The 57,671-nt window shown below is 38.2% G+C and carries 50 protein-coding genes and 2 pseudogenes (1 of these 52 running past the window's edge); 35 read left to right on the top strand and 17 right to left on the bottom strand.

The window, feature by feature from the left end:
• The 15 genes and pseudogenes from M0R16_06220 to hydE all read left to right on the top strand — a co-directional run.
• Window positions 1–2,786, top strand: partial view of a hypothetical protein gene (locus M0R16_06220; GenBank protein MCK9612480.1) — the 3' portion only. Its footprint begins 13 nt before the window's first position; the window shows 2,786 of its 2,799 coding nt (coding positions 14–2,799); its start codon lies off the left edge, out of view; it ends in the stop codon at window positions 2,784–2,786.
• A gap of 19 nt (window positions 2,787–2,805) precedes the next feature.
• Window positions 2,806–3,300 (top strand): T9SS type A sorting domain-containing protein, encoded by a 495-nt coding sequence (locus M0R16_06215; protein ID MCK9612479.1) that lies wholly within the window; start codon window positions 2,806–2,808, stop codon window positions 3,298–3,300.
• Between the two features lie 20 nt (window positions 3,301–3,320).
• Entirely contained in the window at window positions 3,321–5,345 is a 2,025-nt protein-coding gene (locus M0R16_06210; protein MCK9612478.1) for a DUF1566 domain-containing protein, read from the top strand.
• A gap of 20 nt (window positions 5,346–5,365) precedes the next feature.
• On the top strand, window positions 5,366–7,093 hold the full coding sequence (locus M0R16_06205) for a DUF1566 domain-containing protein (GenBank protein ID MCK9612477.1): 1,728 nt from the start codon (window positions 5,366–5,368) through the stop codon (window positions 7,091–7,093).
• A 346-nt stretch (window positions 7,094–7,439) separates the two neighbouring features.
• Window positions 7,440–7,820 carry a response regulator transcription factor gene (locus tag M0R16_06200; protein ID MCK9612476.1) on the top strand — a complete coding sequence of 127 codons (381 nt, stop codon included), beginning with the start codon at window positions 7,440–7,442 and terminating at the stop codon, window positions 7,818–7,820.
• Window positions 7,821–7,835: 15 nt separating this feature from the next.
• Window positions 7,836–8,336 (top strand): response regulator, encoded by a 501-nt coding sequence (locus M0R16_06195; protein MCK9612475.1) that lies wholly within the window; start codon window positions 7,836–7,838, stop codon window positions 8,334–8,336.
• A 45-nt stretch (window positions 8,337–8,381) separates the two neighbouring features.
• A complete protein-coding gene (gene nuoE, locus M0R16_06190; GenBank protein ID MCK9612474.1) occupies window positions 8,382–8,852 on the top strand; it encodes an NADH-quinone oxidoreductase subunit NuoE in 471 nt (156 codons plus the stop codon).
• Window positions 8,849–10,768 carry a 4Fe-4S binding protein gene (locus M0R16_06185; protein MCK9612473.1) on the top strand — a complete coding sequence of 640 codons (1,920 nt, stop codon included), beginning with the start codon at window positions 8,849–8,851 and terminating at the stop codon, window positions 10,766–10,768. Before nuoE ends, M0R16_06185 begins: the two co-directional genes overlap by 4 nt.
• Window positions 10,769–10,781: 13 nt before the next feature.
• The gene (locus M0R16_06180) at window positions 10,782–12,506 is read left to right on the top strand and encodes an NADH-dependent [FeFe] hydrogenase, group A6 (GenBank protein ID MCK9612472.1); all 1,725 of its coding nucleotides are present in this window, start codon (window positions 10,782–10,784) and stop codon (window positions 12,504–12,506) included.
• A 33-nt stretch (window positions 12,507–12,539) separates the two neighbouring features.
• The gene (locus M0R16_06175; GenBank protein MCK9612471.1) at window positions 12,540–14,534 is read left to right on the top strand and encodes an ATP-binding protein; all 1,995 of its coding nucleotides are present in this window, start codon (window positions 12,540–12,542) and stop codon (window positions 14,532–14,534) included.
• A 1-nt stretch (window position 14,535) separates the two neighbouring features.
• On the top strand, window positions 14,536–14,934 hold the full coding sequence (locus M0R16_06170; GenBank protein MCK9612470.1) for a response regulator: 399 nt from the start codon (window positions 14,536–14,538) through the stop codon (window positions 14,932–14,934).
• Window positions 14,935–14,945: 11 nt separating this feature from the next.
• A complete protein-coding gene (locus tag M0R16_06165; GenBank protein MCK9612469.1) occupies window positions 14,946–16,076 on the top strand; it encodes an ATP-binding protein in 1,131 nt (376 codons plus the stop codon).
• A 28-nt stretch (window positions 16,077–16,104) separates the two neighbouring features.
• Window positions 16,105–17,532 (top strand): [FeFe] hydrogenase H-cluster radical SAM maturase HydG, encoded by a 1,428-nt coding sequence (hydG, locus tag M0R16_06160; protein ID MCK9612468.1) that lies wholly within the window; start codon window positions 16,105–16,107, stop codon window positions 17,530–17,532.
• Between the two features lie 115 nt (window positions 17,533–17,647).
• Window positions 17,648–18,817, top strand: a pseudogene (hydF, locus tag M0R16_06155) ([FeFe] hydrogenase H-cluster maturation GTPase HydF).
• A 9-nt stretch (window positions 18,818–18,826) separates the two neighbouring features.
• Window positions 18,827–19,936, top strand: coding sequence for a [FeFe] hydrogenase H-cluster radical SAM maturase HydE (gene hydE / locus M0R16_06150; protein MCK9612467.1), 1,110 nt, complete (start codon window positions 18,827–18,829; stop codon window positions 19,934–19,936).
• A gap of 279 nt (window positions 19,937–20,215) precedes the next feature.
• Here the strand turns inward: hydE and lepB are convergent, their stop codons facing one another.
• Entirely contained in the window at window positions 20,216–21,754 is a 1,539-nt protein-coding gene (gene lepB, locus M0R16_06145) for a signal peptidase I (protein MCK9612466.1), read from the bottom strand.
• A 238-nt stretch (window positions 21,755–21,992) separates the two neighbouring features.
• On the opposite strand from lepB, the gene M0R16_06140 reads away from it, so the two are divergent.
• Window positions 21,993–22,547 carry a hypothetical protein gene (locus M0R16_06140; GenBank protein MCK9612465.1) on the top strand — a complete coding sequence of 185 codons (555 nt, stop codon included), beginning with the start codon at window positions 21,993–21,995 and terminating at the stop codon, window positions 22,545–22,547.
• A 56-nt stretch (window positions 22,548–22,603) separates the two neighbouring features.
• On the opposite strand, the gene M0R16_06135 is transcribed toward M0R16_06140, so the two are convergent.
• Window positions 22,604–24,961, bottom strand: coding sequence for a BamA/TamA family outer membrane protein (locus M0R16_06135; GenBank protein MCK9612464.1), 2,358 nt, complete (start codon window positions 24,959–24,961; stop codon window positions 22,604–22,606).
• Window positions 24,962–24,991: 30 nt separating this feature from the next.
• On the bottom strand, window positions 24,992–26,227 hold the full coding sequence (locus M0R16_06130; protein ID MCK9612463.1) for an ABC transporter permease: 1,236 nt from the start codon (window positions 26,225–26,227) through the stop codon (window positions 24,992–24,994).
• Between the two features lie 400 nt (window positions 26,228–26,627).
• Here M0R16_06130 and M0R16_06125 point away from each other — a divergent pair, with 400 nt between their 5' ends.
• Window positions 26,628–27,785: a THUMP domain-containing protein gene (locus M0R16_06125; GenBank protein MCK9612462.1), complete on the top strand. Its 1,158-nt coding sequence runs from the start codon at window positions 26,628–26,630 to the stop codon at window positions 27,783–27,785.
• An 83-nt stretch (window positions 27,786–27,868) separates the two neighbouring features.
• A complete protein-coding gene (locus tag M0R16_06120) occupies window positions 27,869–28,954 on the top strand; it encodes a hypothetical protein (GenBank protein MCK9612461.1) in 1,086 nt (361 codons plus the stop codon).
• A gap of 95 nt (window positions 28,955–29,049) precedes the next feature.
• On the opposite strand, the gene M0R16_06115 is transcribed toward M0R16_06120, so the two are convergent.
• Window positions 29,050–29,355, bottom strand: a complete 306-nt coding sequence (locus M0R16_06115) for a hypothetical protein (protein ID MCK9612460.1) — start codon at window positions 29,353–29,355, stop codon at window positions 29,050–29,052.
• A gap of 308 nt (window positions 29,356–29,663) precedes the next feature.
• Here M0R16_06115 and M0R16_06110 point away from each other — a divergent pair, with 308 nt between their 5' ends.
• From M0R16_06110 to M0R16_06090, 5 genes are read left to right on the top strand one after another with little or no spacing between them, the layout of a single operon-like run.
• Window positions 29,664–30,989, top strand: coding sequence for a pyridoxal phosphate-dependent aminotransferase (locus M0R16_06110; GenBank protein ID MCK9612459.1), 1,326 nt, complete (start codon window positions 29,664–29,666; stop codon window positions 30,987–30,989).
• 50 nt (window positions 30,990–31,039) lie between these two features.
• Entirely contained in the window at window positions 31,040–31,273 is a 234-nt protein-coding gene (locus M0R16_06105) for a 4Fe-4S dicluster domain-containing protein (protein ID MCK9612458.1), read from the top strand.
• A gap of 20 nt (window positions 31,274–31,293) precedes the next feature.
• Complete coding sequence (locus M0R16_06100) at window positions 31,294–32,376, top strand: 3-methyl-2-oxobutanoate dehydrogenase subunit VorB (protein MCK9612457.1); 1,083 nt, start codon at window positions 31,294–31,296, stop codon at window positions 32,374–32,376.
• Between the two features lie 12 nt (window positions 32,377–32,388).
• Complete coding sequence (locus M0R16_06095; GenBank protein ID MCK9612456.1) at window positions 32,389–33,156, top strand: thiamine pyrophosphate-dependent enzyme; 768 nt, start codon at window positions 32,389–32,391, stop codon at window positions 33,154–33,156.
• Between the two features lie 52 nt (window positions 33,157–33,208).
• Window positions 33,209–33,760: a 2-oxoacid:acceptor oxidoreductase family protein gene (locus M0R16_06090; GenBank protein MCK9612455.1), complete on the top strand. Its 552-nt coding sequence runs from the start codon at window positions 33,209–33,211 to the stop codon at window positions 33,758–33,760.
• Window positions 33,761–33,931: 171 nt separating this feature from the next.
• Here M0R16_06090 and M0R16_06085 read toward each other — a convergent pair whose 3' ends face one another.
• The 8 genes from M0R16_06085 to M0R16_06050 form a co-directional block, all read right to left on the bottom strand.
• Window positions 33,932–34,525 carry a hypothetical protein gene (locus tag M0R16_06085; GenBank protein MCK9612454.1) on the bottom strand — a complete coding sequence of 198 codons (594 nt, stop codon included), beginning with the start codon at window positions 34,523–34,525 and terminating at the stop codon, window positions 33,932–33,934.
• Window positions 34,526–34,865: 340 nt separating this feature from the next.
• Window positions 34,866–35,432 carry a DNA-3-methyladenine glycosylase I gene (locus M0R16_06080; GenBank protein MCK9612453.1) on the bottom strand — a complete coding sequence of 189 codons (567 nt, stop codon included), beginning with the start codon at window positions 35,430–35,432 and terminating at the stop codon, window positions 34,866–34,868.
• A gap of 130 nt (window positions 35,433–35,562) precedes the next feature.
• A complete protein-coding gene (locus M0R16_06075) occupies window positions 35,563–35,943 on the bottom strand; it encodes a four helix bundle protein (protein MCK9612452.1) in 381 nt (126 codons plus the stop codon).
• Between the two features lie 70 nt (window positions 35,944–36,013).
• Complete coding sequence (locus tag M0R16_06070) at window positions 36,014–37,228, bottom strand: bifunctional 3,4-dihydroxy-2-butanone-4-phosphate synthase/GTP cyclohydrolase II (GenBank protein ID MCK9612451.1); 1,215 nt, start codon at window positions 37,226–37,228, stop codon at window positions 36,014–36,016.
• 59 nt (window positions 37,229–37,287) lie between these two features.
• Window positions 37,288–38,121 carry a CPBP family intramembrane metalloprotease gene (locus M0R16_06065; GenBank protein MCK9612450.1) on the bottom strand — a complete coding sequence of 278 codons (834 nt, stop codon included), beginning with the start codon at window positions 38,119–38,121 and terminating at the stop codon, window positions 37,288–37,290.
• A 57-nt stretch (window positions 38,122–38,178) separates the two neighbouring features.
• The gene (locus tag M0R16_06060; GenBank protein MCK9612449.1) at window positions 38,179–38,796 is read right to left on the bottom strand and encodes a hypothetical protein; all 618 of its coding nucleotides are present in this window, start codon (window positions 38,794–38,796) and stop codon (window positions 38,179–38,181) included.
• A 25-nt stretch (window positions 38,797–38,821) separates the two neighbouring features.
• Window positions 38,822–39,451, bottom strand: coding sequence for a hypothetical protein (locus tag M0R16_06055; GenBank protein ID MCK9612448.1), 630 nt, complete (start codon window positions 39,449–39,451; stop codon window positions 38,822–38,824).
• 87 nt (window positions 39,452–39,538) lie between these two features.
• Window positions 39,539–40,765 (bottom strand): tetratricopeptide repeat protein, encoded by a 1,227-nt coding sequence (locus M0R16_06050; GenBank protein MCK9612447.1) that lies wholly within the window; start codon window positions 40,763–40,765, stop codon window positions 39,539–39,541.
• A 50-nt stretch (window positions 40,766–40,815) separates the two neighbouring features.
• Here M0R16_06050 and M0R16_06045 point away from each other — a divergent pair.
• Window positions 40,816–41,226, top strand: a pseudogene (locus tag M0R16_06045) (secondary thiamine-phosphate synthase enzyme YjbQ).
• Between the two features lie 2 nt (window positions 41,227–41,228).
• Here M0R16_06045 and M0R16_06040 read toward each other — a convergent pair.
• Entirely contained in the window at window positions 41,229–41,531 is a 303-nt protein-coding gene (locus tag M0R16_06040) for a metalloregulator ArsR/SmtB family transcription factor (GenBank protein MCK9612446.1), read from the bottom strand.
• A 419-nt stretch (window positions 41,532–41,950) separates the two neighbouring features.
• On the opposite strand from M0R16_06040, the gene M0R16_06035 reads away from it, so the two are divergent.
• The 6 genes from M0R16_06035 to M0R16_06010 are packed head-to-tail and all read left to right on the top strand — an operon-like array spanning window position 41,951 to window position 47,150.
• Complete coding sequence (locus M0R16_06035) at window positions 41,951–42,520, top strand: RNA polymerase sigma factor (protein MCK9612445.1); 570 nt, start codon at window positions 41,951–41,953, stop codon at window positions 42,518–42,520.
• A 60-nt stretch (window positions 42,521–42,580) separates the two neighbouring features.
• Window positions 42,581–43,042 (top strand): hypothetical protein, encoded by a 462-nt coding sequence (locus tag M0R16_06030; GenBank protein ID MCK9612444.1) that lies wholly within the window; start codon window positions 42,581–42,583, stop codon window positions 43,040–43,042.
• Between the two features lie 3 nt (window positions 43,043–43,045).
• A complete protein-coding gene (locus M0R16_06025; GenBank protein MCK9612443.1) occupies window positions 43,046–43,576 on the top strand; it encodes a periplasmic heavy metal sensor in 531 nt (176 codons plus the stop codon).
• Window positions 43,577–43,615: 39 nt separating this feature from the next.
• The gene (locus tag M0R16_06020) at window positions 43,616–44,218 is read left to right on the top strand and encodes a Spy/CpxP family protein refolding chaperone (protein ID MCK9612442.1); all 603 of its coding nucleotides are present in this window, start codon (window positions 43,616–43,618) and stop codon (window positions 44,216–44,218) included.
• A 15-nt stretch (window positions 44,219–44,233) separates the two neighbouring features.
• Window positions 44,234–44,635: a DUF302 domain-containing protein gene (locus M0R16_06015; GenBank protein MCK9612441.1), complete on the top strand. Its 402-nt coding sequence runs from the start codon at window positions 44,234–44,236 to the stop codon at window positions 44,633–44,635.
• Window positions 44,636–44,660: 25 nt separating this feature from the next.
• A complete protein-coding gene (locus M0R16_06010) occupies window positions 44,661–47,150 on the top strand; it encodes a TonB-dependent receptor family protein (GenBank protein MCK9612440.1) in 2,490 nt (829 codons plus the stop codon).
• A 50-nt stretch (window positions 47,151–47,200) separates the two neighbouring features.
• Here M0R16_06010 and M0R16_06005 read toward each other — a convergent pair whose 3' ends face one another.
• From M0R16_06005 to M0R16_05990, 4 genes are all read right to left on the bottom strand, one after another.
• Window positions 47,201–47,437, bottom strand: a complete 237-nt coding sequence (locus M0R16_06005; GenBank protein MCK9612439.1) for a hypothetical protein — start codon at window positions 47,435–47,437, stop codon at window positions 47,201–47,203.
• Between the two features lie 30 nt (window positions 47,438–47,467).
• Window positions 47,468–47,704 carry a hypothetical protein gene (locus tag M0R16_06000; GenBank protein MCK9612438.1) on the bottom strand — a complete coding sequence of 79 codons (237 nt, stop codon included), beginning with the start codon at window positions 47,702–47,704 and terminating at the stop codon, window positions 47,468–47,470.
• 98 nt (window positions 47,705–47,802) lie between these two features.
• Complete coding sequence (locus M0R16_05995) at window positions 47,803–48,531, bottom strand: tetratricopeptide repeat protein (protein MCK9612437.1); 729 nt, start codon at window positions 48,529–48,531, stop codon at window positions 47,803–47,805.
• Window positions 48,532–48,541: 10 nt separating this feature from the next.
• Entirely contained in the window at window positions 48,542–49,114 is a 573-nt protein-coding gene (locus tag M0R16_05990) for a sigma-70 family RNA polymerase sigma factor (GenBank protein ID MCK9612436.1), read from the bottom strand.
• 402 nt (window positions 49,115–49,516) lie between these two features.
• Between M0R16_05990 and M0R16_05985 the strand changes: the two genes are divergently transcribed.
• From M0R16_05985 to M0R16_05965, 5 genes are all read left to right on the top strand, one after another.
• Window positions 49,517–49,927 (top strand): hypothetical protein, encoded by a 411-nt coding sequence (locus tag M0R16_05985; protein MCK9612435.1) that lies wholly within the window; start codon window positions 49,517–49,519, stop codon window positions 49,925–49,927.
• 153 nt (window positions 49,928–50,080) lie between these two features.
• Complete coding sequence (locus M0R16_05980; protein ID MCK9612434.1) at window positions 50,081–52,354, top strand: caspase family protein; 2,274 nt, start codon at window positions 50,081–50,083, stop codon at window positions 52,352–52,354.
• A gap of 25 nt (window positions 52,355–52,379) precedes the next feature.
• Window positions 52,380–53,876, top strand: a complete 1,497-nt coding sequence (locus M0R16_05975) for a S1C family serine protease (GenBank protein ID MCK9612433.1) — start codon at window positions 52,380–52,382, stop codon at window positions 53,874–53,876.
• Window positions 53,877–53,899: 23 nt separating this feature from the next.
• Entirely contained in the window at window positions 53,900–57,100 is a 3,201-nt protein-coding gene (locus M0R16_05970; protein MCK9612432.1) for a tetratricopeptide repeat protein, read from the top strand.
• A 160-nt stretch (window positions 57,101–57,260) separates the two neighbouring features.
• The coding region (locus tag M0R16_05965) for a hypothetical protein (GenBank protein ID MCK9612431.1) at window positions 57,261–57,671 on the top strand (411 nt) is incomplete at its 3' end.

The raw sequence follows: 57,671 nt of genomic DNA, 5'->3' as shown, positions 1-57,671 counted from the left end.
TCCGATATTTTTCTTTGCTCATATTTATATTAAATTTTTATAATGTTAAACATTTAATTGCTCAGGCACCCTCTCATATTAATTTTCAGGCAATAGCTACTGATGATGATGGCCACCACTTACTAAATACTAATTTACAAATTCGTTTATCATTAATTGACAGCGCTCAGGGGGGAGTTTTGGTATATCAGGAGTTACGCGCTGTGCAAACCAACAACTTTGGTTCTTTTTCATTTCAGATTGGACTCAACCCCAGTTTTACACCGGTAGGAATTTTTAAGAATATTAATTGGAGAACCGGAAATAAATATCTGAAGGTAGATTATGACCCAACCAATTCATTGAATTTTAACTTAAGTCTCGGAATGATAAAAATAGTTTCAACTCCCTATGCTTTCTCATCGGATAATTTGAAATATATTGACATAAGTGGGGTACAAGATGGTCAAACCTTAATTTACAATGCTGCTTCAGGTGTATTTTATCCGGGTACTTTGCAAACCGGAAGTTTGAGCTCCGGCTCGGGTATAAACATTACCGGAAATATTATTAGCAATACCGGTGATTTAAGCAATACGAATGAATTGCAAATTCTCAGTAAAAGCAACGACACCATTTTTTTGTCAAATGGAGGTTTTGCTGTTATTCCACCACAGGGTCAAGTTACTTTGCTCAAGCCATTTGTCAATATTATGTCTGCAACTGCTATTCAGTCAACTTCAGCAATACTTAACGGTAAAGTAAATCCCAATGGTATGGCTGCCTACACTGAATTTGAATGGGGGCTCACAACATCATACGGCAATTCTCTTGTTGTTAATCAAAGCCCTGTTACCGGCCAATCATTAATCAACGTAAATGCAACATTAAGTAATCTTGATAATGGTACCACTTATTACTTCCGCATAAAAGCATGGAATGCAGTTGGCGATTCAGTAAGTGAAGGAGGTAGCTTTACCACAGCAACATCTCTTCCTGATGTTACTACTACTTCTGTTTATGCAATTAAAGGAAATACCGCATTATCGGGAGGCATAGTTAATAATAACGGTGGATTACCCCTGACGGCAAGAGGCCTTTGCTGGAGTACTTCACCCAACCCCACCATTTCTAACAATTTTACAACTGATGGGACTGAAACCGGCGCTTATAATTCTCTTATTACTGGACTTGATACATGTACTTTTTATTATGTTCGGGCTTATGCTACCAATGCAATGGGTACTGCTTATGGCAATGAGATAAGTTTTAATTCTGGTTATTTGGTGGGTAGTACGTATGCGGGGGGATATGTGATTTACAATGATGGAAACGGATTTGGTTTGATTAGTGCGCCGGTTACCTGTGGAGTTACTGCGCCCTTTGGCTGCGAAGGCACCCTGATTGGTACTGCCACAAACATATATTCCGGAGAAGCCAATACCGAAAACATTGTAGCTGTATGCACCACTAATAATGCAGCATCGGTTTGCCGGAATTTTGTTTATAATGGTTATGACGATTGGTATTTACCCTCCAAAGACGAACTAAACCTGATTTATTCAAATTTAATTGCTCAAAATATAGGAGGTTACATTATCGGCAATTATGTGAGCTCAAGTGAGTTTGATAACAATAATGTCTGGTATCAGAATTTTGTTGCAGGAGCACAGATTTCTTTTAATAAAGACTGGCAATGGTATAACATTATCGCGGTTCGTTCATTTGCGACAGCATGTGCAGTGATTGCTGCCCCCGAAATAATTACACTATCGGTTTCTCAAATTACGACTACTACTGCAAGATGCAGTTCGAAGATATTAAACAACGGAGGTGGCTTTATAAGTGCCCGTGGATTTTGCTGGAGTACATCTCACAATCCTACAATTACGGGCAGTTTTAGCTTAAATGGCACCGGCAATAATGCTTTTTCGGGAAATATTACTGGCCTTTTACCTAACACTACATATTATGTCAGGGCTTATGCTACCAATACCGCCGGAACCGTTTATGGCAATGAATTAAGTTTTAAAACTATTGCAACGAATGAAACCGTTATTACCAAACCGGCAATAGCAGTATCTGGTGCAAGGGCTACCACAGGTGGGCATATTTTCGATGATCTTGGTTCCCCCATTACATCCAGGGGCATTTGTTATCGTACTTCACATTCCCCAACTCTTTCCAATCTGATTATTTATTCCGGCGCAGACACAGGTAGCTTTACAATCATTATGAGAGACTTAAATCCTCATACTACCTATTATGTGAAGGCATTTGCCATAAGTGCAAATGATACGGTATATGGCAATGAAATTACTTTTACTACCACAGGACAGATGATTATCGGGGACCATTTTCAGGGAGGAATAGTTTATTATGTTGACTCGGCAGGAACACAAGGATTAGTGGCTGCTCTTACCGATCAGGCACTCAATCTGGAGTGGGGGTGTTTCGGTTCGTATTACGGAGCCAACAGCACATCTTTGTTTTCCGGCCAATCCAATACCACATTAATAGTTAACGGATGTTCAACTCCCGGGATTCCGGCCCGTTTGTGTGATGAGTTGGTTAGTAATGGTTATAGTAACTGGTATATGCCTTCAAAAGATGAACTTTACCTGATGTACACTAATTTATTTTTAACCGGACTCTGTACGTTCAGTAGTGACTATTATGGCAGTTCTACTGAACTTAACGGCAATGCCTTCTATGGATATAGTTTGACAACCGGATCTTTGGGCGTTTTAAGTAAGTTAACCACGCCCATAAATGTAAGAGCGGTAAATTCCTTTAATACTATGTAAAATATCAAAACTAAAATGTATGAAAAAATATCTCATCATTATTATTGTACACGCTTTAGCAGTAATTAATGTGCAAGCTCAATCACTCGACCATGTTGTTGTTTCATCGGGCGGGCTTGCAGGCGACACTCTTAATGCCACATTGGGAGAAGTATTTGTTTTCTCAATCAGTAATAACGATATATCTATTAATGCGGGTTCGCAAAGCGACCTTGGCAATACCGGAACTGCATCTAATAACGAAATACAAAATAATAACCCGGGAAATAACATGTTGCTGTATCCAAATCCGGTTAAAGATTATGTTAATTTACGAGTTGACGGGCTAAAGGAAACAAATGTTTCATTTCAGGTTTTTGACATCAATGGGAAAATTGTTATGTCACAAAATATGTTTTCAACAAACAAAATATTCACACTCAATGTCCAGATGCTTATTGAAGGCACATATATCTTAAGCGGAATTACACCAGAAGGGCAAAGTATCGGCAACATAAAATTCGTGAAACAATAACAATACATAATGCAATTAATATGGAATTAAAACATAAAATACCTCTGCTTTTTCTACTATTTAATATCGCTTGTTGCTGGTGTAGTCTGTTTGGACAAGTTCCGGGGGGAATTAATTTTCAGGCAATAGCTCGTGATATTACAGGCAATCCATATATAAACAGTGATATTCAGGTCAGGTTGACTGTTATTGACAGCGCAATTGGCGGAGCTCTCATTTATCAGGAACAGCGTACTCTGAAAACCAGCAGCAATGGAACCTTTTCCATTATTTTAGGACAAGATCCGGACATAATTAATAACGGAGATTTCAATTCAATAAACTGGCAGAGTGGGAACAAGTATCTAAAAATTGATTATGATCCAACCAATTCATCAAGTTTCACTCTAAGCCCTCTAATGATGAAATTTTCTTTTGTTCCGTACGCTTTTTTTGCTGATAATGTAATTTACATTAACCCTGAAGGTGCTCAGCAGGGGGATTTGTTATATTTTAACGCTTCTTCCGGCAAATTTGAACCGGGCAATGAAGGTTATAATGCAGGTATTGGGATTTCTCTCAATAATAACACCATTTCTAACGCAGGAGATATAAACAATACCAATGAATTACAGACTCTGAGCATCCATGGCGATACTTTGTTTTTAAGTAACGGCGGATATGTTAGACTGCCTTATGCTTTTCCATCCAGTTTTTCCCCGCCACTTGCAACAGCATTGCCGGCCTGTGATGTACAACCTTATACAGCAACTATTAACGGAAAAGTAAACCCGAGAGGGTTGACATCACAGGTGGATTTTGAATGGGGATTGAATACAGGTTATGGCCAGGTTATTGTTGCACAGCCAGGTGTAATTGAAGGATTTAATGATGTTTTTGTTTCTGCCCAAATAGTGGTAAAATCAGGAACTACGTATCATTACAGAATTAAAGCTACTAATGCTGTTGGCAGCAGTTATAGTAATGATATGCTTTTTGTTTCTGCATTTTCTGTACCCGAAATTATCACTCAGGAGCCAAGCTCAATAACCAGCACCGGGTTTATCGGAGGAGGTGATGTCGTTTGGAATGGCGGAATACAGCTCATTGATAAAGGGCTTTGCTGGAGTACTTCCCCACATCCTACCACAGCGGATAACCATACATCAAACGGAGCTGGAAACGGACAATTTACTACAACGGTTTCAGGCCTGATACCCGGAACCACTTATTACATCCGAACCTATGCTATTAACAGCTTAGGTACTGCTTATGGCAATGAAGTAACTTGTACTACAAATGAAGTTTTATGTACATTAACCACAACTGCAATATCAGCAATAACACCATCAACTGCCCTTAGCGGCGGAACAATTACCATGAACGGCGGTGGACAAATTCTTCAAAGAGGTGTGTGTTGGTCTACAACCCCCAACCCAACCATCGCAGATATTATCTCAACAGATGGTGTTGGAAGTGGCGTTTTCACAAGTTCATTAAACGGGTTGGAAACCGGAAAAACCTATTATGTAAGGGCGTATGCCACGAACAGTGCCGGGACATCCTATGGCAATGTATTAAGTTTTACAGCAGCAGCGGTTACTGTGGGAGATACATATCAGGGTGGGGTTGTGGCCTATTTGCTTGAACCCGGCGACCCTGGGTATATAGCAGGAGAAATACATGGAATCATCACAACCCCTTACGACCTGGGGAATTTTTCTTATGGTTGTATGAATACTAACCTGCCAGGCGCTGAAGGGTATGAAATAGGTACAGGAGCTCAAAATACACTGGATATAATCACCAACTGCAGCGAAACAGATATTGCAGCAAAAAAGTGTGCCGACCTGATACTCAATGAGTATTCCGACTGGCATTTACCCAGTATCAATGAATTGTCAAAACTTTATACCCTATGGAGTATGGGAGGATTGAGCTATTATATGCTGAGCTCAACGGAGATGGATGAGTATATGGCTTATGGATTTTACTTTTCAGGAAACTGGTCAATATCTGTTACGAAAAATGGTACAATGGCCGTACGCGCAGTCAGACTTTTTTAGAAACCTGAAAATTATATAAGATGAGAATACTAAAAATCATAAAACCAGGCATCCTGTTAATTCTGATGATCTTTTGTGGGTCAATGTATGCCCAACTACCTCAGGGTATCACATTTCAGGCCATTGCCAGAAACAGTAGCGGAAATCCTATGTCTAATACTAATTTGCAGATACGGCTATCTATCATTGACAGCGCGCAGGGAGGAACCACGGTTTATCAGGAACTCAGAGCAGTTCAAACTAATACACAGGGGGTATTTTCGTTTGAAATTGGTGTAAACCCAAACTATGTGACAATCGGAAACTTTAGTGCAATAAATTGGACCAGCGGAAAGAAATACCTGAAAATAGATTATGACCCGACAAACACATTCACTTTTTCGTTAACACTAGGCACCGTGGAGTTTTCAAGTGTCCCATACGTTTTTACTGCTTCAGGTGTAACATACATTGATCCGTCAGGTGCACAAAACGGAAACATACTTACTTACAGTTCTTCGGCTGGAAAATTTCAACCAGTAACAAATCCGAATCTTAATTACAATGCAGGCACAGGCATCTCTATTTCAGGTAATACTATTTCTAATACAGGAGATCTGAGTAATAGCAATGAATTACAGACATTGAGCATCAGCAACGATACTATTTTTCTTTCAGATGGTGGTTTTGTTAAGATTCCGGTTTCAAACACAAGTTATTCTCCTATACTAATAGCACTTCCAGCAACAGAAATTCAGTTGTATTCTGTTAAAATGAATGGTACAATTAATCCAAGAGGGTTAATCACTCAAGCGATGATTCAATGGGGCACCTCAACAAACTTCGAAGACACTATACTTATTACCCCACCTCCGATTTCGGGAGTTACAACTTACTCTTTCAGCATTCCGGTTACTCTAAATGCAGGTACAAACTATTATTACAGAATAAAGGCAGCTAATGCGGCCGGTACATCTTTAAGCAACAATATCTCATTTTCAACACCATTTCTGATTACTGAAAATATTCAATCTGTTACACATAATTCAGCTATCAGCGGTGGTGAAATAGGCAGTGACGGAGGATATCCGATAACTGCCAGGGGAGTTTGCTGGAGTGTTACGCCTTTACCAACAATCCAGAATAATTTTACCGATGATGGTACAGGGACAGGTGGTTTTTCAAGTTATATAACCGGCCTTACACCCGGAACTACTTATTATCTGAGGGCTTATGCTACCAATAGCCAGGGTACCATGTACGGAAATGAGCTAACATTTACCACTTCACTTATTGGAAGCAGCTTTCAGGGGGGCATAATTGCATACATTTACCAACCCGGTGATATTGGGTACATATCTGGAGAAACACACGGAATTATTGCGGCCCCTTCTGATCAAAGTACCTCATCATCATGGGGCTGTGCAGGAACAGCTATAGGTAATACATCCACAGCTTTAGGTAGCGGGATGGCAAACACTTCGAGTATTGTGAATGGATGCGCTGATTTGTTTTCTGCTGCCCGTATATGCAGCGATTTAGTTCTCAATGGCTACAGCGACTGGTACTTGCCATCCAGAGACGAGCTAAGTTTATTATACGCAAATAAAGAGGCCATAGGGGGATTGGGAGGTTACGCCTACTGGAGTTCCTCTGAAGGAGACAGCAATAATGCCTGGGGAGTTATTTTCGATGGGTGGAATTCAGGGGCTCAAAGCAACGACCTTAAAGATTTTCAAATCAATGTCAGAGCCATACGGTCATTCTAAACCAAAGTAAATACCGGCGGATGCTTTTTTAACGTAATTCAGCTGTAAGACTTCAAAACTTTTAAAACTTTAAAGTCTTACACACCCGTAAAAATACCTGGTCAGAAAAAATCTTATTTTTTTTTACATTTTTAGTGTTCAGATTTTCTGGAAGTTAAAAAAAATTGCAAAAATTTTTAAGTTTTTTTCAGGTGTAATACTTCCATTAAAACTCAAGCTAATTCAGCGCTGCAAAATTCCTGTCAGGTATTTCTACCTGAATGGCTACCTGCGGCTTTTACTCTTACGCAGCCCATATTGCCATAGTAATTTTGTATCATCAAAAATTACAAAAATGATCAGGGTAATGATAGTAGATAACGAAGAAGCTTTCCGAAAGGGGCTTAAAACTATCCTCCTTAATATTGGTGATGTTGATATTGTTGCAGAAGCCTCCAATGGAAAAGAGTTTCTTGAACAACTTGATTGCTGTGAAGCCGACTTGGTATTTATGGATGTCAAAATGCCGGTGATGGATGGATTGGAAGCAACACGCAGAGCTAAAGCTACTTATCCGGAATTATCAATTATAGCATTTTCTTCTTATGATACACAATATTATGGAGAAAGGATGATGAACGCGGGGGCTTGTGCTTATCTTTCGAAATCTGCCGACAACTATGATATGTTGGCAGACATAATCAGCAAATTAAAAACCGGAAATTTTTCCGGAGTAAATAATCATTAATAAATAAACAAAGTTATGGAAACAAAAAAAATTTTAATCGTTGATGATGACATTGATGTTATCACCATTATTCAAACCATTCTTCAAAAAGAAGGATACAAAGTCATTGCTGCTAATGACAAAATAGAAGGAATGAAAAAGATCAGGGAAGAAAAACCTGACATGGCCATTCTTGATGTCATGATGACCACTCGTTACGAAGGTTTTGAGCTGGCAAAAGAAATTACCGATGATCCGCAATTATCGAAAATGCCGGTGCTGATGCAAACTTCCATCGACATCCTGACCACTACAAAGCCGGATGTACAAGCCATGGCACGTGAGTTCAGAAAAAATCCCGGATTTAAAGATTTGCACGTCATTCTGGTAAAAGACATCAATACAGGTAAAGCCGGAGTGGATTATCTTTCCGAAGACGGAAAAAGCATCTGGTTCCCGGTGGATGGTTTTATCAGAAAACCGGTTGATGCCAAAAGATTACTCCCTGAACTGAAACGTATTTTTGACGAAAAATAATCTTAGCTATTAACAATTTATAAAAAGTAGCAACACAAATTTATTATGGAAAAAGCAATTGATAAAATACTTGAAAACTACGAAAACTGCAGCAGGGACTCATTGATCCCGCTTTTACAGGAAATTCAGGAAAAAGAAGGCTATTTATCCGAAGTAGCAATTGTTAAAACCGGACTGAAGTTGAAAATACCTACCAGCAAAATTTACGGTGTTGCTACATTTTATAATCAATTCAGGTTTGAACCTGTTGGGAAATACCATATTATGGTATGCCGCGGTACAGCCTGTCATGTCCTCGGATCTGCCACCGTATTGCAGGAATTGGAATCTATTTTAAGAATTAAAGCCGGACAAACCTCCCGCGACGGACTTTTCAGTATAGAAGTCGTGGCTTGTATCGGCGCTTGCGGTCTTGCCCCGGTGATAAACATCAACGGCGAGTTTTTTGCAAAGGTTACTACCGATAAATTAAAAGAAATAATTGAATCATTCAGAGCTAAAGAACAAACGATATGAACAATTCAGTAAAACAATACCTTGAAAATCTGGCTGCCGGAAATGATGCGGCGATCAAAACCGGATTATTAGCAAAAAAGACAGGTAAAGAGAAAGCTGCCATTTTTATTGGCGCAGGAACATGCGGACTAGGGGCAGGAGCAGCAAAAACAAAAGCTGCTATAGAGGAATATCTTAAAACCAATAAAATGGAAGCCGACATTGTGGAAGTAGGCTGCATAGGGTTCTGTGCTGTCGAACCCATCATGGATGTCAGGCTGCCGGGCAAAAACAGGATATCTTTCGGAAAAGTTACCTTTGATAAGGTTAATGATATCCTTAGCAATGTTATCGCCGGAAAAATTATTCCGGAAAACCTCCTCGGTCAGTTTATGAGCGATGAACTAAAACCATGGCCCGGTGTTAATGATATTAACCAGCATCCGTTTTTTGTCAAGCAAAAACGCCTGGTGCTTAAAAACTGTGGTGTTATTAACCCAGTGAGTTTTGAAGAATATATTTCACGCGGAGGATACGCTGGCTTTATAAAAGCTGTCAAGACCTTGTCGCCTGAAGATGTAATCTCCACTATTGAAAAAAGCGGCCTTCGCGGGCGTGGAGGTGGCGGATTTCCCACAGGAACAAAATGGAGATTGGCATTCAAAACTCAGGCCGACCAGAAATACATGATTTGTAATGCTGACGAAGGCGACCCCGGCGCTTTTATGGATCGTGCCGTTATCGAAGGCGATCCCCACCGGCTCCTTGAAGGCCTTGCCATAGGCTCGTACGCCATCGGCGCTACAGTGGCCTATATATATATCCGTGCCGAATATCCTCTGGCCATTAAGCGCCTGAAGATAGCTATCAAACAGGCTGAAGAATATGGCTTGCTTGGTCATAATATTATGAATACAGGATTTGACCTGAAAATAAAAATAAAAATGGGCGCCGGTGCTTTTGTGTGCGGCGAAGAAACAGCCCTGATGCACAGTATCGAAGGTTTCCGCGGAATGCCAAGTCCTCGTCCCCCTTTCCCCGCTGAAAGTGGTTTGTTTGGAAAGCCAAGCATAATCAATAATGTGGAAACTTATGCCAATGTCTCCGAAATCATTTTGCGGGGCGCTGACTGGTTTAGTTCTACCGGTACCGAAAAGAGTAAAGGAACAAAAGTGTTCGCCCTTTCAGGAAATGTGAAAAATACAGGTCTTGTTGAGATTCCTATGGGAACAACGGTTCGTCAGATAATTTTTGATATTGCGGGCGGTATTGCTTTCGACAAAAAATTCAAGGCCGTTCAAATTGGAGGTCCTTCTGGCGGTTGTATCACCGAAGAGAACCTCGATATTCAAATTGACTATCAAAACCTGATAGCAGCAGGCGCCATGATGGGTTCCGGAGGTTTGGTGGTGATGAACGAAGATACCTGCATGGTGGACATCGCTAAATTCTTTATGGATTTTATCCAGCGTGAAAGTTGTGGAAAATGTATTCCATGCCGTGAGGGAACTAAGCGCATGCTCGAAATTCTTCAGAGTATCACTTCAAAACCTAAACCCAATGACAACAGAGATGCCCTCGAACGCTTTCAGGGTGTTTTACAGCTCGAAAAACTGGCAAAAGTCATTAAAGAAACATCGCTCTGTGGTCTGGGACAAACGGCTCCGAATCCGGTGTTAAGCACCCTTCGTTATTTTCGCCATGAGTACGAAGCTCATGTTTTTGAAAGAGTCTGCCCTGCCGGAAAATGCACCGACCTGAGAAAATTCCGTATTTTAACAGATAAATGTACCGGCTGTACAGTATGTTCAAAAAAATGTCCCACCTCAGCAATTATTGGAACCCGTAAGGCTCCGCATTTTATCCAGGAAGATAAATGTATCGGCTGCGGCGCTTGCCACGAAGCATGTAAATTTGAAGCTATTGAAATGATTTAAAAATTAGGATATTATGAGTTTGAATATTGAAATAAACGGAAAAAATTATAACGCTGAAAAAGGCGAAACTATTTTGACAGTGCTTAACCGCAATGGTATAAAAGTGCCTACACTATGCCATATGAAAAAATTCATTCCTTCGGGTGCCTGCCGTATGTGTGTGGTAGAACTCGAAGGTAGCTCAAAGCTGGTAAGTTCCTGTTCTTTTCCTGTCAGCGACGGGATGAAAATTAACACCCGCTCACCACGTGTTCTCGAAGCACGCAAAACCATTGTTGAACTGCTGCTGTCGAACCATCCCGACGATTGCCTCTATTGCGTGAGAAATGCCAACTGCGAACTGCAGCACCTTGCAAAAGAATATCATGTGGTAGACCGCCGTATTCATGGCATGAAGAATAAACACAAAATGGATCATTCCAGCCTGAGCATCATCCGCGACCCGGCAAAATGTATACTTTGCGGGCGTTGCGTAAGGGTGTGCGAAGAAGTAATGGGTGTGTCATGTATCGAATACATCAATCGTGGCAGCAAAACACTCATAGGCACATCAATGGGCAAGGGTCTCAATACATCCAGCTGTGTCAACTGCGGACAATGTATTATGGTGTGTCCTACAGGAGCTCTTTCGGAGAGAAACCAAACATCGGAAGTTCAGGAAATTTTACACAAAAAAGAGAAAGTGGCTATTGTTCAGTACGCCCCATCCATTTCAGTTTCATTGGCCGAAGAGTTCGGTATGAAACCGGGGCAGGATATTAACGGTATCCTCAATGCCGCCCTGCGTAAAATGGGATTTTCATTTGTATTTGATACAACCTTTGGAGCCGACCTTACTATTATGGAAGAATCTTCAGAGCTGATAGATCGTATCGTAAAGGGAAAAACCATGCCTATGTTTACCAGCTGTTGTCCGGCCTGGGTGAAATATGCCGAAGAATTTGCTCCGGATTATTTAGATAATCTTTCAACCTGCAAATCTCCGCAGCAAATGACAGGAGCTATCATAAAGAGCTATTTTGCAAAACAGGCAAAATTAGAACCCAAAGACATTATCTCTGTGTCTATCATGCCTTGTACAGCCAAGAAATTTGAGGCGCAGCGCGATACCATGGGACGCGAAGGAATTAACGATGTGGATATCGTAATGACCACCCGCGAATTAATCGAATTGATAAAACTCTACGGAATTGATATGCATAATATCGAACCTGAACTTACGGATTCGCCATTGGGTGTGCGTAGTTCGGCTGGTAAAATATTTGGTGCTACCGGAGGTGTTATGGAAGCCGCTCTCAGAACTGCCTATAAACAGCTCACAGGCAACGAACTAACTAATTTTAAAATAAATGCTGTTCGCGGACTTAAGGGTCATAAAGAAGCACGTATTAAAATTAATGACCTTGAGATAGGAGTGGCTGTTGTAAGTGGACTGGCCAATGCAGGAAAACTGATTGAAGAAATCAGGAATGGCCGGAACGACCTCCATTTTATTGAAGTGATGACTTGCCCTGGTGGATGTATCGCAGGCGGCGGACAGCGCATTGGAATAACCGAAGAAGTTATCGAAGCACGTATGAATTCTTTATATGAAATAGATGACAAAGAAACATTGAAGGTTTCACACAAAAACCCGGAAATTGTTGAATTATACTCTAACTTCCTGGGTGAGCCGCTACAGCACAAAAGTCATGAACTATTGCATACAAAGTATTTCAAACGCGAAGTTCTTTTGTAATTTAAATGATTTGCATTATAATAAAACAGGGCAATGGGTAATCTGATTAATAATGAGCTGGTATACACCGTTAAAGACCGTTGCAGGGTTTGTTATACCTGTGTCAGGGAATGTCCTGTTAAAGCTATCAAAATAATTAACGGGCAGGCAGAAGTCATTTCATCACGTTGTATCGGGTGTGGTAATTGTACGAAAGTGTGCAGCCAGAAAGCCAAAGTTTTTGTGGATACGATAGCGCCAGTAGAAGAATACCTGGCTGCTAATGAAAAAACTGTAGCCTGCGTTGCTCCGAGTTTTCCTGCCGAATTTGCGGAGATTTCCGATTACAGGAAACTGGTCGGTATGCTTCGCAAATTAGGTTTTACCTGGGTGGTAGAAGTCGGTTTTGGCGCCGATATGGTGGCTCACGAGTATGAAAAGATGCTGAATGATATGAATGCTCCCAAAAGCATTTCGTCCGACTGCCCGGCTATTGCATATTATGTAAGGCATTATCATCCCGAACTGATTGAATCATTGGCCCCCATCGTTTCACCAATGGTGGCCATGGTACGTGTGATAAAGAAAAAGTACGGCGAGGATGTAAAGACAGTTTTTATCGGACCCTGTATTGCTAAAAAGGCGGAATCTAACGAGGTCGATCAGGTAATAACTTTTATTGAACTCCGGAAAATGCTGAAAAAAGCAGGTATTTCACACGAGAATATCAAACCCTCTGATTTTGACCCGCCTTTTGCCGGGAAAGCTTCAATATTTCCTGTAACACGTGGCAAGCTGCATTCCATCAATAAAACCGATGATATTTGTGAGGAAAACATCATAGTGGCCTCAGGAAGAGTGCACTTCAGAGAAGCAATCCGCGAATTTGAAGAAGGTCTCAATAAATCACAACACCTCGAGTTGCTATGCTGCGAAGGATGTATAATGGGGCCCGGCATGTCATATAACAATATGTTGTTTACCAAAACCACCAAGATCAGGAACTATGTGAAGCAAAAGATGAAAGTTCTGGAAAAAGACAACTGGAAAAAAGAGTTTAAAGAATTTAAGAACCTGGATTATTCGCAGCATTTTAAGCCGGCCGACCGTCGTATTCCATCCCCATCTTTAGAAGCTATTGAGCAAGTGCTCGAATCCATGGGAAAGATAAAAGCAGAAGACCATCTCAATTGCGGAGCCTGCGGATACGATTCGTGCATAGAACATGCCATTGCTATCGTAGAAGGCTTTGCCGAAGTGGAAATGTGTCTGCCAAACACCATTGAAAAACTTCACAGTTCAGTAAAGGAACTCAATCTTTCCAATGAGAAACTGGCAAGTGCACAGCAATCGCTGCAACAGTCTGAAAAATTGGCAACTATGGGTCAGCTTTCGGCAGGTATTGCACACGAATTGAATAACCCCCTGGGAATAATTACCATGTACAGCAACATCCTAAAAGATGAAGCTCCTGCAGATAGCCCTGTCCGGGATGACCTTGAACTTATTGCCGAACAGGCCGAACGCTGCAAAAAGATAGTAGGAGGATTGCTCAATTTTGCCCGTAAAAACCAGGTGAAACTTGTTGAAACAGATATCCTGAAGTTTACCAAACATAGTGTTGATTCAATAATATTACCCAAAAATATTGAAGTTGAAGTCAAATCTGGTCTGACAAATCCCTATGCTTTTATTGACAACGACCAATGGATGCAGGTACTGACCAACCTCGAAAAAAATGCCATTGAGGCTATGCCCGGTGGTGGTAAGATAACAATTTCGCTGAGTGAAAATAATGGTGATATAGAATTTTGGGTGGCAGATACGGGCGTAGGCATATCAAAAGAGAGCGTCGATAAATTATTTACACCATTTTTCACTACTAAACCCATAGGAAAAGGAACAGGGCTTGGGCTACCTCTGATTTATGGCATTGTGAAAATGCATCATGGACAAATTAATATTGAAACCAATGATAACCCTGAAACAGGACCTACTGGTACTTGTTTTAAAATAAAAATACCGAGAAATATTAATAAAAATAATTAAAATGACAACGAAAGATAAAAAAACGGTTTTAATTGTCGATGATGACATCGATAGTTTGGCTCAATTAACATTGCACATGAAAAATATGGGTTTTGATGTGATTGCAGGAGAGTCTCAAAAAGAAGGTGAGGAACTTATCAATAAAACAAAACCTGATCTGGCCATTTTCGATCTGATGATGGATAACAAAGACAGTGGTTTTATTCTTAGCTATAAAATGAAAAAAAAATATCCGGACGTGCCTGTGATTATAGCTACTGCTGTGACGGCTGAAACAGGAATGATGTTTGGTCTTAATTCCGATGAAGACAGACAATGGATCAAAGCGGATCTCTATCTGGAAAAAGGTATACGTTTCGACCAACTGCAGGTTCAGGTCAATAAATTATTGAAACTTTAAAAAAAAATGTTATGGCAATACTGAAAGTATTGATAGTGGATGATGAGCAAGGAATACGTTCCGGCTTGACAAGAATACTGAGAAATTTCTCTGTTGATTTTCCTTTTATTGAAGAAGCCTTTACTTTTGAAACTATCGAGGTTGAAACCGGCGAAGAAGCCTTAACTTATCTGGACTCCACTCCAATAGATATAGTCCTTCTCGATAATAAACTTCCCGGTATTCATGGAATAGAAGTGCTGGAATATATCAATCAAAAAAATATTGATACTACGGTAATGATGATCACTTCTTATGCTTCACTTGACCTTGCTATAAAAGCAACCAATAACGGCGCTTATAATTTTGTGCCAAAGCCCTTTACACCCCAGGAATTGAAAACTGCGATGGAAGGTATAACCAAGCATCTCTATCTGAGCCGGATGACCAAAAAACTTAATGAAGAGAGCAAGCAGATACGTTTTCAGTTTTTATCGGTATTGTCGCATGAACTAAAATCACCTATCAATGCTATCGAAGGATACCTGCGTATCATGCAGGATAAGCAGGTTGGAAACGACCTCAGCGATTATGAACAGATGATTGAACGTTCGCTGGAACGTATCAGGGGTATGCGTTCACTGATCATGGATATGCTCGACCTGACCAAACTTGAAAACGGAAAAAAGAAACGGGAGATTACAAAAGTTGATATTGTGCAGATGGCCCAGATGTCAATTGATACAATAACTCCATTGGCCATTCAGAAAAATATAAAAATATTTCTCGATTCCAACGAACCAAATATATTCGTTAATGCTGATACAAATGAAATAGGAATCATTTTTAATAATCTTATTTCTAATGCCGTTAAGTATAACAAGCCAAACGGAACCGTTGAATGCAAGATTATCACCGATGATAATAAAATAAAAATTTCTGTCATTGATACCGGCATTGGGATGAGTGAGGAGGAAATTTCGAGGCTGTTTCAGGAATTTTCACGTATTAAGAATGAGAAAACAAAAGGAATCAGTGGAAGTGGTCTTGGACTATCCATTCTTAAAAAAACTGTCGAAGAATACTACCATGGGACTGTTTCAGTAACCAGCAAACCTGATATTGGAAGCAACTTTACCGTGGTTATTCCTAAAAACTATTAATGAATAAGATTTCAGAAATGAGGGCAAAATGAAATTCACACCTGAAAAATATAAAATACCAGATGTGCCGATGCAGCCTTTTATTGATGCTGATGAAATTGAGAGTTATCTTAATAATTCAGTATCCACAAAAGAATCTGTTAGGGAAGTTATAGCGAAGTCACTTTCAAAAAAACGCCTGTCGCTGGCCGAAACTGCCATTCTGATTAATACTACCGACCCTGAACTTGTTGAAGAGATAAAAGATGGAGCGAGGCAACTGAAAAAATTGGTGTATGGCAACAGGATCGTACTATTTGCCCCTCTGTACATCGGTAATAAATGTGCAAACAACTGCACCTATTGTGGTTTCAGAGCTTCTAATACGTCTGCAAAAAGGGTAACTCTCACCGACGAAGAGATTGTTAATGAGGTGAAATCGCTGGAAGATAATGGACAAAAAAGATTAATTCTGGTTTATGGCGAACATGCACAATACAACCCGGAATTCATTGCCCATACTGTTCGTCTTGCATATTCTGTTAAGAAAAACAATGGCGAAATAAGACGAGTGAATATTAATGCCGCCCCACTGGATATAGAAGGGTTTAAGATTGTTAAAGAAGCAGGTATAGGCACATTTCAGGTATTTCAGGAAACGTATCATCCCGAAGCTTATAAAACGTATCATCTCAGGGGTAAGAAAGCCGATTACGGCTATCGTCTCACCTCTCTCGACCGTGCTCAGGAAGCGGGGCTGGACGATGTCGGCATAGGCGCATTATTCGGATTATACGACTGGCGATTTGAGGTAATGGGACTGGTGCGTCATACCAACCATCTTGAGGCTTGTTATAATGTCGGGCCTCACACAATTTCATTTCCACGCATAAAAGATGCTTCGATGCTCAGTATGGGTGATAAATATTTTGTAAGTGACAGTGATTTTGTTAAACTGGTAGCGATACTCCGTCTGGCAGTGCCTTACACCGGAATGATTTTGACTGCCCGTGAACCTGTTGAACTGCGCAATGAAGTGATACAATTCGGTGTTTCTCAGATTGATGGCGGAACAAAACTGGAATTGGGCAGCTATGCAGAAGCAGATCATAAAGAACAGGATTTAAACAGAGGTCAGTTCAGGATCAACGACAGCAGAAGTCTGAGCGAGATTATCTCTGAACTGTTAGATCAGGAAATGTTGCCGTCGTTCTGTACAGCTTGCTACAGACTCGGAAGAACAGGTGAACATTTTATGGAATTCTCTGTGCCCGGTTTTATCAAACGTTTTTGTACTCCAAATGCAATACTGACTTTGTCAGAATATCTGGTAGATTATGGTAATGAAATAGTTGCGGAGAAAGGATGGAAACTCATTGAAAAAGAACTTCATGCTATGGATGATGAAAAGTATGTGACCGAGATTCGGAATAGAATAGAACAAATAAAAAGTGGTAAAAGGGACTTGTATTTTTAGTACACAGAATAGTAAAGTTGAAAGAAGGAATCAGGAAGTAGCATAGACAAATGTAAAAAATTAATATTCGATAATAATTATGAGCAAGGGCAAGGATTTAAAACCTCATATTGGAATTTTTGGAAGGCGAAACAATGGAAAAAGCTCATTGATAAATGTGTTAGTAGGGCAGGAGGTAGCTATTGTTTCCGAACAGGCAGGTACAACTACTGATCCTGTCAAAAAATCAATAGAGATATTTGGCATAGGCCCTGTGATCATGCTTGATACTGCCGGAATTGATGACGTTGGAGAACTGGGAAAAAAAAGAATAGAAAAAACCCTTCAGGCACTAAAAACTATTGATTGTGCTGTACTTGTAATTGCAAACAATAAATTCGGACAGCCTGAATTGCAGCTTATAAATGAATTTAATCAATACAATATTCCCTTTGTCATCGTTCATAATAAATCCGACATAAATCCATTATTAACATCTACTCAAGAACTTGTACAAAAACATACTAAGCAGGATATTATTGAATTCAGTACAAAAAAGGCTGACAATATAGATGTGATTGTAACAGCCTTAAAAAATGCTATTCCTGAATCAACATACATGAGCCGTTCATTAATTGGAGACATTATAAATGATGGCGATTATGTACTGATGGTAACACCCATCGATTCCGAAGCCCCCGAAGGACGTATGATACTCCCGCAGCAGATGGCAATTCGTGATGTACTCGACAATAATTGTGTCTGCATTGTCCTGAAAGAAACAGAACTGCAACATTTTTTTGAAACCAGCAATATTAAACCTGCTTTAGTAGTTACAGACAGCCAGGTTTTTGGAACTGTAAAAGATTTAGTGCCGGAAAATATTCCACTTACAAGTTTCAGCATCGTTTTTTCACGATTGAAAGGTGATTTTGAAAATTACGTAAAAGGAACCCAAACCATCAGCAAACTCAACGATGGTGATCGTATCCTAATTCTTGAATCCTGCACTCATCATGTGAGTTGTGATGACATCGGGCGTGTGAAGATACCCATGTGGCTATCGAAATTCACAGGAAAGAAATTATTTTTTACCAATTTATCCGGTTTAGCTGCTTTGCCGGAAAATTATAAAGACTTTAAATTGGTTATTCAATGCGGAGGCTGTATGGTGACTCGCAAACAAATACTAAACAGACTCAAGCCATTTACTGAAAATTCGGTTTCCATAACTAATTACGGAATGGCGATAGCTTTTATGAATGGAATCTTTACGCGAGCACTACAGCCTTTTTTAAAATTCTGAAAATGATATATGTTCAACCACTGCAAACAATCTATGCTGGAACACATCACATCATTTCCTGAACTTGATTTTTCAACCGTGAGAAACCTGCTATCAACAGAAGATAAAGCAGAAATTGAACAAATACTTTCTCTGGCGAGGGACGTCCGAAATAAAGCCATCGGGAGCAAAGTTTTCCTTCGTGGACTTATTGAATATTCAAACATCTGTATAAAAAACTGCTTTTATTGCGGCATCAGAGCTGCTAATAAAAATGTTTCACGTTATGAACTCACAGATGATGATGTGTTGCAAGCAGCCATATTTGCATGGAAACATAATTATGGGTCCATTGTATTACAGTCAGGTGAACGAAATGATAGAGAATTTGCCGGACGTATTTCATCTTTAATCAAGAAAATACACCAACACACTAACCATAATCTCCGTATTACCTTGTCGTGTGGTGAGCAAAGCGAACAAGTGTACCGGGAGTGGTATGAACTGGGAGCGAAAAGGTATTTGTTACGGATTGAAACTTCCAATACAGAATTATACCATAAGCTTCATCCGAATACTAGTAAACATGATTTCAGTAGAAGGTTGGAAGCAATAAACAATCTTATAAAAATTGGTTTTCAGGCAGGTACCGGCGTGATGATTGGAGTGCCTTTTCAGACAGTTGATGACTTGGCCTCAGATTTATTGTTTATACGGGATTCTGGTGTGCATATGGTTGGCATGGGGCCTTATATCGAACATGCCGAAACGCCTTTGTTTAAATACCGCGATCAACTGTTGCCGGCAAAAAAGAGAGTGGAGCTGTCCCTGAAAATGATCGCCATACTCCGCCTGATGCGGCCTACCATCAACATCGCATCGACGACAGCTTTGCAGACGCTTGACCCCATGGGCCGGGAAAAAGGACTGCGTGCCGGAGCCAATGTTATCATGCCGAACATTACGCCGGTGATGTATAAAAAAGACTACGACCTTTACGAAGGCAAGCCTTGCCTTGATGATGAACCCGGCGACTGCACTTCCTGCATCGAAAAACGTATTCAGATGGCCGGCTGCCAGGTCGCCTACGGCGATTGGGGCGACTCGGAGTTTTATCAAACACAGCATCCTTTGTTATAGAGTGTTATTTCTGTATCATATTCTGTAATTGAAATTATCGCATTTCTTTTTCAAGCATACGTAACACAGATTACAAAATTTTTCATCGAAGTTTTTTAGGTTATAGTGTGAAGGTTTTTAAATTGGCAAAATAAGTTCTCATAAAGTTGATAAACCTATATTTGTCATCAGGAATATAATGAACTAATAACAAGTGCTATAGGTTGTGGGTTGAATCTGCCTGTCCCGCACACAAAGTGTCGGGTAATCCTAATATGAAAAATCTTATCATGTTATAGTTTACCTGATTATCCTGAACATTTTCTTCCAGCGCAAGCGTTCAAAAAAGTTTTTGCTTTTTGTTCTGTACTGAGCACCATCCTGGGTTTGTTCAACCGAGAGCCAGACAAAAACAGCCCTTCCTACGATGTGGTCTATGGGAACAAAACCCCAGAAACGTGAGTCGGCAGAATTATGACGGTTATCACCCATCATCCAGTAATAGTCTAATTTAAATGTATAATTACTTACCTCTTTACCATTAATAATAATCTTGTCCCCTTTGATTTCCAAATCGTTGTTTTCATAAATATCAATACAACGCTCATAAAGGCATATATTATTAATGTTTATTGGAATAGTGGCACCTGCTTTTGGGATATAAAGCGGGCCATAATTATCTTCATTCCATCGGTAATTAGAATCAAACGGAAATGTGTAATAAGCCCATTGCCCTTTTGGGTAAATAATTTTTTCGACTTTGCGTACATTCATCAGTTTGCTTATCTCTTGTGATGATTTTTCTGTAAGAGTAACAACATATTTGTCATAATCCACCTGAACAACTTCTTCGGTAATATTCATCTTATCAAGCATTCTAGGGTTAAGTGGTGTTGAGTCGGTTTGAACCACATATTTATATTCTTTATCCCCGATAAGAGGCAATGGTTTGTTGTTGATGTAAACTTCCTGGTCAATGATTTCAAGAGTATCTCCGGGGATACCGATGCAGCGTTTTATATAATTTTCCCGTTTATCTACCGGACGGGCTACTATTTTACCGAATTTGCGTTTGTTTTTCCAAACTTCTTTATGCCCGAATTCTCTAACCAATGAATAATAACTTCTGTTTTGCATATATAATGCTACGGTATCTCCATCAGGATAGTTAAATACCACAACGTCGTTGTTTTTAATATCAATAAATCCCGGGAAGCGGTAATAAGGCAGTTTTATCCATTCGAGGTATGATTTTGTTTCTTTGGTGAGCGGCAGGGTGTGATGTGCAAAAGGAAATGATAATGGTGTCATGGGGAAGCGGGCACCATAACTGATTTTATCCACAAAAAGATAATCTCCAACTAATAGGGATTTTTCCATGGAAGAAGTAGGAATGGTATATGCTTCGATAAAAAATGTACGTATAATAGTGGCGGCAATCACTGCAAAAACAATAGCATCAAGCCATTCACGTAGGGCTGATTTTTTTATGGGTTTGCGATTGTCGGGATGGGTGTATTTTTCTTTAGAAACAAAAGCAAGCCAGGGAAGATAAAAGAATGGAACCAAGATGCTGAGAGCTTGTGCCCAAAGGCCGTTTTTATTATAACATTTCACCAGTTCAACAATCATCAGCATGATAGTAAATACATTGATAAACGGTACTAAAATGAAAATGAACCACCACCAGGGCTTTTTAATTATTTTAAGCCAGATGTAAAAATTATAAAAGGGAACGAGAACTGCCCAGCCTTTTTGCCCGGCTTTGGCGAAAAGGCCCCACAAGGCAATAAGTGTTGTTATTGCAAAAATAATAGTCAGAATTGGGTAAAGAATCATGGATATAAATTTTTATGTGTTATAGTATGTTATTTGTTACCGGCTTACTCTATTTGTTACAAAATTCAGTTAAAAAAACGAAACAGCAAAGTTTTTTAGTATAATCAATGTTTAAAGCAACTTAAAGTAGTTTGTTTTGCTTCTCAAACATATGGCTGTTGATAATAAATTTAATAAAAAAGTTTTTTTTGAAAAATCTTTTATATTTTTGCTCGAAGTAAATTTAAATAATACAAATATGGATAAAAAAGTTTTTTCACCGCGTTTATGGTTTGTCATCACAGTGGTTTTTGCTGGAGCAGCCATGAGATTGATTCCTCATTGGCCAAATTTTACACCTGTTGCTGCTATTGCCTTATTTGGAGGCGCTTATTTAGGTAAAAAATACCTTGCATTTTTGTTGCCACTGGCAGCTATGTTCATCAGTGATATCATTTTAGGTTTTCATAGCACTATGCCTGCCGTATATATCAGCTTTGTAATTACTGTTGCGTTAGGACTGTTGATTGCCCGTAATCCTAAAATATTCAACATTTTTGGTGCTTCAATAGCTTCGACAGTATTGTTTTTCCTGATTACAAATTTTGCTGCATGGCTTGGAAACCCGCTATATCCACAGAACTTTGCAGGTCTTATAGAATCATACATTGCCGGCCTTGTTTTTTTCAATAACGGTACTTTTGGTATTTCTTTCTTTATGAATTCACTGCTGGGTGACTTGTTTTATAACGGTTTGTTTTTTTGCCTGTTTTACTTTGCACGCCTTCGTTTTCGTGTGTTAGCAAGGGCTTAATAAAACATTATATTTACGACATAAGATTCGGCTTTAGCCGGATTTTTTTTGCCTTATCAGAAAGGATAACCTATTCCTAAATTACCAATAATTGTGAATTTTTTGTCGTTCTGGCCTATCCATCTCTGGTTACGTGGCATAGATGGGTCTTTTAATACAACGGCTCCATCAAGGCGAATCACAAAATACCCAAAATCCACACGCAAACCTGCTCCAGCATCAATTGCAAGGTCATGAATAAAATTTTTAAATTTAAAGGAAGCAAGAGGTAGCAAATTGGATGCTTTGCGTGTCCATATATTTCCAACATCAACAAAAATTGCCCCTCTAAGTATCTTATATATTGGGAAACGGTATTCAGTATTTAGTTCAAGGGCAATTTCCCCGATTTTTTCAAGAGATAAAGAATCTGGTTCACTATAACCGCCTGGTCCAAGAGTTTTGAGCCTCCAGCCCCGCATACTATTGGCGCCACCCATATAAAAACTTCTTTCAAAAGGGAGTACGTTTTTTTCATCAAAAGGAGAACCGTAACCTGCATAAGCTCTGTAAACAATACGGTGATATTCATTAAAAACCATATAATACCTAAAGTCAATATCCATCCGGTAATACTGTGAATAGGGTATTTCAAAAAGGGTATAAACTCCCTGTTTCTTTCTTACTTGATTTACGGCCCAGAAAATAAGGCCAGCAAGTTCAACATTGGTGCGAAGAAAAATAAAATCCTTGATTTTATTGATTTGCTGAGTATTATAAATAAAGCTATAGTTTAAAGACGTTGTGATGTGGTCGCGATAGGCATTCTGCAGGGTAATGTTGTTCAAAGCATCAATCTGTGCTTTAAAAACAGAGTCGGGATAAATTTTGATAATATTTAATTGCAGAGGAGTCAGTATATGTGTTTTGTAATCATTTTCTTTCCATTGATATCCAAAGGACCCCGAAGCATAATATCTTTCGTAAATAGGCCTGATTTGATAGTTAAATATTCCGGTAATGGTGGTCTTAGGTTTAAAATATTTCGGAAATCTATTCTGGCTGATGGGAATGAGAAAACGCGGAATCCTGAGGCTAAGTTCCAGGCCTGTTTCAATAGTGTTAACAAAAGGAATTTTTTCCAATACTTGTTTCTCGGAAACATCCTGTTTCTTTAATGATTGAAATTCAACAGCACCATTAAGTTTTATATTAAAAAGGTCGGCTCCCCGGAAAAGGTTTTTGTTTTCATAGACAATACCGGCCTGCAAGCCGAGTTCCCCGCCTTTATTGGTAGTTTCTGTGCTTATTGACAGCGCCTGAACAGGGGCTTTTGTCAGGTTGATTATGCATTCTAGTTCTCCGGTGTTTTCTGATTTAACATTGACTTCATTAAATTTAATATTTACAAATCTGTATATTCTTAAATCAAGTAGGCTTTTATAATTTTTTTCAATATCCGAAATATTAAAAACATCTGCGCTATCAATAAAAATGGCTTGAGATAAAGTTTTTTTAATAATTTTTAATTTGTCGCGGTATACATAATAATAGGTTTTCGGTTGCCTGTTTTTAACTCTGTTTGATATAACTACTCTGGCAGTATCGTAATTTATTTCTGATTTAGGACTAATTTCATAATCCGTATTAATGATTATCTTGTTAATAGTATAAATTTTATGCTTTGAGGGTATTAATGAATCGGCTTTTACTGGTGAGGGTGTCAAGGCATCAGAAATACGAATCATAATATCCATCTCATGTTGGTTTAATGCGCTGTCAATATTGAAAGTGATATAATCTTTTGTAAAATAATAATAACCATTTTCCCGCAATGTTCTTGTAATGCGGTCGCGTTCCGCATCAATGTTGTCAATATTGTAAAGTTGTCCCGGAATAATTTTACACTCTGAAATTTCAGAGGATACATATTTTTTTATTGTTTCATCATCAATAGAATAAGAAACATTCTTGATTTTATAGGGCCTTTTTGTATTTACATTGTAAATTACTTTAGCGTTACGCTTGTGATTAGAAGGGTATTTAATAGTGTAACTGATATCGGATTTAAAATATCCGTGGTTTTCGAGGTAGTAATTCATTTGTTTCAGAGAGAATAATGTCTGGCTGGTGTCAAGTATGACTGGCTCTGCAGAGAAAGTATTTTTAATCCAACGCTTAAACCCTGTTTCCTTACCTTTTGTGGAATAATTCCATAAGCGGATATTCAGGTACAATCCAAGATTTTTCTTATTGGGCTTTTGCCTGATAAGGTCTTTTAATTCTCCGGCATCAACCTGATTTTTATTCATAATCAGTTTATTGGAAGTAAGCAGGTAGTTGCCGGCAGGGTATTTACGTATCGGGCTACACGATATCAATGATGCTGTCAAAACAGCAAATAGAGGGATGATATATCGGGAGCGGTTTTTCAACGAACAGGTCTTAGTTTAATAAAATTGTTTTTATTCATATCTTAACGATTCTATTGGGTCAAGCCTGGCAGCCTTGGTTGCCGGAAGAATGCCCGAAGCCAGCCCTACCAAAATACACAAAATAATTCCCGAAAATATCCATACCCAGGGTACTACAAAACTGCTTCCGAGTATAATAGACATAATGTTTCCTATGAGAATACCGAAGAAAATTCCCAATATACCGCCAAGAACTCCAATAACAATTGATTCGGAAAGAAACTGGTTTCTAATGGTGTTGGAAGTGGCTCCTATGGCTTTACGAATACCTATTTCCCTTGTCCTTTCAGTTACAGTAACCAGCATGATGTTCATCAGGCCGATGGCTGCACCCAGCAAAGTAATGATACCTATTATGGTTGCGGCCAGCGTGACATATTGTATGTTGTCCAAAAGCATTTGCGCAAGATTGTCGCTTTTTTCAATTTCAAAATTAGGCTTGTCTCCCGGCAATACTTTACGTATCACCCTGAATATCCCTGTGGCTTCACCAATGGCGACATCCATCATAAGAGGATTGGGTAGCATAACATTGATGACATATTGCAAGTCTTTTCCGGAGACAAGCTGCCTGAGATTTTGTAAAGGGATGAGGCAACTCTTATCGCCACTGAAGCCCATGCTGGAGCCTTTTTCCTTTAAGATGCCAATAATTTTATACTTCTGTGGGCCTATGGAAACGAGTTGTTCTATAGCGGACTCCTTATTTTTAAATAGTTTTTTCACAATCTCGTTTCCAACGATAACCACGTGGCTGCCGTTATTCAACTCGTGCGAAGAAAAATTCCTGCCATATTCAAGATCGTAACCCGATGTGGCAAGATAATTTTCATCTATGCCGGCAACTGTAATGTTTGGGTTTGTTTTTTTTGATGCGTATTTTACCGTGGCATTGAAAGTCCCCATTGTATAAATTGAAGCAACGGCAGGATAGTTATAACGTTTTTTAAATTCCTGAGTTTCGTTGTAAGATATCTTGCTGTAAAAGTTTTCTCTGTCACGACCGCCATGAACGTTCATTGAGAAATTTCTGATGCTGAAAGTATTTGAGCCCATGCGGGTAAAATTGCTGTTGATGGAATTTTTTACAGATTCAATAGCCGTAAGTATCCCTACAAGAGCCATGATGCCAAACGCAATGATGAGAACAGTGAGGATGGTGCGTAACAAATGGCCCCGTATTGATACCACGGCAACACGTATGTTTTCAGTAACAAATAACTTCATTCTGCTTGTTATTGTTTAGTCAAAAATGACAAACAAAAGTATTAAAAATAAAAATCAAAAAGTAAGTACATAATACACATATTATTTAATAGAGAACAAGAAGTATAAATATAAAGCGTTACAACCTATTGTTCAGTTGAGAGCATAACTTCCTGACGGTCAGGTTGAGCAAAGTTGAAAGCCGAACCGTCCTGACTGGATTACTTGTGTTATTAATGTGTTTAATGATTTAACAACGAAACAGGTGCGTAATATTCTTTTAAAACTTAGGATTTTTATTTTCCTTTTTTTTTCAAACAAAATCATAACGAAACGGGTTGACTTATAAACTTAATGAAATAAAAAATGTTGTTACAGCTTTGTGTATATTTGCATGATTTATCAATGTCTGTGAAATTAATTGGAAAACAATTTTAAAATAATTGCAAAGACACAATTCGGCCTTGAGGAAATTCTTGCCGGAGAACTGACTAAAATCGGTGCCAAAAATATCCAGATATTGAACCGGGCAGTTTCTTTTGAAGGTACTTTGGAAACTATTTACGCTGCAAATTACAACTGCAGGACAGCGCTGCATATTCTATTGCCTTTGCAAGAATTTAAATTCAGGGACAAACAGGAATTTTATGAACATATTCGCAACTTCGAATGGGATACGCTTTTTTCTCCTGATATAACCCTTGCTGTGGACACGGTGATGTCAGATACTTTTTTTACCAACTCCCATTATGTTTCATTGTTATGTAAGGATGCTATTGCTGATTATTTTCGCTTTAAAACAAAAAGGAGGCCTTCTGTAGATCTTGATAATCCTGATATAAGAATACATGTTCACATCAGAGGCCATGTTTGCTCGGTTTCTCTTGATAGTTCTGGGGGGTCGTTGCATCGCCGAGGGTATCGCAGCAAACAAGGTATGGCGCCGATAAGCGAAGTGTTGGCTGCCGGCCTGATACTGCTGAGCGGCTGGAACAAAAAGACGAACCTGTTTGACCCTATGTGCGGTTCGGGAACCATAGTTACCGAAGCTGCTATGATTGCAGCAAAAATTCCTGCGGGGTATTACAGAAAATCATTCGGTTTTGAAAAATGGAACAACTTTGACAAAGATTTATGGGAAAAAGTAAAAACATCAGCAGATGAAAATATCTGTGAATTTGATGCTGAAATAGTGGGATCGGATATTTCTGAATCAGCAGTGTCCGTTGCTGCTTATAACCTAAAAACAGCAAAGCTTCATAAGGATGTTCATCTAACTGTTTGCGATTTACGGGACTTTAAGTTCCCCAAGGAAAAAGGAATTATTATAACAAACCCGCCTTACGGTGAACGGATAAAACCTGAAGATATTGTCAGTTTGTACAAGGCATTAGGCGATGTGTTTAAAAGAAATTGCCCCGGGTATCAAGCCTGGGTCATCAGTTCGCACTTTGATGCATTAAAATTTGTGGGACTTAAGCCCGATAAAAAAATAAAATTATTCAATGGCCCGCTCGAATGCCGTTTTGTGAAGTTTGACATTTTTCAAGGAAGTTTGAAGGATATGAAATGCAAATAACTTATTATTTATTATAGCAATTATTTTTTCTTTTTGCAGCTTTATTATTTACGGGATCATTCATTAAAAAAAAATGAAATATTATGGAAAAAAAATTAGTGCTTTTATGCATTGCAGCATTAATACTATTTGCTTTTGGCTGTAAGCAAAAATCGGAAAAAAATTCCGGAAACATCATCCTCTCAAAAAACATCGAATATGATGTGACGATCAACAACTTTAAGATGTCTTCTCAATTAACACTTGAGGAATCGAACCTTATATGGTTCAGGGATAACATTGAAGCTTCATCACGCGGGGCCTTCCTTGATATGCTCTTCAAGAACGCCTTTAGCGGAAAATTGAACCTTACCGATTTAAATGGAAAAAGCATAGATACAAATCAGCTTAAATCTATTTTATATGTTGCTGATACTGTTACCCTGACACGTATAACACCTCCCTATGATAATTACGATACTATCATTAAAAAAATGATTTCAATTTCAACAGTCACGGGCTTACGCTTTCGGGAAAGCTGGTCTTATGACACAAAGACAATGGAAATTACAAAAAAAGTCATTACTATGGCTCCACTTTTCTCAAAAGTGGACACTGACAAAGATGGCAATGAAATTATTGGTGAAAACAAAGTATTATTCTGGATTATATTTCCTGAAAAAACAACACCATCGAAAGTGCTTACAAAACGCATTGTATCACAAGTTGCTTACCACGACAATTCTGCATTTAAAAATTTTAACATTGATTCTGTTGCTATTGATACTTATATTCAAAAAATACTTGAATTGGCTTATTCAGACACCCTGAGTGTATATTCATGGAGTGATGGCGATATGGCTGATATACAGATAAGTGGAACGGATTTAAAAAATGATATTTGTTTAATTGATACTATTTCATTCATGACTCCGAAACACAAGCATGGAAATTATGATACAATAATTAAGCATGAACCTAACATAACTGCCATTCGTTTTTTGGAAGAATGGACTTTTGATCCGGCAACTATGGCAATAGCTAAAAAAGTTGTTGGCGTATGCCCTGTTGAAATGTGTTACGACCAATATGGTGATTTAAAAGGATATCGTCCTTTGTTCTGGGTTTATTTTAGTGATGTATGGATACCGTTTGATGAAAAATTGGAGTTGAAGAAAGCTAAGAAATAGTTTACATTAAACCACAGAGACTGTTTTTTGTGTCAACCGTTCAATTAGTAACATAACTCAAAAGGACTTTGCACATTCGCACTAAACTGTTAAGCTTACTGATTAAGAGTATTAAAAAATTTGTTTAAGTAAGCGATACACTCATATACAGCTTCAAATTCTTTCTGCGTTTTAGTGCGTTTGGCGATTTCTTCTTTGTGTTCTTCTAATTTCTTTGTCAGGCTTTGTGCCTGCTTTTTCAATTCTGATGAGCCCGGTAGTTTTTTTTGATTCTTATTATTTATGTCTTCGCATAACCTTTTAAGTCTGTCAATTGCGTCAAAAAAATCATTCAATTCAGGTTTCGTCTTGAAGTTTTTTAGCTTGTCCAAGTTGTCGAAAAATTCTTTGTCAAATGCCATAATAAATTTTTTATTTCAAAAACAGTAATTTGCCTCAAAATGCTATGATAGCTTAATATGTTATTAATGCATCATATAAATGCTCGTAAAAGCATCTGCCACAAGCATTTATTAAGGGTGATTATTTGTCCCAGTTTATAATTTACAAATTTATGTTTTATATTTCAGAAAAACAAGTAAAAGTCCAATTATAATATCGTCAGGGCTTGCATGGTAATCAAAATAAATTTCTGATAAACATTGTTTTTTTTAAAAAAAAATATGTTATTTGCATGTTAGAAATTGATAACAATAAAAGCAAATATTTTATGAAAGATACACCTATTGATTATGAAGTTGTAAAGCGGAGGATTGCAACAAGCAACATTCCCAACGTCGGCAGGGCCACCATCCGTGAAGTCAAAAGGCTGATCAATGAGATCGAAGCTGAAACCGGGCAGAAGTTTATTCGCATGGAGATGGGTGTACCCGGCTTGCCCGCCACAAAAATTGGAGTGGATGCTGAAATTGAAGCTTTGAAAAATGGCTGTGCAGCAATTTATCCGGAAATTGATGGTTTGCCCGAACTCAAATCTGAAATGACCCGGTTTATTAAACTTTTTCTTGATGTTACCGTTAACCCCGAAAACTGTATTCCGACCGTCGGTTCCATGCAGGGAGGTTATGCAACTTTTATGACAGTAAACCGCATGTTCAAAGAAAAAGATACTACTTTGATGCTTGACCCCTGTTTTCCTGTTCATAAACAGCAACATGCTGTTATTGGTACCAAGTTTGAGGCATTTGACGTATATGATTACAGGGGAGATAAACTAAAGGATAAAATTGAATCCTATCTGAAAAAAGGTAATATTGCAAGTATCATGTATTCCAATCCCAATAATCCTTCATGGATATGTTTTACGGATAAGGAACTAAAGATAATCGGCGATCTGGCTAACCAATATAATGCAATAGTACTGGAAGATTTGGCTTATTTTGCCATGGACTTTCGTAAAGATTATTCCAAACCTGGCCTTCCTCCTTTTCAGCCTACTGTAGCAAAATATACGGATAATTATATTTTGTTGATTTCAGGCTCAAAAGTATTCAGCTATGCTGGTCAGCGAATAGGCATGATGGTTATTTCACCAAAAGTATTCTCAGCTAAATATCCCGATCTTAAACGCTTTTATAATTCAGATATTTTTGGACGTGCAATGATTTTTGGTACGGTATATTCGCTGAGTGCAGGCACATCTCACAGCGCACAATATGCACTGACAGCTATGCTGAAAGCAGCCAATGAAGGCACATTCAATTTTGTTGAGGAGGTGAAGGAATATGGTGAAAAAGCAAAAATCATGAAAAAAATGTTCACCGACAACGGTTTTAAAATCGTTTACGATAAAGATGAAAACGACCCTCTTGCCGATGGATTTTATTTCACTTTTTCTTACCCGGGTTTTACAGGCGAGCAATTACTTGAAGAATTGATGTATTATGGCATCAGTGCCATATCGCTGGCAATAACAGGAGGACGGGTTGAAGGAATGCGGGCCTGTGTTTCTCTGGTACTCCGCAATCAATTTGATGACCTTGAATACCGACTGAAAAAATTCCACGAACATCACCCTGTAAATACAAATAAATAATACTATTTTCGTCCAAAAATTATAAATCATAAATTAATAATAAATATAAAATGGCAAAATTAAAAGGAGCAATCGAAATTAATATCGAACGCTGCAAAGGATGTGAAGTGTGCATCACAGCGTGTCCTGAAGATGTGATCGTGATGAATCCCGGTGTTAACTCTAAAGGATATCACTATGCAATGATGGGAAATGACAATTGTGTCGGATGTGCAAACTGCGCTGTAGTGTGCCCCGACGGTGTGATCACAGTTTACAGGGTTAAAGTCGCGACGGAAGTTTAATAATTTAAAAAGCATAATCAATGAAAGAACTAAGATTAATGAAAGGTAATGACGCGATAGCTGAAGCAGCAATACGTTGTGGCGCTGATGGCTATTTCGGCTATCCCATTACTCCCCAGTCAGAAGTACTTGAATATCTTATGGCTCAAAAGCCGTACGAAACCACAGGAATGGTCGTGCTTCAGGCCGAAAGCGAAGTGGCAGCCATCAATATGGTTTATGGCGGAGCTTCCTGCGGAAAAAAATGCATGACATCATCATCCAGCCCCGGCATAAGCCTAAAACAGGAAGGTATTTCCTATATCGCCGGCGCCGAACTACCCTGTCTCATTGTCAATGTGGTAAGAGGCGGCCCCGGATTAGGTACCATCCAACCTTCGCAGGGCGATTATTTTCAGGCTACAAAAGGCGGCGGACACGGAGATTACCGTTTGATCGTTCTTGCGCCAGCTTCCGTTCAGGAAATGTCTGATTTTGTCTCTTTAGGTTTTGAACTTGCTTTTAAATACCGTAACCCGGCGATGATACTCTCTGACGGAGTTATCGGACAGATGATGGAAAAGGTTGAATTACAGGAAACCAAACCCCGATGGACCAAAGAAGAAATAGTGAAAATTTCTCCCTGGGCTACCACAGGAAAAACTTCGGACCGTGAAAGAAATATCATCACTTCTCTGGACCTTGACCCTTCAAGACAGGAAAAACATGTAATGAAATTAGATCGCAAATATAAAGAGATAGAAGCCAACGAAGTCCGTTTTGAAAAGATCAATTGCGACGATGCGGAATATTTGTTTGTGGCTTTTGGATCCAGTGCCCGTATCTGCCAGAAATCAATGGATATAGCCAGGGAAAAAGGAATCAAAGTGGGGCTTCTTCGCCCAATCACCCTGTGGCCTTTCCCTTCAAAGCCATTATTTGAACTTGCCGGCCAGGTAAAAGGAATGCTGACCGTTGAAATGAACCTTGGACAGATGGTCGAAGACGTTCGCTTAGCAGTTGACGGTAAAGTAAGGGTGGAACATTATGGCCGCGTTGGCGGAATTATCCCGACACCCGATGAAATCGTAGAAGTTTTGGAAACTAAAATTATTGGAGGATAAACCATGGAAACAATCACAAAAGAACAAATAATAAAACCCGAAAACCTGGTTTACAAAAGAACCAAGCTGCTTACCGACAAGGTGATGCATTATTGCCCCGGCTGCGGACACGGCACGGCACACAGAATGGTAATGGAAGTAGTGGATGAAATGGGGATTCAGGCCGAAACTATCGGCGTGGCTCCCGTGGGTTGTTCCGTATTTGCCTATGATTATATGAATATTGATATGCAGGAAGCAGCACACGGACGCGCTCCGGCACTTGCCACAGCGATCAAAAGGCTGATGCCCGAAAAATATGTTTTTACCTATCAGGGCGATGGAGACCTCGCCGCCATTGGTACTGCAGAAACCATTCATGCGTGCAACCGCGGCGAAAATATCGTGATCATCTTTATCAACAACGGTATTTACGGGATGACCGGAGGCCAGATGGCTCCAACTACATTACCCGGCATGAAAGCATCTACCTGCCCTTACGGAAGAGACCCCAAAATTATGGGTAACCCATTGAAAATTACCGAATTGGTTGCCACACTTCCGGGAACTTGTTTTGTAACGCGCCATTCAGTTCATACTCCGGCTAACGTTCGTAAAACAAAAAGAGCTATCAGAAAAGGATTTGAACTTTCTTATGCTAAAAAAGGTGTTTCTTTCATTGAAATCGTTTCAAACTGCAACTCAGGATGGAAAATGACCCCGGTACAGGCAAATAAATGGATGGAAGAAAATATGTTCCCGTTCTATCCTTTGGGCGATATAAAAGTCCCTGCTGAATAGTAATTTGGCAAAAATAATTATTAGTGAAAACAATAATATAAAAAACTGAAAAATGACAGAAGAAATAATAATAGCAGGCTTCGGCGGACAAGGAGTTTTATCTATGGGTAAAATTCTTGCCTATTCCGGTGTTATGCAAAATAAAGAAGTAAGCTGGATGCCTTCCTATGGCCCAGAAATGCGTGGAGGTACAGCCAATGTGACGGTTATTGTCAGTGACGAACGTGTCAGTTCACCGATACTTACCGTTTTCGATACGGCCATAATCCTGAACCAGCAGTCCATGGACAAGTTTGAAAAATCAGTAAAACCCGGCGGGTTGCTGATATACGACGGTAATGGCATCACGCGCCATCCCGAACGTAAAGACATCAACATTTACCGTGTGGATGCCGCCGAAGAAGCATCAAAACTGGGAATGAACAAAGTGTTCAACATGATGGTGCTCGGCGCTTACCTGAAAATTAAACCCATTATCAGCCCTGAATACATCAGAAAAGGCCTGGAGAAATCTCTTCCGGCCCGCCATCATGGAATGATACCAGACAATGAAAAAGCCATAGAAATCGGAAAAGAAATTATTAAAGAAGTACATAAGTTGTGAAACTCTTTAATTAAAAAATCATTAATTATTAAAGGGCTTGGGTCTTAGGATACAAGCCTTTTTTAATGCAGAGAAATGAAAGTCCGGATAATAAAATCATACAAGAAGCCGCAGCGCGAATAAAACCTTATGTGCATCGTACTCCGGTATTAACTTCTCCAAAGTATTAACTTACTTTTTTGTTTCCACAGATCGAAGGTCAATGGTGAATGCAAGTTCCATTTTAATAATAAGCGGGTACTGGGGATTGTCTAAAATCCAGAATTTACTACCCGTTGCTGACTCGGCAACCATAACATCATAGTCGAGCTTAGCACCATCCACCGTGATAGGATATTTTTCGTTGCGTATAAAATTAACAATCTCTTCAGTGTCATCTATTATGAGGGTAGTGGGAGACTCGCTTTTAATCTTTTTATACACTTTGCGGCTCAGCCAAACAGTGGTTTTGTTCACCATATTTTGTGACGAACCGTTGGAAAAATAATTAACTATTTTATTTGCTGTATCAATGGCTCCGTAAAACATTTTAACCTTGCCACTACTGTTGGCTGGAGCTGTCATATTCCAGGTAAAAGCAATGTTGTTATCCATCACCAGGTCGGTAATAACAAAATCATATTCTTTGGAAATGTTGAGAAGGTGATAGGTTAGTTTACTTCCTGTCTTAAGCCAGTTTTCGGACTTGTTTTCCTGTTGTGAAAATACGTTTTGGGTATTTCCAAAAATAAGAACAGCGAAGATTAAAATAAAAACTTTTTTCATAACTGTAGTTTTAATTTTTTATAACAAAGATAGAAAACTTTAATAATTAATACCGTAAATTAATACAATTATTTGTTGAAGGAATGAAAAGAATATTTTGTCATGATTTATAAAAAAGATTTAAACAAGTAGTCTTAAATATTATGGTGTTGAGAAATCTTATTGGATTAATTGCATTACTTGATTTCTTCATGTAAGTTGGATAGGCTGGAATTTGTCATTTTAAACTAATTTTTATTTATTGTTTAATAAATATTAATACAATTGAACCTCACAAACAAAACTCTAAAGTATTTAAGTTGTATTATATGTTAACAATATTGTCTAAAGCGACAAAATATTATTTTTTAATTTCTTCGTACCTGAAACAGCTTATCAGATGGTCGTTTACCATGCCGGCAGCCTGCATAAAGGCATAACAAATTGTTGAGCCCACAAACGAAAATCCACGTCTTTTGAGTTCCCGGCTCATAGCATCCGATTCGGAACTGTTAACGGCAATATCAGATGTTGCTATACATCTATTTATTTTTGTTTTTCCTCTGGTAAACTGCCAGATAAAGGTATCGAAACTTCCGTATTCTTTTTGTACTTCGAGAAAGCATTGTGCGTTTTTAATGGTTGCAGCTATCTTTTGCCGGTTGCGTATAATTTCCTGATTTTCTATAAGCTCAGAAATTTTTTTGCTGCTGTATTTTGCAACTTTTTTTGGTTCAAAATTATCAAATGCTTTCCGGAATGCTTCGCGCTTATGTAAAATGGTTTTCCAGCTCAACCCTGCCTGAAAGGCATCGAGCACCATAAACTCAAACAGTTTCCGGTCATCATGAACAGGGATACCCCATTCTTCATCGTGATATTTTATCATCAGTGCATCATCGGCAGGCCAGGGGCAACGGTTTTTCATAGGGAAGGATTTTTTTATGAATTAAGAAACAATTTCTCAAAGATACTATTGAATATCGAACACTGATTAACGAATGATGATTTATGATTGGGACTTCTTCGTTAATCATCCGTCATGGCGGATTCTTAAATCAATTTCTTTTTTTGCTTGCTGCATCAAGATTTTTTTGTGCCGTTTCTGCACTTTTAACAAAAATGGAAATCAACTCATTATTTTCTTTTAATGCAGTATCAATAAGGCTCAATTGCTGAATGAGTTTAGACCTTTTAATAATTTTTAAACAAATCATAGTTTCACGGAGTTCTTTTAAAATAATTTTAATTTTATGAATAAAATCTCTTCGTGACTCTCCACTTTGCGCCTCCCCATAATTTAAAGCAGGTGAACTTCCCGAACGCAATAACTGTCCTCCGAAATATGCTCCGGCTCTTGTTTTTTGCAATGTTTCATCGATCTCTACAATAAGAACAGCAAAGTCAATTAATCGTTCTTCCAAATCAAATTTGTTCATGATGGTATTTGTTTTACTTCTTAAATCAAAAATCTTTAATCGATATTCATTAATCAAAATCCGATTAAAATTAATCTTCAATATTCAGAATGTGCCCCATCCTGTCCTGCTTGGTCTTCAGGTAGTTTTTGTTGTACTTGTTGGGCTTGATAACGATGGGAATATTTTCAATTATTTCGATGCCGTAGCCGGTCAGCCCGCTTTTTTTCTTTGGGTTGTTGGTGATGAGCCTTATTTTGCTGGCCCCCAGGTCGCGTATGATTTGTGCGCCAATTCCGTAGTCGCGTTCGTCGGCTTTAAACCCGAGTTTTTCATTGGCTTCAATGGTGTCGTACCCCAGTTCCTGGAGATGATAGGATTTTAATTTGTTTTCCAGCCCGATGCCGCGTCCTTCCTGGTTCATATAAATTATTATTCCCTTGCCTTCTTTTTCAATCATCTGCATGGCATGGTGCAACTGCATGCCACAGTCGCAGCGGCACGAGCCAAAGATATCGCCGGTCATGCACGATGAATGCACGCGCACCAGAAGGTTCTCATCTTTGTCCCAGCTTCCTTTGGTGAGCGCCATGTGCAGCTGGCTTGTGGTGATCTCCCGGTAGAGTGTAAGTTTGAAATTTCCCCACTCCGTGGGCAGGTCAACGGTTTCTTCTTTTTCGATCAGGCTTTCGTTTTTGATGCGGTAAGCAATAAGGTCTTTTATCGAAATCATTTTCAGTTTGAAATGTTCCCTTATTTCAAACAGGTCCATCAATCGTGCCATCGTGCCATCTTCATTCATGATCTCCACCAAAGCGCCAACGGGTTTTAATCCGGCAAGGCGTGCCAGGTCGATGGTGGCTTCGGTATGCCCGGCACGGCGCAGCACGCCTCCGTCCTTTGCCCGGAGAGGAAAAATATGTCCCGGTCTCCCCAGTTCTTCTGGCTTGGTTTTATCGTTTGAAAGTGCTTTGATAGTTTTGGCCCGGTCACCTGCCGAAATGCCCGTAGTACATCCATAGCCCAACAGGTCAACAGAAACGGTAAATTGTGTCTCATGCGAAGAAGTGTTTTTGCTCACCATCATCTGCAAGTCGAGTTTTTCACAAATATCAACGCTGACGGGTGCACAAATCAACCCCCTGCCATGCTTTGCCATAAAATTTACTTTCTCGGGAGTTATAGTCTCGGCTGCAGTGATAAAATCCCCTTCGTTTTCGCGGTCTTCGTCATCCACCACAATGATTATCTTTCCTTGCCGGAAGTCTTCAATAGCTTCTTCGATAGTGTTCAGTTTCTTATCCATGTCTGCTGGTTTTCAAATGCAAAGTTACAATTAAGTTGATTAACAATAAGAATTGATAATTAATTAAACCAATATCCTTTCTGCCATAATGCGGCAATATCCATTGAAAGCGCAACCGTGTAATGAATGGCGACTCCCATCCATATCGAACGGCTTTTCAGGCTTATCGTCCCTAATACTATGCCGGCTATTATCGCTGCAAGAGTTTCAGGAAAAGGTTTCCCGAAATGTATCATGCAATAAGGTATGGTCATCACAAATATACTGTAATAACCGAACTGTTTTTTTAACCCATGAAGCATGAAGCCCCGGAAGAAAAATTCCAGTGCAACAAACTGAAAAAAATACAACACCTGCCATATGACGAAATTCGGCCATAGCGTTTCATGATGTTTGATGCGGTAGAAGGGGTACCTTTGCTGAAAACCATCGGTAGTTGAAAAAAAAAGTATTAATGGCACCATGATGACAAAAAATAGAAGATAAAGCCTGTATTCTTTAAATAAACTGCCACGGCAAAGGCCGTATTCTGAAAGTTTTTGCCTGAAAAGATATTTTATTATCAGTGCGGGAGCCAGAAAATAAAATGCTAGTATAATAAAAACCCAGTATCCCAGCGAAAACAACTGGTGATTAGCACTTTGTTCTATGTATAGCTTGATATGAGACGCTGCTTCAGTAAGACCTATTTTTTTTATAAAAGAAATCAAAAGGTAGTATCCGTCATTTTTACCAGCGTATTCAATAAAGGTGAGTGAGAGGCAAACAACAATGCAAATAATAAGGACATTCCTGTTAAAAGAATTCTTTTTATCGGAGTTTATAAATTCTTTATGTTCTTTTTGTATTTGATTATATGTATCGGCAAAAATATTTTTTGCTAGTTTTTTCATGAGTGCAGGCAAAAAAAATCCTCCTTGGAAGGGAGGATTTTTTTTGAGTATCAAAGATTATCTCGGAGTCAGTTCGATATTTACCAGAGTATGATACACCACAAAATTTAGGGTTTCCACTTTTTCCAGTTTCAGGTTGACGGCTTTGGATGTGAGTTTGGTTATTAGGTAAATGTCGGTTGTGTTTTCTCCCTGATACAAAGTTGTATTGCTGGGAATCAAGGTAGAGGTGTTTACTAGTTTAGTTATCTGGATAGCCAGAAGTTCATCAGCATTATATCCTGCTTCTCCGTTCTTGTTAGTAAAATACCATAATCCGTTCGTTTCAATAGTGGTTGCCACAAAGGTAGTGTCATCCTGAAATGATTCCTTATAATAATAGGAACCTTTTTTCCCGAAATCAATAATTATTTCTCCAGCATAGGAAGAAAACTTGTAGTAATTTGTTAGTTCACCGTTTATCATGGTGTCATTCACAAAATATTCCACATTTTTTTTAGTTCCGTCAAAATTAGTTACAGTTTTCTTATTCAGATATTCATAAGTGCTTGTCATCACTTTCACTTTCCAATTTCCGGCAAGTTTCCCGGTATCAATTTTTTGGCATGAAGTCATGATAAAGCCTGCGGCGGCTGACATACAAATAATTGTAAATAGCTTTTTTATGTTTTTCATAATATGCATTGTTTTTAATGAAATATTAATTTGCACCCATTGTCAGGTTTATTTCCGTTGTAACAATATCCAGTATGGTTTGGTCGCCTTGTATGTATTGCTTTTCCACGCGTGACTCCATTTTAACTTCGTCGATGGCAAGCTTGATAAGCCTGTAAATAGTGGTTTGTAGTGTCCCGGAGCCTTCATAGGTGTTGGTTGTTGTGACACCGGCTATCTGCATTGTTTGTGTGGATTTTATTTTTTGCAAAGCCAGTAATTCTTTATATTGGGTCTCTGTGTCGCTACCGCCACCGGTAAAGTACCAATATCCCTCTTCCTTGTAAGTATAAACAGAAGTGTCGTTGGCAATGTACTCATCCCAGACATAGGTACCATTGGTATTAAAGGATATTCTCATGGTGGCTGAAGAAATGTACACTTTATTGCCAATAACAGTGATATATGACGAACCATCGTATTCGTTAGTAACAATGGTGTCGTTATGTTGTACCACATGTTTATAGTACGAAAAGCTCCAGTTCTGGCAAAGGCGGTATTTTCTAGAATAAATAGTAAAATCGGAATCTTCATCTCCGATTTTGCATGAATTAACCACAGGTATAAGGAGAATTCCGCAAATAATCAATAAAAGAAATCTTTTTGCTTTTTTCATGTGAAAAATATTTGGAGTAAATTTACTACAAATTTAAATTTTTTTTAAAAAAAAGATACATTTTCTTACTTCAGATAAGAAATTAAATTATTGGCACTTTGCTTCAAGAACTTTGGTCGCTTTCGGATATCCTAGAGCTGCCGATGATTTGATATCATCGCACATTCCTTTTAGGTCATTCAGGGCTTCTTTGCATTCAGAGCGAAAAAAATACCATTCTGCACAGGGAATAATTCTCAAGGCATTGTTATAGTCGTTAAGTGCGGCTTCATATTTATTCTGGGTAAACCATAATGAGGCCCTTCCGGCATAGGCTTCGGCATTACCGGCATTGGCATTTATGGCTTTGGTATAACAAAGCTGTGCACTTTTGGAATTATGCCGGCTGATGTATAATTTAGCCATGTATAGATGTGCAGAATCATTTTTCGGATCTAACTGGCTCGATTTTGTAAAGTCTTTCAGAGCTTCCTCAAGTTTATCAGTATGGTAATAACAAATCGCTCTTTTATAATACAACTTGGCATCTTTTAGATTAAATATGGTTAAAAGCATTGTAATGTGTTCGGCAGCTTTTTCATAATTGCCCGAAAGGAAACATACCGTGGCACAATGGGAATGAATATCCTTGTTGCTCATTTTCAGTTCTGTTGCTTTCAGAAAGTCAGAGGCAGCAAGGGAGTATTTGCTTTCTTTTTCATAAATCAGGCCTCTGCGGTAATAAGCTTCAGCTAAAGTGGCTTTTATTTTTATGGCGGCTGTATAATCAGCCAGGGCATCCTTTTCTTTTTTTAGTTTTTCGCTGACAGCAGCCCTTTTTAAGTAAGTTTCCTGATTTTCACTGTTTATCAGTATTGCTTTTGTAAGGTCACTAAAAGCCTGTTTTAAGTCGTTGCTTCTGCTATAAAGTTCAGCACGGGCAAGGTATGCTTCCTCGTATTCGGGCTTCAACTCTATAGTTTTCCCATAGTCAGCAATGGCTTTCTTAAAATCTTTCAGTTCTGCATAAACTTTTCCACGTAAGGTATAAGCTTGATAATATTTGGGAAAGATTTCTATTGCCTTGTTAAAATCTTTCAGGGCAGCATCGAAATTTTTTTGCATAACATAACAGTTTCCTCTTCCTGTATATGCTTCATAAAAAAACTCGTTTTTTTCAACGCATTTTGTGAATTCTGCTATTGCAGCAGTATAATCTTTTTCATGGAATTTCTTTTCGCCTGCTTCAAATAATGAATTGGCGGTTTGTGAAAACGTAGCAAAAAAGAAAAAGATATTAAATATGAATAAAGATAACCTTAGGAATGATAACATTTCTGTGTACTTTTGATATTCATAATGCAAAAATAACTTTTTTAATTTTTATGATATATCAAACAGAAACAATCCTACCATCTTTTGGAAGAGGCTTTCATGTGATTACCGATATTATATAAAAAAACCTTCCCAAACTTCCTGAAGCAGGTTTATTGAATATTTTTTTTCAGCATACATCTGCTGCAATTACCATCAATGAAAATTCCGACCCAACGGTTTTGAGCGACATGGAAAATTTTTTCAGAAAGCTTGTCCCCGAAAGAGAACATTATTATTCACATGATGCCGAAGGCAATGATGACATGCCGGCACATATAAAATCCTCTCTTACGGGGACATCACTTACTATCCCGATTGTTAAAAGTAAAATCGCTTTAGGCACATGGCAGGGCATATACCTCTGCGAATTTAGAAACCAGAATCAAAGAAGGAAAATTGTGTTAACGGTATTTTCCTGAAATTATTCGTTGCCGCACATTTTTACACAGTCTATCAGGTTGGTGATAGCATCTGATTTAAGAGAGTAAAAAGTCATTTTGCCACTTCTTTTTCTGTCGAGAACACCGTGTGTCCTGAGCAGGTTCAGGTGCAAAGAGGCAGCAGCCTGTTCGATATTCAGTTTTTCGTAAATCTGTGTTACGTTCATTTGTTTGTTGGTTTCCAATAACTCAATGATGGCTATTCTCATCGGATGAGCAATGGATCTCATTTTGCGTGCTGCGGCATCAAATTTGTTGATGTCAATTTGTTTACTTAGTGTCATAATTTTAATTTTTTAATGTTTATAATTATTTAAGTTTATAATGGTGCTATTTAAAAATAAATTCTATGTGATAACTTTACATTATTATATTTTATTGCCTTTTCCATTTAAAATGATATATGTTTTTGTTAATTTTTAATAAAATATCTAAACATAATATTAAATTAAAATGCAAATATATAAAAAAAAATGACGTAATTATAAAAATATAAAATAAAATTAAAAAAAAATAAGTTATACTAAAAAAATGCAGTTAATGTTATTAATTCATTTGTTTATTACAAAGTTTTCAAATATTTGCCAAATACTTGCAGTTATTAAAAATTTTGCGTATTTTTTAAATTAAAAACTTGTTAAAAATAAAACTGTTAATAATAAATGCAAAAATCTAATGCATATTTGTATGCTTATCAGCAAAAATGGAAGATAAAGAACTTTTAAACGGTATTATTGAGGGTAAAAAAGAGGCAAGCTATGCAATGGTACACCAATATTCAGGTATGGTATTCCGGCTGGCCATGAGTTTTGTGAACAACCGAGAGGATGCCGAAGATATCAGCCAGGAAGTTTTCATGGATGCTTTTGCCAATATAAGCCGTTTCAGGCACACTTCTTCTTTATCAACCTGGTTATACCGTATTTCTATTAACAAGTCTATCAACTTTAACAAAAAGAAAAAGCAGTATGCTTTTTTGCAACCCTTTGTAAATAGCAGCCATGAAAAAAATATTGACATAATCACAGAAAAAAATAATTTTGAAATAAGCCCCGAAGATATACTCGTGCTTGCTGAAAAAAATAAAATTTTATATTCCCGGATAAATAAACTGCCTAAAAACCAAAAAATAGCTTTTACCCTGAATAAAATTGACGGCATGTCATATAAAGAAATTTCGGAAATCATGAGTGTTTCGGTGGCTTCTGTTGAATCACTGATACACAGGGCAAAAATGGAGCTTCAGTCTTCGCTGTTGAAATTATTTCGCTAAATAATTTTTTTTCTGCAAGTTTTTTTAGGATTTGTTGTCTAATGGTATAAAAAGCCTTTTATGGACTGCAAAAATTTCGGAAAAAACATTCTTAATTATTTTTATCAGGATACAGACACCGCTCTTCATCAGGAAATGCAGGAACATCTGGCTCAATGCAGTACCTGTAAAGTAATTTATCAAAAATTGACATCAGTACTTTCAACAGTCCCTTCTGATGAAGAACTCATGCCCGATGAGTTTTTCCAGCAAAGGCTGATTGCCAAAATCAATAATCTGAAGTCGGAAGTATCTGCAGGAAGAATTTTATCTGGTGTATTGCGACCTGTTTTTTCAGCCATACTGATACTGGCTGGTATTTTTATAGGTATTAAAATAAGCGACCACCTTTTTGATAATAATGATATTGTAGAGCAAAATCAGAACATAAAAAATGCAGAAGTGCTGATAGCTGAAGAATACGGGTTGAAAGAAAACAACATGGAAGCATTGGAAACATATTATTTAAGTAATAACGAATAAATTATGAGCTATTTCAATAAAAACAGAGTAACATTATGGCTGGTCGTTGCGGTGCTGTTGATAAATACCGCAGCTATTGCCACTATATTATATAAGATGTATAATGAACCCCTCAGTAACAAACCCAAAAAAGGGCAACCTTGTATGCAGTCATTTCTCGAAAAAAAATTAGAGCTTACACCTGTTCAGGCCAAAAAATTCAGGATAATGAAAAAGGCGCATCACGACAGTGTCGCAGCTTTGCGTAAACTGATGGATGAAAAAAGAAGTGTCATCTCAGAAAACCTGTCAAAAACAGAACCCGACAGCCTTTTATTGTATTCGACTGCAGATGATCTCGGAGTTCTTTATGCGCAAGTACGCAAGATGTTTATCAGCCATTATTTAAACCTTAGAAAAGTATGTACTTCAGAGCAACAACTGAAACTTGCAGGGATATATTCAGGTGTTTTTTGCCACGACGACTGTATGCACAAACCTTTCGGTTTTAAAAGTAAAAAAAAGCATAAGGAATGCAAAAGGGAAAGATTTTAAAAAAATAATATATGACTACAAACTAAAAAACTAAAAAAAATGAAAACAAAAAAGTTAAATGTAATTTTTGCAATGATGTTGGCGTTTATTTTTCTTTCCGCCAGCAATATGGCTATGGCCCAGTGCCAGCATCAGCAACAACAAAAAGAAAACCCCGGTACCTCGGCAGGTCAAAAATGTGGTCTCGGATTTATTAAAGACCTGACTCCTGAGCAGGAAAAACAAATTACAACGCTGAAACTAAAAATGCAGAAAGAAACCCTTCCAATAAAAAATCAGATAGACGAAAAGAAGGCGCATTTAAAAACTGTTTCATCAGGAGACAATGTTGATGTAACTGCTGTGAACAAAACCATTGATGAAATTTATTCACTCAAAGCCGATATGGCAAAAAAACGTGAAGCTTTCAGGCAGGATGTAAGAAAATTATTAAATGACGAGCAAAAGCTAGCTTTCGATTTACATCATGCAAAGTTTGGGGATGGTGAAAAAGGCAAAGGCCCGAAACAAAATCCCGGCTATGGGCATGGTAGCGGCACAGGTTGTGGAATGGGACAAGGCTATGGCCCGGGAAAAGGATGCTGCGGACAGAAACCTGATGCCGGTCAACAACATCAAAATTGCCCTCATCAGAGTAAATAAAAAACAAGTAAGTATATGATAGTTAATGAGTTGTTCTTTGAGACAGCGAGTCCTTTCGGTTTTGAAGAAACATTAAAAAAATTGGCTGAAAGCATTGCGGCAGAGGGTTGGAAGACCCCTGCCGTTCATGATTTACAGCAGACCATGCGTAATTTCGGCAAAGAAGTGTTGCCTGTCAGGGTGTTTGAGATCTGCCATCCAAAGCATTCCTCAAGAATACTTGAGAAAGACGATGAGCGCGTAGTTTCCGCCCTGATGCCTTGCAGAATATCGGTATATACGAAATCAGACGGGAAAACCTATATTTCAAGAGTCAATGCGAGTATGGTTGCAGCATCCATTGGGGGCATTATTACCGAAGTAATGACAAACTCAGCGCTTGATGTGGAAAGAATTATTATAAATGCATTGAAATAAAGATAATGCAGAAGGAATAGCAGGTATGAAGTATTTAATATGTGCGTTGTGGCTGTTTGCAGTAAGTTTAGTAACATTATCACAGAACAAACCTGAAAATATCAATGGAAACGGCTCATTGGGCAAAGGGACAATTTTAGGAACGGTACAAGACCAAAAAGGAGGTTCACCTGTTGAGTTTGCCAATGTGATTGTTTGTAAAAATTCTGATTCTTCCATGGTAACTGGGGGGCTGACAAATTCAAAGGGGAAATTTATCATTGATAATATTCCTTATGGAGGATATTTTGTAAAAATTAATTTCATTGGTTACGCTGCAAAAATTATCCCCGATATAGTTATTAACAGTGATAAATCATATATTAATTTGCATACAATTGATTTGGAAACCACTGCCACAGCTCTTGATGCTGTTACTATCACCGGGCAAAAAGACCAGGTAGAATACAACCTCGACAAAAAAGTTATTAATGTAGATAAAAACATACTGACTGCGGGAGGTACTGCATTGGACATCATGCAGACGATACCTTCTGTGGAAGTGGATATAGAAGGGAATGTAAGCCTAAGAGGCTCTACCAATGTAACGATTTTTGTTGACGGAAGGCCTTCAGGCCTTACCAGCCTTGACCAGATGCCTGCCGGAATGATAGAAAAAGTAGAAATCGTTACAAATCCTTCTGCGCGGTATGACCCCGATGGCATGTCGGGTATCATTAATATTGTTACAAAAAGGAAAAAAGAAAACGGATATAGTATAATGGCTACGGTTAATGCCTCAACAAACGGCAGGTACGGAGGCTCTTTAAATTTTGCATATAATATAAAAAAATTCGGGTTTTATATAAATGCAGACGGCAGAAGAAACAAAATGAATTCATATTACGATTCATACAGAGAACTGTATTCCAATGATACTACTACCTATTATAAGCAGCAATCCGAGTCACAAAGAAAGGGATATTTCGGCAATATCAAACTGGGGGCAGATTATTTTATAAACGAACGCAATACATTGTCGGTTTTTGGAGAGTATAATATCAGAAGGTTTAACCCTGAGGATGATGCTGATTATTTTGTATATGATTATAATAACCTGCTTGCCGATTATTACAACAGGCTTAGTAAAACATCAAGTTCTTATGGCGGATACGAAACCGGCTTGGATTATAAATTGACATTTAATAAAAAAAATCAGGAACTGACTGCGAGTATTTTTTATTCCAGCACTCCCTATGAAAATGTGGCTGATATGACCACTACGTATTATAATCCCGACTTGACGCCCAGCGCAGAGCCTCCATGGGTTCAGAGAAACGGAAATAAAAATAAGAACATCAGGTTTTACGGGCAGCTTGATTATATGCATCCTTTCGGCAAGTGGGGAAGAATAGAAACGGGATATAAAGGTTCCTATATATCCAATTATCAGGATTATAAATCGTTTGACTTAAATAACAATAATGGCGGATGGATGTATAACACTTATTCCAGCAATATCTTTGATTATTCACAGCAGTTACATTCGGCGTACCTGATATATGCCAATAATATTAAGAAATTTATGTTTCAGGCTGGCATCAGGGCTGAGGAAGCCATCACAATTTGTGAGCAGAGGACTACGGATTCTACTTACAGGAGTAATTTTTTCAATGTGTTTCCCACTATTCATTTAAAATATGAATTTACCGACAGGCATGCCTTGCAAATCAGCTATAGCCGACGTGTCAACCGCCCGCGGTCCGGCAATCTGAACCCTTTTATCAATTATTCCGACCCCATGAATTTATCGGCCGGCAACCCTTATCTGGAACCAGAATTTACCAATGCTTTTGAACTGGGGCACCTGATTAGTTTTAAAAATACATCTTTCAATACCACACTTTTTTACCGGGAAACAGACAATATGATAACCCGTGTTATGAGCCTTCTCGACAACGGAGTAACATTTACAACATATCAGAATCTTGATAAGGGAAGTTCTTTCGGACTGGAGCTGATTTATGCTCAGGGAATTTTTAAATGGTGGAAGATAAATGCTAATTTCAGCCTTTTTGGTACAAAATATTACGGAGAATCATCCATCGAAGGGTTTAATGACATACATCCTAGCTGGACTGCCAAAGTGAATTCGGCTATGACCTTTTGGAAATCATTTGATATACAACTGGGATTTAATTACAGGTCATCACAGGTAATAGCTCAAAGCCGTGGGTGGGGCCACGGCGGTGGAGCCGATGCACAGGGAAAAAGACTTGCAAGCTATGATTTTGATATAGGCCTGAAAAAAGACTTTTTTAACAATATGCTGACCCTGACCTTAAGGGTTAGTGATGTATTGAATACCCGCAAATCCGAAACACAAACTAATGCGGAAGATTATTATTCGGTAACGAAGCGTTGGCGCGATTCAAGAGCGCTGTTTTTCGGGGCATCTTTCAAATTTAACAAGGGAATTAAACCGAAAAAGAAAAAACAGCAACAGGAATTTGAAGATGATGAGTATGAATATTAAAAAAAAAGGCTGCCTTTTGAGACAGCCTCTTTCTGTAAAAATGAATATTTTTAATCGCAGGTTGTTGAATAGGCTATTTGGTCACCATCACCGTCAACATATGAATATGTGCCCAAATTTTCTACATATGACAGTTCTTCGGTTGTTAATGCTTCATATGTGTAAACATTGGTATAAGATAAAACACCATTTACTGAAGCAGTTTCAGTGCATGTGTATTTTTTCTTGCATGCGGTAAAAGCCAATACAGCAAAGCCTAATACTAAAATTAATCTTAATTTTTTCATAATTAAATTGTTGGTTTTTAAAAATAATTTTTAATCACAGGTTGTTTCTCTTGCAATTTGGTCACCATCACCGTCAACATATGAATATGTGCCCAAATTTTCTACATTTGACAGTTCTTCGGTTGTTAATGCTTCATATGTATAAATAGTAGTGTTAGCTAACACACCATTTACTGAATAAGTTTCAGTGCATGTGTATTTTTTCTTGCATGCGGTAAAAGCCAATACAGCAAAGCCTAATACTAAAATTAATCTTAATTTTTTCATAACTAAATTTTTTGGTTAGTAATAAATTTTTACAAATTTAAATATATAATTCTTAAAACAAAATTTTTTTCAATTTTTTTTCAACAATTTTATTAATATTAATTTATTTCATCTAAAAGGCTTAAAGCATAGTTTTTATAAATGCAGTTTTGGCATTGTATAACTTCATTTAAATAAGCATTGCCCTTCTCAAAATTTCCATCTTTTATGTAAGTTAGGGCAGTGTAATACATTGACGCATAATAATATACTGCATTTTTGTCTATAATCGCCAAAAAGTTTTCCACAGCCTTATTTTTGTCTTTCAATTGCAGGTGGCACATGCCGGTATAAAACAAAACAGTGTCGTTATTTGGAGCATCCGTTTTTATGGTTTCTAACTTTTTGAGGGCTATGCTGTATTTTTTATCTTTATATTCAATCATGGCTTCGTTCATACTAACATTCTTATTGAATCCCATTAAGACAGGCAATCCGTTGTCTTCAATATAATATTTATTGTACAAACGTGTATTTATAGTCAGATGCTGATAAAGGAAAAAGCCCGGTATCATCAAAATAACCAAAACTGCGGCGATGGAGATAGCTATGCGTAAATGCTTTATTTTGGTTTCTTTTTTAATTTGCCCAAGCTTTAAAGCCTCAAGTTTTTGTTTCAGCAGGCTATGCCCGTAGATATTAATGCCTTCAACTATAGCCAGGTATTCATCAAATTCTTTTTTAAACTCCGGTTCTGTATTAAGCCGGGTTTCAAAATTGCTTCTTTCCTCTTCGGAAAGTTTGTTGAAAAGGAAGTTATCGAAAAGCAGGAGTATATCATTTTCCATATTAAAAAATTTAATCGTACATATCTTCTTTACTGACACGCCCAAATGCAAGCGATTGAATTCGTTTTAAACATTTCAGCTTTTTGTTTTTTGCCACATCCTGGTTTTTAAATTTCAAAGCCTCGGCTATTTGTTCCATGCTGAGGTTATCAAAATAAAATAAGGTAAGCACTTTACGGCATTTTTCATCAATCATCAGCAATAGCTCGTTTACTTTTTTAGCCATGTCGAAAAAACCACCCTGCTCCAATTGATAGGAATATTCTGTATTAAGGGCTATTCTTTTTAGGTGTGATTCCGACATTTTATTCTTGTTTAACAGATTAAGTATTTTATACTTTCCAATTTCAAATAAATATGATTTTAAAGTTGTGTTGACATTTTTGGTGTAACGCCCATTGACAATATTATGATAAACATCAATGACTGCATCAGAAAAGACATCCTCAGCCTGTTCAGTTTCGATGTTATATTTGTAAACCGCCCATCTAAGGAAATCCTTACGGTGTTTTTGGTAAATAATTTCAAGGGATTTGGGTTGCCCATGTTTCAAATTATTAATTATGAACTCGTCATTTTGCATAAATATGTCTGTTTATAGCTTTTATGGTACAAAAGTATATAACCTGAAAAAACTTTTTTTACAAAATAAATACAGTATATTGAATTTTTGAAAAAAAAATACATTAAATTTATTAATACACTGTTGAGGTTCATGAAAATTTATGCAAAGCATAAATTTTTTTTTATAAGGTATTATTTGGCTTAATTATTGTTTTTAAAATGCCTGAAAATATTTTACATTAAATATTAATGAATTTCATTTTTTATGTTGGTTATTAGGATTTTAAAATTGTGATAATCCTGTTATTTTAACAAAAATTGAATTTTAATATTAAAATGAATTATTTTTGTGGTTACCTTTTGCAAAATAAATTATAAACCTAAAAATGAATTAAACAAGTATTAACCAAAAACAATGATTATGAAAAAGTTAGTTTTAGTAGTTTTAGTTGCATTTGTTGCATCTGCTTTTACATCGGTACAGGCTCAGGAAAAGAAAGATGTTACCACCAAAGCTTCGGTATATGAAAAAACCCGTGGTGCCGACCCCAATATTACTGTAGGCAAACCCACTGATGATACCAAAGCAGTGGAACCTGAAAAAGCACGTAGCGGAGTATGCACTATTACCGTGAACAATTACACCCCTTATGGTGTAGATATTTATGTTGATGGTTCATGGGTGGGCACCATTTCTGCTTACACCAAGGCCTATACCACAACTTATTCCGGCAGTACAAAAATCTATGGTAAATCTATCGGAGGAACTTATTATTGGGGCCCGCAGACATTTTACTGTGATTATGAATACACCTGGAATCTTTGGGAATAAATCCAAACTGACATGTAAAAAGAGGCTGTTCATAATGAACGGCCTTTTTTATTTATAATGAGCCGTATTGTTTGTCGCTTTAAAATGTAGTAAATTTGTAATACTTTTTCGGTTACTTCATACGTTCAGAAATTATTAATAAATAAAATTTTTATGGTTAAATCATTTGTTAAGGTATCGAAGAACAGTCTGGTTATTTTCGCAACAATGTTTTTTGTTTTCATATCACTTTCTGCGTTTTCGCAGACAAAGAGAGCTTTACTTGTTGGAATTGACATTTATCAGCCGGTGAATCCCCAGACATCCGAATCTCGGGGCGGGTGGACCAACCTGGATGGTTGTGTGAACGATGCCACGGTGATTGAGCAGATCATTATCAGCAGGTTTGGTTTTGATAAAAAAAATATTTCAACGCTTCATAACCAGGAAGCCAAACGCGAAAATATCATCAAACAGCTTGAAAAACTCATTGAAGTTTCTCAGAAGGGTGATGTAGTGTTTGTTTATTATGCAGGGCACGGTTCACAGGTTTATAATTCTTTATCTTCGGAAGAATCAGGCGATAAGCAGGATGAAAGTATAGTGCCTGCCGATATGTTCGATATTCGTGATAAGGAGTTGTCGGTATTATTTAATAAACTTATTGATAAAGGAGTGATATTGACTTTGATTTTTGACAGTTGCCACAGTGGTTCCATCGCACGCGGAAATAACCTTCCTGAATCTTTCAAATCACGCCATATAAACGGCAGCAGCATTGATGCCAAAGACCCTTCGGTGCCCCAAAAGCCTGAAGACAGGGGTGCCCTTGTGCTGTCGGCAGCTCAGCCCGAGCAATTGGCTAAAGAAGCTTTGGACGATAACGGCGCACCTCATGGAGCATTTACGGTTGCACTTACAAAAGCCCTAAACACATCATATGCAGGTGAGTCTGTTGAAGTACTATTTCTGAGGATAAAAGCCATCATGCAGGCCAAAGGCAGCACACAGGAACCCGTGCTGGGGGCTAATTCGGAACGAAGAAAACAAGGGCTTTTTGGTAATGCCGTGGATAAAAATTCGGGAAAAACATTAGTAGCCGTAACAAGCACTGATGGAACAGACAATATAGTATTACAGGGAGGATGGGCCATCGGGCTTAATATCAACTGTGAACTAAAAAAATCCGGCAGCAGCAATACAGAAGAAACCATTATGATTACTCAGGTGTCCGGTATGTCGAAATCAAAAGCAAAACTGATAAAAGGAGACATCAATGCTATAAAACCCGGAGATTTGTTTGAAGTAATCAGTTGGGCGGCATCTAATGCTCCTGACCTGAAAGTGTGGTTTCCTGAAAATGATTTTAACCATGCTGACCTGCTGAAAACATCTGAAAATATTAGCACAATTTCAGGCAACAAAAGCTATACATGGATTACCGACCCTGTAAAAACTTCCCCCGACTATATAATTCAATATTATAATGGTTCATGGATAGCTACAGGCCCGGAAAATAAAGTAATTGACCTCGGCAAGAACCCCGATGCTGAAACTATCAATAAAAAAATACCAAAAAAATCCGGAATTTTTCTTCAACTGCCACCTTCAAAGGAATTAATCAAAACTTTAGAAATAGGTGTCGATTCACGGAATAATGCCATAGACATAACCAAAAACATTGTGGATGCGAATTATATTCTTGCTGGCTCTTTTATTGACAATGTAATCAGGTATGCCTGGCTGAAGCCAAATATAAGTGAGTCCGACACTACTTTTATTGCAGCAACACCCCTGAAAACAGATTGGATTTTAATTAAGAAAACAGAAGATTTTGTTACTGCTGGACAAAAACTAACGGAACTGGCACTGAAACTTGGAAAAATCAACGCATGGCAAACCATCAGTTCTCCGCCTGATGATGGCTCTTTCCCATTCAGCCTCGCATTGAAAAATAACAAAACCGGCGCATATCTCACTGCCGGAACTGTTCTCAACGGGGAACAATATTCGTTGGTGCTTACCACTACCAAAGAGCAATTAAAAAGATGGATGGGAAAAAGCAGGTATGTTTATGTCTTTATTATAGACATTAACGGTACTACTCAGCAGATTTTTCCACCTCAGAATACCGGCAATGAAGGTAATAAACTCCCCAATTCCAGGATATATAATTATGAAGAAGAAATTCCGCTGGGGCAGATAACATTTACCATAGGCCCTCCCTTCGGAATTGACAGTTATTTTCTTGTAACTTCCGATGAAGCCATTAACAACTTTCAGGCATTTAACAGTGAAGGGGTTGTCAGTAATAAAGGAACGAGAGGAGGCTTCGGTCTGGACAATTTATTAAACTCTGTGGGAACCGGCTCCAGAGGCGTTGCGCAAAATACCACGCCGCTGAACTGGTCGGTGCAAAAATTATTGATAAGAAGTAAAGAAAAATAATTCATTCATCGAAAAATTTGTCATTATGAAAAAAACTTTATTATTGGCCGTTGTATTATTATTTAGTTTTACTCAGGCGATATCTCAAACCCAGCCGACATTATCGGATATACTGGAAAATGTATTGTCTTCGGTAGTTACCGTTTCCGTTGAGAGGACAGAAGATACAAAACAGTTGCTCGGCTTTCGTGGAAGCGAAGCTGAAACAGCTTATGAAAAAATTTTAGATTTAAGTAATTCCAAAGGCTCCGGCTCGGGTTTTATCATTGAAAAAAACGGAAAAAAATATGTTATCACAAATGCACATGTTATTGAAAACGCTTCAGAACTGGCAGGCAGTATTTATATATATTCCATTAACCGCAAAAAGTACGAAGCGAAGGTTGTAGGTGGTGATTCTTTTTATGACATCGCTGTTCTTGAGTTTATCACACCTCCGGGAACTGAGGTTAGTACTGTCTATTTTTCTGCAAAAAACCCAAGAATTGGAGAAAAAGTGTTTGCCCTTGGCAACCCGTTGGGCGAATATCCTTATTCGGTTTCAGACGGCATTATCAGTGCAAAAAACAGGATACGCAGCGGGCTAACAGGCAAGTTTGGCTTTCTGCAAAGTACCGCCACCGTGATATGGGGTAACAGCGGCGGCCCGCTGGTAAATGAAAAAGGGCAGGTTGTCGGCATCAACTCACAGATTGCTTTCGCAGATATGAACGGACAGTCTATCTGGCAGCCTCAGATTAATTTCGCACTCGAAGGTGTTATCAGCAAAAGAATTATTGAAAATATTATAAGCAATAATGGCAGGGTAGTGAGAGCGTACATTGGCATTGAGCTTTCGCAGAAATATCAATACAATAAATATTCTACAGTTACCAAAGACGGCTGGGAGCTTTCTGACAGCCTCCCGGTAATAAGCGGTGTTATTCCCGGCTCGCCTGCAGAGAAAGTGCTGAAAGATAAGATTGGTTATAAAATAATTGATATTAATGGTGTTGTTGTAAGAAACAATGAAGAAGCCCTGGGTGAATTTGAGAAACTGACACCCGGCAGCATAGTGAAACTAAAACTTAAAAATGGGAGTAATTTGCAGACTATAGATATTACAGCTATGGAACTTAATCCGCAGCGCTTACAGGAAATATCGTTTTATGCCATGGAAAAGAATGGGATTAAACTGTCTGCAAAAGACGGAGGTGTTTATATTTCTTTTAATGAGTACGAGCCTTATGCTGAGGAAAAAAACAGTGGGGGATTGAAAGGTGCTACGCGCCTGAGGGGGCAGGAGATAAATTTCGGAACCTGGAAGATTGAAGCTGCCGGATACGATAGCGAAAATTACAAGTCAATGTGGCGTGTGAAAACAGCAGCAGACCTGGGTGCCGCGCTGAGAATGTCGTCATCTCTTGGTACTGTTGACCTGTATCTAACTCAACCGGAAGGTTACAAAGACGATGTTAAGGTGAAACGCCTTTCTTTCTCCGGAAATAATCAGAATTTGTGGAAAGTATTATTGTGGTATTAAAAGGTAATTTAATAAATACAAACATGAAAAAAATAATATTGCTTTGTGCAGTTTTGATGGTGCCGCTTATGATTACGGCCCAATCAAAGGGAATTACCGGCATTCAGAATAATCCGGGTTCCGAAAGCAAAAACATCCATGCCATCATCGTAGGTATTTCGAATTACAAAAACATTCAGAAATTGCAGTATGCCCATACGGATGCTTATGCTTTCTATAAATTTTTGATATCCCCTGCAGGCGGCAATATTGATTCAAACAATGTGATTTTATTGCTCAACGAAAAAGCAACGGCAGGGCGTATTTATGCTGCCCTGGAGGAAATGCTCGAGATGGTTCACGAAGGCGACCAGATTATATTTTATTTTTCGGGCCATGGCGACCTTGAAACAAAAACGGTAAGGCAAAACGGATTTCTGCTCGCTTACGATGCTCCTGTGGCTGCTTATATGACAGGAGGGACTATCGGAATCAATTATCTGCAGGATTACCTGCTCACTTTTGCCGATAAAAAATGCAAGGTGTTGCTTGTTACTGACGCTTGCCGTTCGGGAAAACTTGCCGGAGGTGTTGAGGGCGCCCAGCTTACAGCAAAAGCTTTGCAGGAACAATGGCAGAATATCACAAAAATCCTCTCTTCGCAGGGGGGAGAGCTTTCATATGAGGATAAAAAATGGGGCGGCAACGGAGGCGGCGTTTTTACACATTACCTGCTTCGTGGTATGAAAGGGCTGGCGGATATGAACAACGACAAAAAAGTTACTTCGGCTGAACTGCTGGTGTATCTCCTGCAGAACATACCGCGTGAAACCAAGTTTGTACAAAATCCAAGTGTAAACGGTGATATGAATGCCGTGATATCCCATGTTGACAGTGTAACTCTTTTGGCTCTGCTCAATGAACAGGGAACAGAAACCGGTACATCGAGCCAGCTGGCATTCAAGGGATTTGAAGACAAAATACTGGAAAAACTTGACTCGTCGGTTGTAAGAGAGTATCAAAGTTTCCAGCTTAGCATCTCGCGCAACCTTTTGATAGATTCTGCAGAGAATCAGGAAAGCGCATGGGCAATATATGAGAGGCTTAAAGACAACAAAGATGCGGCAGCAATCATATCTAACGTGAAAAGAACCTTGCTTGCTGCCTTGCAGGATAAAGCCCAGATAGTAATCAATAATTATCTTGCAGGTATGGACATCCCCGACAGCATTGACTTGAACAAAGCCTATTATGAGATGGAATACGCTTACAACATGATTGATGAAAGCTATATCATGTATAAGAACATCAAATCACGCTACCTCTTACTGAAAGCCTGCCTCTATGAAACCGACAATCAAAAGATACTCAGCATACTCAATGAAGTGATTACACTGGAGCCCGATGCCGCCTTTGCATATTTCCTTATGGGAGGTTCCTACAGCAACCTGAAGCAATACGATATGTCGAAAAAATATTACCGCAAAACCCTGGAATTGACACCACGCTGGGCTTATGCATGGAATAATCTCGGAACTATTTATACGGCGGAAGGCAAACATGATTCTGCTATAATTTTTTATAACAAAGCTATAGGGTTTAAAGTGGATATGCCCGAACCTTATTATAATCTTGGCCTCAGCTATTATAACAAAACGGAATATGAAAAAGCCATAAATTTCCATCAGCAGGCACTGGTTCTTAAACCTAAATATTCCAGTGCATATTCAAGCATGGGATGGTGCTATTACGACCAGGAATTGTATGAGAAAGCCTTGGAAATGTTTAATAGAGCCCTTGAGTTTAAACCCGACGACAAAGATTATAAAACCAATGCCGCCCTGTGCTATATAAAAATGAATGAACCCGATGTGGCAATAAAAATGCTGCAGGAAGTCGTCAAATACAACGATGGTTTTGCCAGGGCGCTTTATAATCTTGGCTTTGCCTACGAAACCAAAAAAGTTTTTGATAAAGCAATATATTACTATAAACGCTCCGCGCAAATTGACACTTCTTATTGCACAGGCTACAGTAAAATAGCTGCAATTTACCTGTATGAGTTAGAAGATTACACCAATGCCGAAGACTATTATAAAAAATATCTTCAATTCAGACCTTCTTATACAAGCACTTATGTGAATCTTGGTAATTTATATTACAATCAGGATAAATACAACGAAGCGCTTTCTTATTATCAGAAAGCTTATGAACTTGACACCCTTTACGCACAAGCTTATCTTTATGCAGGGCAGTGCTTTTCATCTATGGACAGGCTTGATGAAGCCATGCCTCTCTACGAAAAGGCCATGAAATCTGACCCCAAATATGCTGCGACATACATTGAACTGGGGCGTGTTTACAGGCTCCAGGGAAAATATGAAGAAGCCAAAGAATATTACCTGAGGGCTTTGCAGGTGGATTCTACAGCATATAAGGCTCTGTACAAAATTGCAGATATGTATCAGTATGACTTGAAGGATTATGTAATTGCAGCAGATTATTTCAACCGGTATGTTGCCCTTAATCCCAATAACAGCGATGCGTATCTTGAACTTGGCAACTGCTATTATTATGAAAGCAAATATGATGAGGCTTTGGATAGTTATTACAAAGCCCTTGAAATTGATACTAATTATAAGGGAACTTATTTGGATATCGCCAATGTATATTATGATATGAAAGATTACCCAAAATCTGAAAAATATTACTTAAAAGCTATTTCTAAAGATAGTTGTTACGGACTGGGGTATTCCAATATCGGCGATTTGTATTACGATATGGGACAATACAAAGATGCCATAAGCAGTTACGAAAACGCCATGCGTTGCGACAACAAATACGAATACCGTACTTACACCATCGGGATGCTTTACGCCAACGAATTAAAAGATTATGAAAAGGCAAAACTCTATTATGAAAGATACATAACTTATGCCCCTGACAGGTACCTTGGCTACCAGGGTTTAGGATATGTTTACCTGAAAACCGGGAAAAACAAAAAGGCTGAACAATATTTTATCACATCCATACAGAAAGAACCGGAAGAACCCTGGGTGTATTATAATATGGCTTGTTTTTATTCTTTAGGCAACGACCATGTAAACTCCCTTGACTATCTGGAGAAGGCATTACAAAAAGGTTTTGACAACTTTGACCATATTGGAACCGATACCGACATGGACAATATCCGTAATCTTCAGGGTTTTAAATTTCTGATTGAAAAATATTCAAAACAAAAGTAAATTGGGTATATCATTAAAAATGTTATAAGGTTTAACAATTTTTTTTGATTTAACAAAAAAATTTCTTAATTTTAGTGAATTATATTTTTAAGGTAAGAATCTCCTTAAGATAAATTTTACATTTTTAATGATAATTCCTAAACTTAAAATTCAAAAAGCAATGAAAACAAATTTAGTAAAAAAAGTTCTCGTGCTGATTGTGGTAAGCACATTCAGTATTTTTCAGATGCAGGCGCAAACATTCGGAAGCGGCAATTTGGGAGGGACGGGTTGTACAGCAACTGGAACTCTTGGCGGTTGTACAAACACTTATATCGGTAGCGCCGCGGGCGCTTCGGTAACTGCCACAAATTCTCATAATACTTTTATAGGCAGTGATGCAGGTTTTTCGGCAAATGGTAGTAGCTCATATAATAATTTTGTGGGGTCCAATTCCGGAAGGCAAAATACAACAGGGATTAATAATTGTTTTTTCGGATATGGGGCAGGTTATTCCAATGTTAGCGGAAATAATAATGTCTTTTTAGGACATTTAACAGGGTGTTATAATACGTCATCCAATAATACATTT

The organism is Bacteroidales bacterium, from assembly GCA_023228145.1.
In the GTDB taxonomy this organism is placed as follows: Bacteria; Bacteroidota; Bacteroidia; order Bacteroidales; family CAIWKO01; genus CAIWKO01.
This window is presented reverse-complemented; position numbering and strand designations above follow the sequence as displayed.

Coding starts and splice junctions, on each gene's coding strand:
- M0R16_05995 (MCK9612437.1), bottom strand. CDS start 48,531: ATGGAAAATGATATACTCCTGCTTTTCGATAACTTCCTTTTCAACAAA.
- M0R16_06205 (MCK9612477.1), top strand. CDS start 5,366: ATGAGAATACTAAAAATCATAAAACCAGGCATCCTGTTAATTCTGATG.
- M0R16_06010 (MCK9612440.1), top strand. CDS start 44,661: ATGAAGTATTTAATATGTGCGTTGTGGCTGTTTGCAGTAAGTTTAGTA.
- M0R16_06195 (MCK9612475.1), top strand. CDS start 7,836: ATGGAAACAAAAAAAATTTTAATCGTTGATGATGACATTGATGTTATC.
- M0R16_06000 (MCK9612438.1), bottom strand. CDS start 47,704: ATGAAAAAATTAAGATTAATTTTAGTATTAGGCTTTGCTGTATTGGCT.
- M0R16_05980 (MCK9612434.1), top strand. CDS start 50,081: ATGGTTAAATCATTTGTTAAGGTATCGAAGAACAGTCTGGTTATTTTC.
- M0R16_06085 (MCK9612454.1), bottom strand. CDS start 34,525: ATGAAAAAAGTTTTTATTTTAATCTTCGCTGTTCTTATTTTTGGAAAT.
- M0R16_06105 (MCK9612458.1), top strand. CDS start 31,040: ATGGCAAAATTAAAAGGAGCAATCGAAATTAATATCGAACGCTGCAAA.
- M0R16_06020 (MCK9612442.1), top strand. CDS start 43,616: ATGAAAACAAAAAAGTTAAATGTAATTTTTGCAATGATGTTGGCGTTT.
- M0R16_06100 (MCK9612457.1), top strand. CDS start 31,294: ATGAAAGAACTAAGATTAATGAAAGGTAATGACGCGATAGCTGAAGCA.
- M0R16_06005 (MCK9612439.1), bottom strand. CDS start 47,437: ATGAAAAAATTAAGATTAATTTTAGTATTAGGCTTTGCTGTATTGGCT.
- M0R16_05975 (MCK9612433.1), top strand. CDS start 52,380: ATGAAAAAAACTTTATTATTGGCCGTTGTATTATTATTTAGTTTTACT.
- M0R16_06030 (MCK9612444.1), top strand. CDS start 42,581: ATGGACTGCAAAAATTTCGGAAAAAACATTCTTAATTATTTTTATCAG.
- M0R16_06170 (MCK9612470.1), top strand. CDS start 14,536: ATGACAACGAAAGATAAAAAAACGGTTTTAATTGTCGATGATGACATC.
- M0R16_06140 (MCK9612465.1), top strand. CDS start 21,993: ATGGATAAAAAAGTTTTTTCACCGCGTTTATGGTTTGTCATCACAGTG.
- M0R16_06215 (MCK9612479.1), top strand. CDS start 2,806: ATGAAAAAATATCTCATCATTATTATTGTACACGCTTTAGCAGTAATT.
- M0R16_06180 (MCK9612472.1), top strand. CDS start 10,782: ATGAGTTTGAATATTGAAATAAACGGAAAAAATTATAACGCTGAAAAA.
- hydE (MCK9612467.1), top strand. CDS start 18,827: ATGTTCAACCACTGCAAACAATCTATGCTGGAACACATCACATCATTT.
- lepB (MCK9612466.1), bottom strand. CDS start 21,754: ATGATTCTTTACCCAATTCTGACTATTATTTTTGCAATAACAACACTT.
- M0R16_06165 (MCK9612469.1), top strand. CDS start 14,946: ATGGCAATACTGAAAGTATTGATAGTGGATGATGAGCAAGGAATACGT.
- M0R16_05985 (MCK9612435.1), top strand. CDS start 49,517: ATGAAAAAGTTAGTTTTAGTAGTTTTAGTTGCATTTGTTGCATCTGCT.
- M0R16_06035 (MCK9612445.1), top strand. CDS start 41,951: ATGGAAGATAAAGAACTTTTAAACGGTATTATTGAGGGTAAAAAAGAG.
- M0R16_06115 (MCK9612460.1), bottom strand. CDS start 29,355: ATGGCATTTGACAAAGAATTTTTCGACAACTTGGACAAGCTAAAAAAC.
- M0R16_06075 (MCK9612452.1), bottom strand. CDS start 35,943: ATGAACAAATTTGATTTGGAAGAACGATTAATTGACTTTGCTGTTCTT.
- M0R16_06040 (MCK9612446.1), bottom strand. CDS start 41,531: ATGACACTAAGTAAACAAATTGACATCAACAAATTTGATGCCGCAGCA.
- hydG (MCK9612468.1), top strand. CDS start 16,105: ATGAAATTCACACCTGAAAAATATAAAATACCAGATGTGCCGATGCAG.
- M0R16_06200 (MCK9612476.1), top strand. CDS start 7,440: ATGATAGTAGATAACGAAGAAGCTTTCCGAAAGGGGCTTAAAACTATC.
- nuoE (MCK9612474.1), top strand. CDS start 8,382: ATGGAAAAAGCAATTGATAAAATACTTGAAAACTACGAAAACTGCAGC.
- M0R16_06185 (MCK9612473.1), top strand. CDS start 8,849: ATGAACAATTCAGTAAAACAATACCTTGAAAATCTGGCTGCCGGAAAT.
- M0R16_06080 (MCK9612453.1), bottom strand. CDS start 35,432: ATGAAAAACCGTTGCCCCTGGCCTGCCGATGATGCACTGATGATAAAA.
- M0R16_06055 (MCK9612448.1), bottom strand. CDS start 39,451: ATGAAAAAAGCAAAAAGATTTCTTTTATTGATTATTTGCGGAATTCTC.
- M0R16_06175 (MCK9612471.1), top strand. CDS start 12,540: ATGGGTAATCTGATTAATAATGAGCTGGTATACACCGTTAAAGACCGT.
- M0R16_06065 (MCK9612450.1), bottom strand. CDS start 38,121: ATGAAAAAACTAGCAAAAAATATTTTTGCCGATACATATAATCAAATA.
- M0R16_06110 (MCK9612459.1), top strand. CDS start 29,664: ATGAAAGATACACCTATTGATTATGAAGTTGTAAAGCGGAGGATTGCA.
- M0R16_05970 (MCK9612432.1), top strand. CDS start 53,900: ATGAAAAAAATAATATTGCTTTGTGCAGTTTTGATGGTGCCGCTTATG.
- M0R16_06015 (MCK9612441.1), top strand. CDS start 44,234: ATGATAGTTAATGAGTTGTTCTTTGAGACAGCGAGTCCTTTCGGTTTT.
- M0R16_06050 (MCK9612447.1), bottom strand. CDS start 40,765: ATGTTATCATTCCTAAGGTTATCTTTATTCATATTTAATATCTTTTTC.
- M0R16_06130 (MCK9612463.1), bottom strand. CDS start 26,227: ATGAAGTTATTTGTTACTGAAAACATACGTGTTGCCGTGGTATCAATA.
- M0R16_06120 (MCK9612461.1), top strand. CDS start 27,869: ATGGAAAAAAAATTAGTGCTTTTATGCATTGCAGCATTAATACTATTT.
- M0R16_06210 (MCK9612478.1), top strand. CDS start 3,321: ATGGAATTAAAACATAAAATACCTCTGCTTTTTCTACTATTTAATATC.
- M0R16_06060 (MCK9612449.1), bottom strand. CDS start 38,796: ATGAAAAACATAAAAAAGCTATTTACAATTATTTGTATGTCAGCCGCC.
- M0R16_06025 (MCK9612443.1), top strand. CDS start 43,046: ATGAGCTATTTCAATAAAAACAGAGTAACATTATGGCTGGTCGTTGCG.
- M0R16_06070 (MCK9612451.1), bottom strand. CDS start 37,228: ATGGATAAGAAACTGAACACTATCGAAGAAGCTATTGAAGACTTCCGG.
- M0R16_06090 (MCK9612455.1), top strand. CDS start 33,209: ATGACAGAAGAAATAATAATAGCAGGCTTCGGCGGACAAGGAGTTTTA.
- M0R16_05990 (MCK9612436.1), bottom strand. CDS start 49,114: ATGCAAAATGACGAGTTCATAATTAATAATTTGAAACATGGGCAACCC.